Annotated in this window: 52 protein-coding genes and 1 pseudogene (1 of these 53 cut by a window edge); 21 read left to right on the top strand and 32 right to left on the bottom strand. The window is 71.6% G+C overall.

What is annotated here, in order from left to right; all coding sequences use genetic code 11:
• The first annotated feature begins 329 nt into the window (after positions 1-329).
• Entirely contained in the window at positions 330-1805 is a 1476-nt protein-coding gene (locus ACGGCP_RS15890) for a family 43 glycosylhydrolase (RefSeq protein WP_392966685.1), read from the top strand.
• Between the two features lie 72 nt (positions 1806-1877).
• Here ACGGCP_RS15890 and ACGGCP_RS15885 read toward each other — a convergent pair whose 3' ends face one another.
• The 7 genes from ACGGCP_RS15885 to ACGGCP_RS15855 form a co-directional block, all read right to left on the bottom strand.
• A complete protein-coding gene (locus ACGGCP_RS15885; RefSeq protein ID WP_392966683.1) occupies positions 1878-2246 on the bottom strand; it encodes a hypothetical protein in 369 nt (122 codons plus the stop codon).
• 35 nt (positions 2247-2281) lie between these two features.
• The gene (locus tag ACGGCP_RS15880) at positions 2282-2626 is read right to left on the bottom strand and encodes a DUF6204 family protein (protein ID WP_392966682.1); all 345 of its coding nucleotides are present in this window, start codon (positions 2624-2626) and stop codon (positions 2282-2284) included.
• Entirely contained in the window at positions 2623-3237 is a 615-nt protein-coding gene (locus tag ACGGCP_RS15875) for a TetR/AcrR family transcriptional regulator (protein ID WP_392966680.1), read from the bottom strand. The genes ACGGCP_RS15880 and ACGGCP_RS15875 overlap by 4 nt, the downstream gene beginning before the upstream one ends.
• 56 nt (positions 3238-3293) lie before the next feature.
• Positions 3294-4427: a LacI family DNA-binding transcriptional regulator gene (locus ACGGCP_RS15870; RefSeq protein WP_392966678.1), complete on the bottom strand. Its 1134-nt coding sequence runs from the start codon at positions 4425-4427 to the stop codon at positions 3294-3296.
• Positions 4428-4525: 98 nt separating this feature from the next.
• Complete coding sequence (locus tag ACGGCP_RS15865) at positions 4526-5194, bottom strand: PaaI family thioesterase (RefSeq protein WP_392966676.1); 669 nt, start codon at positions 5192-5194, stop codon at positions 4526-4528.
• 115 nt (positions 5195-5309) lie between these two features.
• Positions 5310-5624, bottom strand: coding sequence for a DUF6355 family natural product biosynthesis protein (locus ACGGCP_RS15860; protein WP_392966674.1), 315 nt, complete (start codon positions 5622-5624; stop codon positions 5310-5312).
• Positions 5625-5712: 88 nt separating this feature from the next.
• Positions 5713-6624 carry an EamA family transporter gene (locus tag ACGGCP_RS15855; RefSeq protein ID WP_392966672.1) on the bottom strand — a complete coding sequence of 304 codons (912 nt, stop codon included), beginning with the start codon at positions 6622-6624 and terminating at the stop codon, positions 5713-5715.
• A 71-nt stretch (positions 6625-6695) separates the two neighbouring features.
• Between ACGGCP_RS15855 and ACGGCP_RS15850 the strand changes: the two genes are divergently transcribed.
• Both ACGGCP_RS15850 and ACGGCP_RS15845 read left to right on the top strand, forming a co-directional pair.
• Complete coding sequence (locus ACGGCP_RS15850; RefSeq protein ID WP_392966670.1) at positions 6696-7619, top strand: LysR family transcriptional regulator; 924 nt, start codon at positions 6696-6698, stop codon at positions 7617-7619.
• A gap of 118 nt (positions 7620-7737) precedes the next feature.
• Positions 7738-9723: a beta-galactosidase gene (locus ACGGCP_RS15845; RefSeq protein ID WP_392967273.1), complete on the top strand. Its 1986-nt coding sequence runs from the start codon at positions 7738-7740 to the stop codon at positions 9721-9723.
• A 52-nt stretch (positions 9724-9775) separates the two neighbouring features.
• Here the strand turns inward: ACGGCP_RS15845 and ACGGCP_RS15840 are convergent, their stop codons facing one another.
• The 5 genes and pseudogenes from ACGGCP_RS15840 to ACGGCP_RS15820 all read right to left on the bottom strand — a co-directional run bounded on the left by ACGGCP_RS15840 (position 9776) and on the right by ACGGCP_RS15820 (position 13487).
• Positions 9776-10897, bottom strand: coding sequence for a M24 family metallopeptidase (locus tag ACGGCP_RS15840; protein WP_392966668.1), 1122 nt, complete (start codon positions 10895-10897; stop codon positions 9776-9778).
• A 79-nt stretch (positions 10898-10976) separates the two neighbouring features.
• Positions 10977-11543, bottom strand: coding sequence for a TIGR03086 family metal-binding protein (locus ACGGCP_RS15835; protein WP_392967271.1), 567 nt, complete (start codon positions 11541-11543; stop codon positions 10977-10979).
• Positions 11532-12005, bottom strand: a pseudogene (locus tag ACGGCP_RS15830) (SRPBCC family protein); the annotation flags it as partial. The gene ACGGCP_RS15835 and the pseudogene ACGGCP_RS15830, both read right to left, overlap by 12 nt.
• Positions 12002-12352: an ArsR/SmtB family transcription factor gene (locus ACGGCP_RS15825; protein WP_392966667.1), complete on the bottom strand. Its 351-nt coding sequence runs from the start codon at positions 12350-12352 to the stop codon at positions 12002-12004. The pseudogene ACGGCP_RS15830 and the gene ACGGCP_RS15825, both read right to left, overlap by 4 nt.
• Positions 12353-12509: 157 nt before the next feature.
• Positions 12510-13487 (bottom strand): glycoside hydrolase family 11 protein, encoded by a 978-nt coding sequence (locus ACGGCP_RS15820; protein ID WP_392966665.1) that lies wholly within the window; start codon positions 13485-13487, stop codon positions 12510-12512.
• A gap of 405 nt (positions 13488-13892) precedes the next feature.
• On the opposite strand from ACGGCP_RS15820, the gene ACGGCP_RS15815 reads away from it, so the two are divergent.
• From ACGGCP_RS15815 to ACGGCP_RS15800, 4 genes are read left to right on the top strand one after another with little or no spacing between them, the layout of a single operon-like run.
• Positions 13893-14837 (top strand): hypothetical protein, encoded by a 945-nt coding sequence (locus ACGGCP_RS15815; RefSeq protein WP_392966663.1) that lies wholly within the window; start codon positions 13893-13895, stop codon positions 14835-14837.
• 58 nt (positions 14838-14895) lie between these two features.
• Entirely contained in the window at positions 14896-15582 is a 687-nt protein-coding gene (locus tag ACGGCP_RS15810; protein WP_392966661.1) for a DUF2306 domain-containing protein, read from the top strand.
• Positions 15579-16709, top strand: a complete 1131-nt coding sequence (locus tag ACGGCP_RS15805) for a sensor histidine kinase (protein ID WP_392966660.1) — start codon at positions 15579-15581, stop codon at positions 16707-16709. Before ACGGCP_RS15810 ends, ACGGCP_RS15805 begins: the two co-directional genes overlap by 4 nt.
• Complete coding sequence (locus ACGGCP_RS15800; protein WP_392966658.1) at positions 16706-17368, top strand: response regulator; 663 nt, start codon at positions 16706-16708, stop codon at positions 17366-17368. Before ACGGCP_RS15805 ends, ACGGCP_RS15800 begins: the two co-directional genes overlap by 4 nt.
• Here ACGGCP_RS15800 and ACGGCP_RS15795 read toward each other — a convergent pair.
• Positions 17355-17849 (bottom strand): ArsR/SmtB family transcription factor, encoded by a 495-nt coding sequence (locus ACGGCP_RS15795; protein ID WP_392966656.1) that lies wholly within the window; start codon positions 17847-17849, stop codon positions 17355-17357. The two genes, ACGGCP_RS15800 and ACGGCP_RS15795, sit on opposite strands and share 14 nt — an antisense overlap.
• Positions 17850-17931: 82 nt before the next feature.
• Between ACGGCP_RS15795 and ACGGCP_RS15790 the strand changes: the two genes are divergently transcribed.
• Together ACGGCP_RS15790 and ACGGCP_RS15785 are read left to right on the top strand one after the other, a co-directional pair.
• Positions 17932-18882 (top strand): S41 family peptidase, encoded by a 951-nt coding sequence (locus ACGGCP_RS15790; RefSeq protein WP_392966654.1) that lies wholly within the window; start codon positions 17932-17934, stop codon positions 18880-18882.
• A 65-nt stretch (positions 18883-18947) separates the two neighbouring features.
• Positions 18948-20534 carry a Na+/H+ antiporter gene (locus ACGGCP_RS15785; protein ID WP_392966652.1) on the top strand — a complete coding sequence of 529 codons (1587 nt, stop codon included), beginning with the start codon at positions 18948-18950 and terminating at the stop codon, positions 20532-20534.
• Between the two features lie 159 nt (positions 20535-20693).
• Here ACGGCP_RS15785 and ACGGCP_RS15780 read toward each other — a convergent pair whose 3' ends face one another.
• The 3 genes from ACGGCP_RS15780 to ACGGCP_RS15770 all read right to left on the bottom strand — a co-directional run bounded on the left by ACGGCP_RS15780 (position 20694) and on the right by ACGGCP_RS15770 (position 23443).
• A complete protein-coding gene (locus tag ACGGCP_RS15780; RefSeq protein WP_392966650.1) occupies positions 20694-21437 on the bottom strand; it encodes a GNAT family N-acetyltransferase in 744 nt (247 codons plus the stop codon).
• Positions 21438-21539: 102 nt separating this feature from the next.
• Positions 21540-22445, bottom strand: a complete 906-nt coding sequence (locus ACGGCP_RS15775) for a hypothetical protein (protein WP_392966648.1) — start codon at positions 22443-22445, stop codon at positions 21540-21542.
• Positions 22442-23443: an SPFH domain-containing protein gene (locus ACGGCP_RS15770; RefSeq protein WP_392966646.1), complete on the bottom strand. Its 1002-nt coding sequence runs from the start codon at positions 23441-23443 to the stop codon at positions 22442-22444. The genes ACGGCP_RS15775 and ACGGCP_RS15770 overlap by 4 nt, the downstream gene beginning before the upstream one ends.
• 71 nt (positions 23444-23514) lie before the next feature.
• Between ACGGCP_RS15770 and ACGGCP_RS15765 the strand changes: the two genes are divergently transcribed.
• Positions 23515-24189, top strand: coding sequence for an NUDIX domain-containing protein (locus ACGGCP_RS15765; RefSeq protein ID WP_392966644.1), 675 nt, complete (start codon positions 23515-23517; stop codon positions 24187-24189).
• On the opposite strand, the gene ACGGCP_RS15760 is transcribed toward ACGGCP_RS15765, so the two are convergent.
• The gene (locus ACGGCP_RS15760; protein ID WP_392966642.1) at positions 24190-25392 is read right to left on the bottom strand and encodes a sulfotransferase family protein; all 1203 of its coding nucleotides are present in this window, start codon (positions 25390-25392) and stop codon (positions 24190-24192) included.
• Between the two features lie 147 nt (positions 25393-25539).
• Here ACGGCP_RS15760 and ACGGCP_RS15755 point away from each other — a divergent pair, with 147 nt between their 5' ends.
• Entirely contained in the window at positions 25540-26295 is a 756-nt protein-coding gene (locus ACGGCP_RS15755; protein WP_392966641.1) for an NAD-dependent deacetylase, read from the top strand.
• Positions 26296-26304: 9 nt separating this feature from the next.
• On the opposite strand, the gene ACGGCP_RS15750 is transcribed toward ACGGCP_RS15755, so the two are convergent.
• From ACGGCP_RS15750 to ACGGCP_RS15730, 5 genes are all read right to left on the bottom strand, one after another.
• A complete protein-coding gene (locus tag ACGGCP_RS15750; RefSeq protein ID WP_392966639.1) occupies positions 26305-26814 on the bottom strand; it encodes a DinB family protein in 510 nt (169 codons plus the stop codon).
• Between the two features lie 156 nt (positions 26815-26970).
• On the bottom strand, positions 26971-27516 hold the full coding sequence (locus ACGGCP_RS15745; protein WP_392966637.1) for a hypothetical protein: 546 nt from the start codon (positions 27514-27516) through the stop codon (positions 26971-26973).
• Positions 27517-27520: 4 nt separating this feature from the next.
• On the bottom strand, positions 27521-28408 hold the full coding sequence (locus tag ACGGCP_RS15740; RefSeq protein ID WP_392966635.1) for an alpha/beta fold hydrolase: 888 nt from the start codon (positions 28406-28408) through the stop codon (positions 27521-27523).
• 11 nt (positions 28409-28419) lie between these two features.
• Positions 28420-28986, bottom strand: coding sequence for a TetR/AcrR family transcriptional regulator (locus ACGGCP_RS15735; RefSeq protein ID WP_392966633.1), 567 nt, complete (start codon positions 28984-28986; stop codon positions 28420-28422).
• A gap of 65 nt (positions 28987-29051) precedes the next feature.
• On the bottom strand, positions 29052-30461 hold the full coding sequence (locus ACGGCP_RS15730) for a PLP-dependent aminotransferase family protein (RefSeq protein WP_392966631.1): 1410 nt from the start codon (positions 30459-30461) through the stop codon (positions 29052-29054).
• On the opposite strand from ACGGCP_RS15730, the gene ACGGCP_RS15725 reads away from it, so the two are divergent.
• Positions 30460-31428, top strand: coding sequence for a DMT family transporter (locus tag ACGGCP_RS15725; protein ID WP_392966629.1), 969 nt, complete (start codon positions 30460-30462; stop codon positions 31426-31428). The two genes, ACGGCP_RS15730 and ACGGCP_RS15725, sit on opposite strands and share 2 nt — an antisense overlap.
• Here the strand turns inward: ACGGCP_RS15725 and ACGGCP_RS15720 are convergent.
• Positions 31373-32794 (bottom strand): dihydrolipoyl dehydrogenase family protein, encoded by a 1422-nt coding sequence (locus tag ACGGCP_RS15720; RefSeq protein ID WP_392966627.1) that lies wholly within the window; start codon positions 32792-32794, stop codon positions 31373-31375. The genes ACGGCP_RS15725 and ACGGCP_RS15720 overlap by 56 nt on opposite strands.
• A gap of 126 nt (positions 32795-32920) precedes the next feature.
• Here ACGGCP_RS15720 and ACGGCP_RS15715 point away from each other — a divergent pair, with 126 nt between their 5' ends.
• On the top strand, positions 32921-33553 hold the full coding sequence (locus ACGGCP_RS15715; protein WP_392966625.1) for a hypothetical protein: 633 nt from the start codon (positions 32921-32923) through the stop codon (positions 33551-33553).
• On the opposite strand, the gene ACGGCP_RS15710 is transcribed toward ACGGCP_RS15715, so the two are convergent.
• The 9 genes from ACGGCP_RS15710 to ACGGCP_RS15670 all read right to left on the bottom strand — a co-directional run bounded on the left by ACGGCP_RS15710 (position 33554) and on the right by ACGGCP_RS15670 (position 46289).
• A complete protein-coding gene (locus tag ACGGCP_RS15710) occupies positions 33554-35119 on the bottom strand; it encodes a ricin-type beta-trefoil lectin domain protein (protein ID WP_392966622.1) in 1566 nt (521 codons plus the stop codon).
• A 104-nt stretch (positions 35120-35223) separates the two neighbouring features.
• Positions 35224-36321, bottom strand: coding sequence for a Gfo/Idh/MocA family protein (locus ACGGCP_RS15705; protein ID WP_392966620.1), 1098 nt, complete (start codon positions 36319-36321; stop codon positions 35224-35226).
• Positions 36300-37001, bottom strand: coding sequence for a ThuA domain-containing protein (locus ACGGCP_RS15700; RefSeq protein ID WP_392966618.1), 702 nt, complete (start codon positions 36999-37001; stop codon positions 36300-36302). The genes ACGGCP_RS15705 and ACGGCP_RS15700 overlap by 22 nt, the downstream gene beginning before the upstream one ends.
• A gap of 175 nt (positions 37002-37176) precedes the next feature.
• A complete protein-coding gene (locus tag ACGGCP_RS15695; RefSeq protein ID WP_392966616.1) occupies positions 37177-39753 on the bottom strand; it encodes a family 78 glycoside hydrolase catalytic domain in 2577 nt (858 codons plus the stop codon).
• Positions 39754-39765: 12 nt separating this feature from the next.
• Positions 39766-40593, bottom strand: coding sequence for a carbohydrate ABC transporter permease (locus tag ACGGCP_RS15690; RefSeq protein ID WP_392966614.1), 828 nt, complete (start codon positions 40591-40593; stop codon positions 39766-39768).
• Positions 40590-41489, bottom strand: a complete 900-nt coding sequence (locus ACGGCP_RS15685; RefSeq protein ID WP_392966612.1) for a carbohydrate ABC transporter permease — start codon at positions 41487-41489, stop codon at positions 40590-40592. Before ACGGCP_RS15685 ends, ACGGCP_RS15690 begins: the two co-directional genes overlap by 4 nt.
• A gap of 55 nt (positions 41490-41544) precedes the next feature.
• Positions 41545-42858, bottom strand: coding sequence for an ABC transporter substrate-binding protein (locus ACGGCP_RS15680; RefSeq protein ID WP_392966610.1), 1314 nt, complete (start codon positions 42856-42858; stop codon positions 41545-41547).
• Positions 42859-42951: 93 nt separating this feature from the next.
• Positions 42952-44019 carry a LacI family DNA-binding transcriptional regulator gene (locus ACGGCP_RS15675; RefSeq protein WP_392966608.1) on the bottom strand — a complete coding sequence of 356 codons (1068 nt, stop codon included), beginning with the start codon at positions 44017-44019 and terminating at the stop codon, positions 42952-42954.
• A gap of 137 nt (positions 44020-44156) precedes the next feature.
• Positions 44157-46289, bottom strand: a complete 2133-nt coding sequence (locus ACGGCP_RS15670) for an alpha-galactosidase (protein ID WP_392966606.1) — start codon at positions 46287-46289, stop codon at positions 44157-44159.
• 271 nt (positions 46290-46560) lie between these two features.
• Here ACGGCP_RS15670 and ACGGCP_RS15665 point away from each other — a divergent pair, with 271 nt between their 5' ends.
• The 8 genes in view from ACGGCP_RS15665 to ACGGCP_RS15630 are tightly spaced (at most 6 nt apart) and all read left to right on the top strand, a layout consistent with a single transcriptional unit that may run on beyond the window.
• Positions 46561-48252: an ABC transporter substrate-binding protein gene (locus ACGGCP_RS15665; protein WP_392966605.1), complete on the top strand. Its 1692-nt coding sequence runs from the start codon at positions 46561-46563 to the stop codon at positions 48250-48252.
• Positions 48253-48258: 6 nt separating this feature from the next.
• Positions 48259-49221 carry an ABC transporter permease gene (locus ACGGCP_RS15660; RefSeq protein ID WP_392966603.1) on the top strand — a complete coding sequence of 321 codons (963 nt, stop codon included), beginning with the start codon at positions 48259-48261 and terminating at the stop codon, positions 49219-49221.
• Positions 49218-50216, top strand: coding sequence for an ABC transporter permease (locus ACGGCP_RS15655; protein ID WP_392966601.1), 999 nt, complete (start codon positions 49218-49220; stop codon positions 50214-50216). Before ACGGCP_RS15660 ends, ACGGCP_RS15655 begins: the two co-directional genes overlap by 4 nt.
• A complete protein-coding gene (locus ACGGCP_RS15650) occupies positions 50213-51046 on the top strand; it encodes an ABC transporter ATP-binding protein (RefSeq protein ID WP_392966599.1) in 834 nt (277 codons plus the stop codon). Before ACGGCP_RS15655 ends, ACGGCP_RS15650 begins: the two co-directional genes overlap by 4 nt.
• Positions 51043-51903, top strand: a complete 861-nt coding sequence (locus ACGGCP_RS15645) for an ATP-binding cassette domain-containing protein (protein WP_392966597.1) — start codon at positions 51043-51045, stop codon at positions 51901-51903. The genes ACGGCP_RS15650 and ACGGCP_RS15645 overlap by 4 nt, the downstream gene beginning before the upstream one ends.
• Positions 51900-53180: an alpha/beta fold hydrolase gene (locus ACGGCP_RS15640; RefSeq protein WP_392966595.1), complete on the top strand. Its 1281-nt coding sequence runs from the start codon at positions 51900-51902 to the stop codon at positions 53178-53180. Before ACGGCP_RS15645 ends, ACGGCP_RS15640 begins: the two co-directional genes overlap by 4 nt.
• Entirely contained in the window at positions 53177-54607 is a 1431-nt protein-coding gene (locus ACGGCP_RS15635) for an aminopeptidase P family protein (RefSeq protein WP_392966593.1), read from the top strand. The genes ACGGCP_RS15640 and ACGGCP_RS15635 overlap by 4 nt, the downstream gene beginning before the upstream one ends.
• Positions 54604-55514: the 5' portion of a glycoside hydrolase family 127 protein gene (locus tag ACGGCP_RS15630; RefSeq protein ID WP_392966591.1), read on the top strand. 1441 nt of this gene lie beyond the right edge of the window; 911 of the gene's 2352 nt are visible here — the first part of the coding sequence; the start codon lies at positions 54604-54606; the stop codon falls past the right edge of the window. The genes ACGGCP_RS15635 and ACGGCP_RS15630 overlap by 4 nt, the downstream gene beginning before the upstream one ends.

Here is a 55514-nt window from a genome sequence, read left to right as displayed (position 1 = left end):
TCACGAGCATCGGCGGGGCGACGGGCGGCCCGGGCGCCGAACAGGGGGGAGGGTCCCCGAATCCTAAAGGTTCCGACCTGCGGACGGGGTCCGGATCTCCCCGGCGGGGCGCGCGGCTCCCGTCACGGTTTCGAAAAAATTTCCTGCAACGTTGTAGGAACCATTGTGTTAGCGGTAAAACTCAGCTACGCTTCGATTCCCAACCCATTGACAGACGCAAATATCCCGATTTCACACTCCTTGTGACCGGGCGGCCGCCCAGGGCCGCCGGCCGGGGCGCGAACGCTCGCGCGCCCTCCCTCACCACCGCCACTCCGATTGGAGCGCCAATGTCCACCTCCCTCAACCGGGGGCGCGCACTCGTCGCGTTCGTCCTCATAGCCGCCCTCGCGGTCTTCGGGCTCTCGGTCGCGACCGCGAAGCCCGCCAAGGCCGCGATCACCACAGGCACCTGGTTCACCATCACCAGCGCCCACTCGGGCAAGGCGCTCGACATCCTGAACGCCTCGACCTCGACCGGCGCGATCCTCAACCAGTACACGCCGAACCAGTGCACCTGCCAGCAGTTCCAGTTCGTCTCCGTCGGCAGCGGCTACTACAAGATCCAGGCCCGCCACTCCGGCCAGGTCCTCGAGGTCTACGAGTGGAACGCCGCCGACGGCGCCACCATCGCGCAGTGGACCGACCTCGGCGGCACCAACCAGCAGTGGTCGGTGACCGAGCACGCCGACGGCACCTTCAGCTTCGTCAACCGCTTCTCCGGCAAGGCCCTCGACCTGTGGGAGTGGTCCACGAGCAACGGCTCCCGCATCTCCCAGTACACCTACAACGGCCTGAACGCGCAGAAGTGGCGCCTCGACGCCGTCCCCGCCTCCGGCGAGCCGACCGTCTCGAACCCGTTGCGCACCAACGGCGCCGACCCGTGGATCGAGTACTGGGACGGCTACTACTACATGGCGACCACGACCTGGGACTCCACGGTCACGATGCGCCGCGCCACGACCCTGAACGGCCTCAAGACCGCCACCGACCAGGTCGTGTGGAACGACTCGGGCACCGCGAGCCGCTGCTGCTCCCACTGGGCTCCGGAGTTCCACCGCATCGGCGGCGTCTGGTACCTCATGTACACCTCCGGGAACTCGCAGACGAACTTCGACGGGCAGAAGCTCCACGTCCTCCGCTCGACCGGCTCGACCCCGATGGGCCCGTACGAGTTCATGGCCACGCCACTGCCGAACCAGTGGAACATCGACGGCTCCTACCTCGAGGTCAACGGCAGCCTGTACCTGATGTGGTCCGAGTGGGTCGGCGCCGACCAGTCGATCCGGATCGCGCTCATGTCGAACCCGTGGACCGTGACCGGCTCGCACGTCACCATCTCGCAGCCGACCCACAGCTGGGAGATCCAGGGCGGCAGGACGAACGAGGCCCCGGCGGTGCTCCAGCACGGCGGCCGCACGTTCGTGACGTTCTCGGCCTCCTCGTGCAACACGCCGGACTACAAGCTCGGCCTGCTCGAGCTGACCGGCTCCAACCCGCTGTCGGCCTCGTCCTGGACGAAGACCTCCACGCCGGTCCTCCAGCAGGGCGGCGGCGCGTTCGGCCCGGGCCACAACGGGTTCTTCACCTCGCCCGACGGCACCGAGGAGTGGCTGGTCTACCACGCCAACACCACGTCCGCCCAGGGCTGCGGCTCGACCCGCGAGACCCGCGTCCAGCCGATCACCTGGAACGCCAACGGCACCCCGAACTTCGGCACGCCGCTCCCGAGCGGCGTCGTGATCACCGCGCCTTCGGGCGAGTGACCGGCCGCCGAACCTGACCGGCGCCCCGCCTTCGGCCCTCACACGGCAGGCGGGGCGCCTTCGCGTCGGCCGCTAGGGAAGTTCGCCGCGCACCGCGATGCGCAGCATCCAGTCCTCCAATGTGGATATCAGTGCTTCGAGGTCGACCGTGGTGAACGAGGCCCGCACGCTCTCCCAGCCGGGGTCGAGCAGGACGACGCGGAAGCCCTGGCCGCCGTACCAGCCGACGTCGACGCCGATGTCCCGAGGCGTCGCCGTGCGCGCCCAGTACAAATCCTCGGAGTCGTTCGCCTCCACGCTCCCGTCCGGCAGCCGCCGCGCCGAGAGCTCGTTGTAGACGACGCTCCATCCGGCCGGGACGCGCAGCGGCAGCAGACCCCAGTCCTCCGCGACGGCCGCGGCCAGAGGGGACCCGGGGGAGAGCCGGAAGATCGGTGCCATGCGCCGCAGCGTATCCCGGTGCCGCGGTGACGGCTTCAGGTGCGGGACTTACCTTTACGGATCTTCACGTCCTCCACGCACACGAGGCTCACGTCGGTGATCCGGCCCTGGTAGCCGCGCTCGCCGATGTGCGCCTCGGCCAGCTCCTCCGCCTCCATGCGCGCGGCGAGGTCGGCCTCCTCGGGGCTCGCCTCGTCGACGTCCAGCAGGTACCTGAACTGGTATCCGACGAGTTCCGGCGCGTACAGGAACGTGCCCTCGGGAGAGAACCGCGCGGCGAACATGTCATGCGCGCCCTGCTCCTCGCGGAGCCGTTCCCGTTGTGCCGCAGTGAGATCCGCGAACCTGCCGCGGACGGTGGCGCGGTAGGTGCGGCTCACGGCGCTCCTGCTTCCTTGCGGGTGGCGGCCGCGAACAGCGCCACGATCTCCTCGGTCGGCACCCCGGCGCCGTCGCGCATCCGCGCGGCCGCACTGTCGAGGACGGTACGCAGCGCGAACGCCATGGTGTGCGCGTCGAATGCGCGCATCTCGCCGCGCCGCTGGCCGTCCTCGAACAGGTCGACCAGGTCGGCCAGCGAGTCCTCCGCGCGGTCGCCGTAATGCCTGTGGTCCGCCCTGGCGTAGTACGCGACCACCGCGATGAGCGCGCCGGCGTGGTCGGGATGCCGCGAGCAGAACTCCAGGAAGGCGCGGATGTACGCGGCGAGCCGCTCGCCTGCGGGGACGGGGGCCGCGAGCGTCCGCTGGAGCTCCGGTCCGAGCGCTCCGACGACCGCGGCGGCGACGGCCGCCGCGAGCTCGTCCTTGCCCGAGTAGTTGCCGTGGACGGCGCCCCGGCTGAATCCCGCGTGTTCGGCGACGGCGTTCAGCGAGGTCGCGGCCACCCCCGACCGCGCGAAGAGCTCGATCGCGGAGGCGACCAGCCGTTCGCGGGTCGCCTCCTGGCTCTCCTTGCGCGTCATCCTGGGCGGGTGCTGGGTTTCCTTCACGGCATCCAAGATACATGACGGTATCTGAATGACAAACGGTATTTCGACGCCGCGGGTCAGGTCTCGGGGCAGCCGCAGCTGGCGCGCGGGTAGAGGCGGGTGCCGAGCCGGAACGTGCGCGGGGCCGGCGAGGGGGCGAGGGTCTCCTCGTAGAGCAGGCGGGCGGCGAGGCGGCCCATGGCCTCCATCGGCTGGCGCACGGTCGTCAGGGTGGGGCGGGAGAGGCGTCCGGCGAGGACGCCGTCGAAGCCGGTGACGATGACGTCTTCGGGGACGCGGAGCCCGGCGGCCTGCAGGAGGTCCATGACGGCCAGCGCGAGCTGGTCGCTCGCGCACACCAGCGCCCGGGGCAGGCGGCGCTCGCCGATCCGCTCCCGCAGGGCCTCGAGCGCGCGGCCCCGGCCGAGCGGGGACTGGTCGAGGGGCGCGTCGGGGGCCGGAAGGCCTTGTGCGAGCAGGGCTTCGCGCATCGCAGCGAAGCGCTCGCCGTAGTCGGCGGCGGTGAGTCCGCCGATGAACTCGAGGCCGGTCGCGCCGTGGACGGCGACGAGGTGGTCGACGAGCGCGGCCATGCCGCCCCGGTTGTCGACGAGGATGCGGTGGTGGGTGTCGTCGGCGTCGGGCGGCAGGCTGAACAGCACCACCGGGAGCGCCTTGGACACCTGGGTGAGCGCGGCGACGGCCGCCGCGGAGGGGTCGGAGGTGAACACCGCGAGACCGTCGACGCGTCCGGCGGTCTCGGTGACGTCGGCGACCGCGTCCGAGCTGCGGGACAGGAGCACCGGTCTGCCGAGGCGGCGGCATTCGAGTTCGAAGCCGCGCTGGATCTCGTCGACGTACAGCGGGAACGCGCGGGGGTCGGCCACGGCCTCCTCGTCGAGCCGTTCCCAGGGGATCGCGGATTCGGTGAGGTCCAGGGTCGAGGCGGGGGACGCGGCGGGGGCGTCGGCCTCCAGGGCGCGGTCGATGAGCAGGTCGAAGGCGTGCAGGCCGAGCGTGCCGGTCTGGCCTGCCGCGAGGCCGCGGGCCGAGCCGCTGGGGACGTAGCCGAGTTCGCGGGCGGCGGCGTACACGGCTTCGCGGGTGCGTTCGCGGACCTCGGAGGGGCGCCGGAACGCGAACGACACGGTCGCGATGGACACGCCCGCCCGTTCCGCGACGTCGTACACGGTGACCCGCCGTGATGCCACTCGTCCCACCTCCGCAGTGCCCGTTCGCATCGCCTGCCGCGCAGGCGATGGCACGAGCCCCGCGGCTGGTCGATCCTACGTCCGGCCCGGACCGGGCGTCATGCGGCGGTGGGCGGCCGGTTCCCGGCGGCGAAGCCCTTCGCGCCGGGGAACAGCGCCCGCGCCTGGTCGAGGTCGGGTGCGACGAACACGCCGGTGCCCGAGACGAGGACGGCCTCCGGGTCGGCCTCGGCGCTGATCCGCGCCTCGACCGAGAGCTTCCGGTCGGCGGTGGCGGTGATGCGCGAGCGCAGCTCCAGCGGCGTCTCGATCGGCACGGGCCCCCGGTATCGCACGTCGAGGGAGATCGTCATGGCGGGCATGCCCGCGGCGTAGCAGGCCCAGCCCATCATCTCGTCGAGGAGCATCGCGCTGACGCCGCCGTGCGCGAACCCGGGCGGGCCCTCGTGGACCACGCCGAGCGTGCACCGCCCGCTCACGCCCTCGGCGTCCGGCTCGATCCGCAGCGGCGGCGCGAAGGGGTTGCCGGGCCCGGAGGCGGGGGAGTACACGCGCAGGCCGCCGGGGAACACGTCCACGTCGGGGATGTGGGACCGCTTGCGGCGCATGCCGGTGAACCGGTCTTCGAGCCGCTTGACCTCGCCTACGAGTTCCTGCAGGGTCTCGGCCGACATGTCGGTGCGGACCGCGGTCTCGATGAGGGCGCGCAGTTCGCCGCCGAGGTCGTCGATGAGGTCCCGCCGCCGCTGGAGGTCGTCGTCAGCCACTGGTCGTGCCGCCTTTCGCTCGGGCCGGGGCGGCGGATGGTCGATCCGCCCGCGCCCGGGTCGGCACCCAGCCTAGGCGAGCGGCCGCCCGGCGGTCGCCGGGCGGCGTCTCCGTCTAGCGGTACCAGCCCGGGAAGCAGCCGGTGGCCCCGCCCGCGTAGTAGGCGTAGGTCGTGCGCCAGGTGTTGTACGGCGAATCGCCCGCGTTGATGTTGTTCATGCCGGGGCTCGCGCAGTAGTGGTCGTCGTCGCCGAAGACGTGCTCGACCGTGAGCATCACCGTGGTGTCGCCGCAGTGGTTGTAGTCCTGCGTGCCGTCGCCCTGCCAGCCGCACGGGGCGGCGGACGCGGGGGAGGCCAGGGCCAGGCTCCCGGCGACCGCCAGTGCGGAGGCGGCGAGGAGTGTGGCCGTGGTTCGGTTCGTGCGCATGGCGATGGGTCCGTTCGTCTCTAGTGTGGACTGTCGCCGAGCAAGCTAGCATACGGACTTTCCGGACATAACACTGGAAATGCCCGGCTCATGCCCGCACTGGCTCCGGCACCGGCTCCGGCGTGCGCGCCGCCCGGCCGAACGCCGCGCTCCCCAGCAGCACCCCGCCCACGACCAGGACGCCGCCGACCGCCGCCGCGGCCGTGACCTCCTCGCCCAGCAGCAGCCACGCCGACGTCATCCCCACGACCGGCACCAGCATCGAGAACGGCGCGACGATCCCGGCGCGGTGGCGCGCCATGAGCCACGTCCACAGCCCCGAGCCCAGGATCGTGCCGACCACGACCGTGTACAGCAGCCCCAGCACGGCCCCGAGTGCGCCCGGCTCGCCCCAGCTCGTCAGCGACTCGCCGATCCGCGCCGGGCCCTCCACCGCGAGCGCCAGCGCCAGCATCGGCACCGGCGGCACCACCGTCATCCACAGTGTCAGGTGGAACGGGTTGGCGGCCTTGGCCTGCCGGTTGCAGACGTTGCCGATCGCCCAGCCGAACGCGCCCGCCAGCGTCAGGAGGAACGGGATCGCGCTGGCCTGCTCGGCGCGCTGCCAGCCGACGAGCGCGAAGCCGCCGACCGCGATGAGGATCCCGACGACCTGGCGGCCGGTCACGCGCTCGCGCAGGAACGTCGCCCCCAGGAGCATCGTGAACGGCCCGGAGGCCTGGAGGACGAGCGAGGCGAGCCCGGCGGGCATCCCGGTCGCCATGCCCCAGTACAGGAACGCGAACTGGATCGTCCCGAATCCGAGGCCGTAGCCGACGAGCCAGCGCAGCGGCACGTCCGGGCGCGGCACCAGCAGCACCGTGGGGACGGCGATGAGCGCGAAGCGCAAGGCCACCAGGAACATCGGCGGGAAGTGCGCGAGGGACGCGTCGATGGCGATGAAGTTCAGGCCCCAGACGAGGGCGACGGCGAGGGCGAGGAGGATGTGACGCAGCGGCATGGCCTCATCATGCGCGACCTGACTGTAAAGCACAATTGAAAAGTGCTACAGGCACCTTGTAGCATTGCTTCATGGACGTGCGCCACCTGGAACTCCTCCGAGAACTGGCCCTGCGCGGCAGCGTCACCGCTGTGGCCAAGGCCGCACACCGCACCCCCTCCGCGGTCTCGCAGCAGCTGAAGGCCGCGGGCCGCGAGTTCGGCATGGCGCTCGTCGAACCCTCCGGCCGCGGCCTGCGCCTCACCGAGGCCGGCCGCCTCCTCGCCGAAGGCGGGGCCGACATCGCCGCCGTCGTCGAGCAGGTCCAGGCCCGCTGGGACCGGTTCCGCGGCGAACCGAGCGGCGTCGTCAGCGTCGCGGCCCTCCCCAGCGCCGCCGCGTTCCTCTTCGCCGACGTCATGCGCCGCCTCGAACCGACCGCGATCTCCCTGCGCTGCAGCGACTTCGACATCGCCGAGGTCGAGTTCGCCGACCTCGCCGTCGACAGCGACATCGTCATCGCCCACAGCTTCACCACCGCCCGCCCCACCGGCGCGGGCGCGCTCACCGTCGTGCCCCTCGCGCTCGAACCCCTCGACATCGCCATGGCCGCCGACCACCCCCTCGCCGCCCAGGACTCCGTGGTGCCCGAGGACCTCCACGGCTGGGAGTGGATCGGCGTGCCCAAGGGCTACCCCTTCGACTCCGTCGTCGAGTCCGTCGAGCGGTTCACCGGCACGCCCCTCCGCGTCGTCCAGCGCCTGCGCGACAACCGCCTCGTCGAGTCCCTCGTCGCCGGGAGCCGCAGGCTCGCCGTCCTGCCCCGGTTCACCACCCCCACCGGCGGCGGACTCGTCCTGCGCGAGCTCACCGGCATCCCCTCCCGCCGCCACCTCTCCGCGATGTGCCGCCCCGACAAGGCCGAACGCCTCGCCGTCCGCCATGTGCTGCAGCAGTTCCGCGAGGTCGCTCAGGCCGTCGAGGAGCGCCACCGCGCCAGGCCCGAAGCGGATTGACATCCCGTCACCGGCACCGTACGTTGTACCGGTAAATCTGACCGTTGGATGAAGGAGCACCCCAGTCGTGACCCGGAAGATCGTTCGCCATGCCCCGATCGTCAAGGGCGTGCCCCACATGCTGCACGGCGGCGACTACAACCCCGACCAGTGGCTCAGCACCAAGGACACGACCTGGAAAGAGGACATGCGCCTCGCCCGGCTCGCCGGGGTGAACACCCTCTCCGTCGGCATCTTCGCCTGGGCCGCCCTCGAGCCCGAAGAGGGCCGCTACGAGTTCGGCTGGCTCGACGAGATCATGGACCTCATGGGGGAGAACGGGATCACCGCCGTCCTCGCCACCCCTTCCGGCGCCCGCCCCGGCTGGATGAGCCACCGCTACCCCGAGGTCCTGCGCGTCAACGCCGACCGCACGAAGAACCGCCACGGCGGCCGCCACAACCACTGCCTCACCTCGCCCGTGTACCGCGAGAAGACCCTCGCGATCAACACCGCGCTGGCCGAGCGCTACGGCGCGCACCCCGCGCTCGGGGTCTGGCACATCTCCAACGAGTACGGCGGCGAGTGCCACTGCGACCTGTGCCAGGACCGCTTCCGCGCGTTCCTCCAGGACAAGTACGGCGACCTCGCGACGCTCAACGAGGAGTGGTGGACCGCGTTCTGGTCCAAGACCTACACCGACTGGTCCCACATCGAGTCCCCGAGCACGCACTGGCGCGGCGAGCAGGACATCCACGGCCTGCACCTGGACTGGATGCGGTTCACCACCGAGCAGTTCGTCGACTTCTACCTCCACGAGACCGCGCCGCTCAAGGCCGCGACGCCCGACGTGCCGTGCACGACGAACCTCATGGGCACCTACCCGGGCATCGACTACTTCCGCCTCGCCCAGGTCCTCGACGTCGTCTCGTGGGACTCCTACCCGCAGTGGTCGGGCACCGAGCGCGACATCCGGACGGGAGCCGAGGCCGCCTTCCACCACGACCTGACCCGCAGCCTCAAGGGCAAGCCGTTCATGCTCATGGAGTCCTCGCCGTCGGCCACGAACTGGCGGCCGGTCGCCAAGCTCCACCGGCCCGGCGTGCACCTCCTGCAGTCGCTCCAGGCCGTCGCGCACGGCGCGGACACCGTGCAGTACTTCCAGTTCCGCAAGGGACGCGGCGGCTCCGAGAAGTTCCACGGCGCGATCGTCGACCACGAGGGCACCGAGCGCACCCGCGTCTTCCGCGACGTCGCCGAGGTCGGCGCGCGCCTCAAGGAGCTCGACGCGGTCGTCGGCACCGACACCCCGGCCGAAGTCGCCGTCGTCTTCGACTGGCACAACCGCTGGGCCCTGGACGACATGAAGGGCCTGCTCCAGGACAAGACCGCCTACCACCGCACCGTGGTCGACCACTACCGGGCGTTCTGGGAGCAGGGAGTCCCGGCCGACGTGGTCGACTCCTCGCTCATCGCCGAGCCCGGCTTCCTCGACCGCTACAAGGTCCTGGTCGCGCCGATGCTCTACATGCTGCGCCCCGGCGTCGCCGCGGCAGTGGACGCGTTCGTGCAGCGCGGCGGCACGTTCGTCGCCAGCTACGCGACTGGCTATGTGGACGAGAACGACAAGGCCTTCACCGGCGGATTCCCCGGCCCGCTGCGCGACACGCTCGGCGTGTGGTGCGAGGAGATCGACGCGCTCTACGAGGACGACCGCAACTCGGTCGAGTGGGACGGCGCGAGCTACCCGGCGTTCGACCTGTGCGAGCTCGTGCACGCCGAGACCGCCGAAGTGCTCGGCGTCTACGGCGCGGACTTCTACCAGGGCCGCCCGGCGCTCACGGTGAACGCGCGCGGCGAGGGCCAGGCGTACTTCATCGCCGCGCGCACGGGCGACGACTTCCTCGGCGACTTCTACCGCGGACTCGTCGCGTCCACAGGGGTCGAACGCGCACTGGACGCGGACCTCCCCGACGGCGTGACCGCGCAGGTCCGCACCGACGGCACCCGCGACCACGTGTTCGTCCAGAACTACGGCCCGGCCCCGGCCACCGTCGCGCTCGCGGACGGCCCGCTCGAACTCGCGCCGTACGGCACCGCGATCGTCGAACGCGCCCGATCCTGACGCCGGACCCTCTGCGAAGCGCCGCAACGCGCTCCGCAGAGGGACCGCGGGATCAGGCGACGAAGGCCAGCTCGTGCGGGGTGTCGTTGTACCGGTGCCCGCCGTCCTCGGTCACCGTGACGATGTCCTCGATGCGCACCCCGAACCGGCCGGGCAGGTAGACGCCGGGCTCGATCGAGAAGCACATGCCGGGCACGAGTGCGTTCCGCTCGCCCTCGACCATGTACGGCGGCTCGTGCGTGGTCAGGCCGATGCCGTGCCCGGTGCGGTGGATGAACCACTCGCCGTAGCCGCCGTCCGCGATGACTTTTCTCGCGGCCCTGTCGATGTCCTGGCACGCGACGCCGGGGCGCACCGCCTCGAACGCGGTCTGCTGCGCCTCCCGCACCAGGTCGTGGACGCGCTGGACCTCCTCGGCCACCTCGCCGCCGACGTGCACGGTGCGGGTGGTGTCGGAGCCGTACCCGTCTTTGAGGCCGCCGAAGTCGAGCACGACCGCGTCGCCCTCGGCGATGACGCGGTCCCCGGCCTCGTGGTGCGGGTTCGCGCCGTTGGGGCCGGACGCGACGATCGTGAAGTCGACCTGCTCGTGCCCGTGCGCGCGCAGCAGGTCGGCCAGGTCGGCGGCCACGTCCCGTTCCTTCCGGCCCGCGAAGGGCGCCTTGAGGATCTTCCGGTAGGTCGCGTCGGCGGCGGCCCCGGCGGCCGCGATCCGCTCGAGTTCGTCGGCGTCCTTGACCGCGCGCAGCATCGGCATCGCTCGCGACAGCGCCGCGTAGGACGTCTGGGGCGCGGCGTCCATGAGGCCGAGCAGGTGCATCGCCCAGGCGTTGTCGGCCACGCCGAACCTGCCCCGGGTTCCCATGAGCCGCACAGCGAGCGAGTACGGGTCCTCGTTGTCGGTCCAGTCCGCGAACCCGATCGCCGACGCGCCCTCGGCGTGCTCGGCGTCCGGGCGCTCCAGGCGCGGCACGACGAGCACCGGGTCGCGGTCCTGCGCGATCACGAGCATCGTCAGCCGCTCGGTGTCGGCGGGCGGCCGGTACCCCGTGAAGTACGCCAGGTCCGGGCCGGGCGTGATGAGCAGTCCGGCGAGGCCGGATGCGGCGGCGGCCTCGGCGGCGCGGCGCATGCGGGCGGCGTAGTCCTCGGCGGTGAACGTCCGGGCGGTCATCGGTCCTCCATTGGCGTGCGGGAACGGGTCCGGGCCGAGACTATCCGCTCGCCCGGCCCGCCGCCGCCGGACGGCCCGCTCAGCCTTCGGGTCTCCACTGTGGATCGCGCCCGGTGAACGCCGCCAGCCTGTCCTGCGGGGACGCGTCGTCGGCGACGGGCACGGCCGGGCCGAACTGCCCGCTCTCGCGCATGAGCCCCTCGATCGGCGCCATCGCCTCCAGCGCGGCGAGGCACCGCTCCCGCTCCAGGTCGGGCTCGCGCCCGAGCGCCTTCGCGAGGTCCCAGGAGTGCATCCACACGTCGGGAGTGTAGAACTGGTCGATCGCCTCGTCGACCGGCTTGTCCCCGGTGTTGGGGTTGCTGAGCACGCGCCCGGCCGGGTCGTCCACGACGGCCTGGATCTCGGCGGCGTGCCGCTTCCAGGCGGCGACCGGATCGGCCTCGACGTCAAGGGCCGCAAGCGCGATGCCCGCTCCTTTGAGGAAGTCGCGCGGCCATTCGACGAGGTGCTTCACGACGTCGAGCGCGGTCCACTCCGCGACCGGGCTCGGCCGCGCCCAGTCGCCGGGGGCCGCGGTCTCGACCAGTTCGGTGATCCGGGCCGCGTCGCGCGCGTGCCGCGCCGAGGGGCCGTCCGCGAGCAGATCGTCGAGCTTCTCGTAGCCGTCGTTCACCCCGGTCTCCATGCCGCTGGCCAGGATGCCGTCGCGGGTGGCGAAGTCGGCGACCACGCTGAGTGTCCGCAGGCGTGTGCGCCCGCCCGCGAGCGGCTCGAACGTCAGGGTCTCGAGGGCGACGTTGTTGGGGTCGCCCTCGTAGGTGAATGTCCACACGATCCGCTCGTCCTGCCGCACTTCGTGGAAGCTGCCGTAGAACGCCGCGACCTCCTCGCCGCCCCGGTCGTTCGCGAACGCCCACGCCCCGCCGGTGCGGGCCTCCCACCGGGTGATCCGGGTGGTCGTCGTGTGCGGCCCGATCCACTTCGCATAGAGCTCCGGGTCGACGTGCGCGCGGAACACCTTGGCGGGCGGCGCGTCGAACTCCCTGGTGATCGCGATCGTCGGCGTCTTCGGATCGGCCGCGATCGCGGTCTCGTGCCTGGTCATGCTGCGTCCTTAGGGGTCTGGTCGTCCATGGTCTGCAGAAGCGCGTCGAGGCGCCGGTACCGCGCTTCGGCTTCGCGCCGGTACCGCTCGATCCAGTCGGTCATCGCGCCGAACGCCGCGGCGTTCAGGTGGACGGGGCGGCGCTGGGCGTCCCGGCTGCGGGTCACCAGTCCGGCGTCCTCGAGCACCTTGATGTGCTTGGAGACCGCCTGGAGGCTCATGTCGTACGGCTCGGCCAGCTCGCTCACGGTCGCGTCCGACGCGGCCAGCGCGGCGACGAGGCCGCGCCGGGTCGGGTCGGCCAGCGCCGCGAACGCCCGGTCGAGCTGTGTCACGCTCTCGCTCATAGTCCTCAACTCATCGGTTGAGCACGACGTTAGACGACCCGCGGATCGTTGTCAACCGATGGGTTGAATACGGTCTCCGGCAGGCAAGGCGAACGGCCGCCCGCAATCGCGGGCGGCCGTCGCACGGACCTCGGCTGCAGGGTTCGCCGAGGCCCCGCTACGCGCAGCCCACGGTCGGCCAGTTCCAGTTGCCGTTGGCCTGGATGGTGAGGCCGAAGGTGTTGCCGCTGCCGTTCGGGGTCGCGACGAGCTGCTGCGCGGACGGGTAGGACGCGTTGCAGTTCCAGGTCGCGATGACCTTCGCGGGCGAGGGGATGTTCAGCGTGGTCCGCCAGTCGCTCTTGCCGGAGACGGTGACGTTGAGGTTGTAGCGGTCGCTCCAGCGCTGCCCGGCCGAGAGCGTCGCGGTGCAGGCGCCGCCTCCGCCGCCGCCACCGCCGCCGGTGGTGCCGACGGTGATGTTGGAGTTGCCGCTGGACTGGTAGCCCTCGGTCGCCATGATCATGTAGTAGCTGAAGGCGCCCAGGTTCATCCCGGCGCGGGCCCAGGCGTCGAAGTGGGCGCCGGTGTCGATGCTGCCGGAGGTGCGCTTGCTCTGGCGGACGCTCCAGTACTGGTTGAAGGTCTTGGTGCCCTCCACCGACGGGGCGTTGTATCTTGTGGACTGCCCGAGCCAGTACGTGCCGCCGTTGATGGTGGCCGTGCCGCGGTTCGAGGCGCCGGTGCTGGGGTTGTACGGGCCGTACGATTCGACGATGTAGTACTCGACCAGCGGGTTCGAGGTCCAGCCGTACAGGGCCAGGTAGCCGTTGCTGCCGTGGTTGACGGTGCCGGTGTAGTCGACGACCCGGCGTCCGCCGTTGGCCCAGCCTTTGCCGCCGACCCAGTTGTTGGCGCCGTTCCACTGCGAGCTGTAGTTCCCGCCTGCGCCGAGAGTCATCGAGGCCGCGCCCTGGGTGTCGGTCCAGAACGAGTAGTAGTAGCCGTTGTGCGTGCCCTCCTGGTTGGTGGTGATGACCTGCTGGGCCTGGGCCGAGCCGGGGAGGAGCAGCCCGGATGCCCCGAGCGCGAGCGCGCCGGCGCCGCCGAGCAGCAGGCCGCGGCGGCTGAAGAGGCTGGGGGGTGGGTTGTCCATGGACATCCTGACTCCTTGCAAGGGTGCCGTGCGGTCCGCCGGAAGGCCGAACCGCATCGAGAGACATCTATCTCTTGATGGTGACCATCGTGGACCGCGGCCGAGAACGTGTCAATGACTTCCGGAAAACTATCGGAACTTTTCAATGTCTCAATCCGGAAATCCATCATCATCGCTACAGCTCAGGGGAACGCTCAAACGAGAACCTTCGAAATCCGCCACCCTGGCGCACCCAATTCCTTTCCTTGACCTTCGAAAGTTTCAGAAAATATCACTCTGTCGATCGCGGCCGCTCTGCATGCAAGAAGAGTGCGCGAACGTGGCCCGATCTGGGGAGTCGCGCCGCCCCGCGCCGAAATTACCCTTGAGTAACCACCAGGTCACCCCTCCTCGAAAGGCCGACCGATGACCACTGAAACCCCTTCCGCCGCTCCGCGATCGCTGTTCGCGCTCCGCGCCGTCCTCGCGATCCAGCTCGCCGTCCTCGTCGCGGGCGCCCTCTGGCTCTACCCGGTCCTGATGGACCTCCACGCGATGTCCTACGACTTCTCGACCGCCGACGCCCGCGCCGCGACCGCGCGCTACATCTGGCTGGTCGTCCCGCAGGCCGCGGTGCACCTGCTCGCCGCCGTCCAGATCGGACGCACCCGCTGGGGCGGACCGCTCCTCCTGGTCTCCATGGCCGCCACGGCGGTCCAGATCGCGATGCTCATGCCCTTCGTGCTCATCGCCGCGCCGTTCATCCTGGCGCTCATCCTCGAACTCGTCATCAGTGTCCGCCCGGCCACCCGCGAGGCCATCCGAGCGGGCGGCTCGCCCCGGCGCCCCTTCCTGCCCGAGTTGGCTGTCCTCCCCGCCGCCGCCGCGGTCACCGCCGTCCTCCTGGTATGGAACGCCCAGGTCAACGACCCCGAGAACCGCCACCCCGAACGCGAATTCAACGCCTCCGAAGCCCCGGCCCTCCTCGAAGCGGCCATCGCCGACCCGCTCACGGCCCTCGAAGGGGTCGAGGGCTTCCCCGCCGCCGATGACCATCTCGCCGACAGCATCGCGTGCGACGACCGCGACTCGGCGGACGAGGAGTGGTCCGAGTTCAGCCTCGTCTACTGGTACGACGAGAAGACCGCGACCTCCGGCCCCGGCGCCGACGCCATCGACACCATGCGCGACCACCTCCAGGACGACGGCTGGGAGATCACCAGCGACCAGGAGATCTTCATCGCCGAGGAGATCCCGCCGGGGCACGCCATCACCGCCGAACGCGAGGACGGCGTCCGGATCGAGTTCCAGGTCGCCGACGACACCACCCTCCTCGCGGTCCACTCCGGCTGCGTCCGCAACGCCGACTGAACCGGGTTAGGCCACATGGCTGAAGCGCCCGGGGCGCCCCCGGGCACACGATGGAGCCATGGAAACTCCTCGGCTCCAACGAAAGCCCGACACCCGCCCCCGCCGCGAATGGCCCATCGCGGCGGGGCTCCTCCTCCTCGCCCTCATCCCCTCGATCGCAGGCGTCGTCCGCGTCGACGAGATCGCGTCCGGTGCAACCGAAACCGCCGCGAACGCCCGCTTCATGCGCACGCCCCTCCCGGTGGTGCTCCACATCATCGGCGCCCTCGTCTACTCCATCGTCGGCGCCTTCCAGTTCCTGCCCCGCCTGCGCCGCGACCGCAACGCCTGGCACCGCTTCGCGGGCCGCTACCTCCTGGTCCCCGCCGGGTTCGTCGTCGCGGCCACCGGACTGTGGATGACCGCGTTCTACGACACGCCCTCCATCGACGACCGCGCCGTCGCCGTCTCCCGCTACATCGTCGGCGCCGCCATGCTCGCCTGCCTCGTCCTCGGGGTCGCCGCGATCGGACGCCGCGACTACTTCGCCCACGGCTCGTGGATGATCCGCGCCTACGCCCTCGCGCTCGGCGCGGGCACCCAGGTCCTCACCTCCGGCCCGCCGATGCTCCTCTTCGGCGAACCGGGCGAGCTCGCGCGGCTCCTCCAGATGGACGCCGCCTGGCTCCTCAACGCCCTCGTCGCCGAATGGGTCATCGCCCGCCGCCGCGCCGCCGCCCGGCGTCCTGCGACGATGGACGCGTGACCGACGTGGCGGCCTTGCGGCGCAGCATGAACGGCGCGTGGGCCCGGCCCCGCGCCGCCGGAGCCGACGGCCCGCGCCCGCGCGACGCGGTGCTCATCGCCCTCGCCGCCCTCGCCTGCGTCTTCGAAGGCGCGGCGCGCCCCGACCTCGCCTGGCCCGTCGCGACCACCGCCGCGACGATCGCGATCCTCCCGGTGCTGCTGTGGCGGCGGACCCGGCCGCTCGCCAGCGCGGTCCTGCTGGCCTGCGCCACCTCGGCCCTCGCCGCCGCGCACGCCGCCCCCGGGATCGAACCGAACGCGCTGTTCACCACGTTCGTGTTCCTCACCGTCCCGTACGCCCTCTTCCGCTGGGGCTCAGGCAGGGACAGGATCCTCGGCGGCGCCGCGACCGCCGCCGGGCTCGTCCTCTCCAGCTCGCTCGGGACCGATCCTGCGGCGGACATCGCCGCCGGAGTCGCGTTCATGGGCGGGGCCTGCCTCATCGGGGCGCTGCGGCGCGAGCGCCTGGAGTCCCGGGCGCGCCTGCTCGACTCGGTCCGGGCGCGCGAGCGCGAGGCGCTGGCCCGCGACCTCCACGACACTGTGGCGCATCACGTCTCGGCGATCGTGATCCGCGCGCAGGTGGCGGGCGCGGACCCGGATCTGGTGCCGGAGTCGCTGGCGGTGATCGAGCGCGAGGCGCAGGCGGCGCTGGGGGAGATGCGGTCGCTGGTGCGGACCCTGCGCGCGCCCGCGGAGTACGCGCCGATGGCCGGCCTGCCCGAGCTCGCCCGTCTCGCCGATCCCGGCCCGCCCGAGGTGACCGTGCGGATCGAGGCGGCGGAGGAGCTTCCGGCGGTCGTCGCGTCGACGCTGTTCCGGATCGCGCAGGAAGGCGTCACGAACGCGCGCCGCCACGCCCGCGACGTCTCCACTGTCGACATCCACGTGTCGGTCGGCGCGGACGCGGCGGGCGTCGTCGTCCGCGACGACGGCGCTCCGGTCCGCTCGGCGTCGGACGGCGGGCACGGCCTGCGCGGTATGGCGGAGCGGGCGGCGCTGCTCGGCGGCGACGTGGACGCCGGTCCCGACCCGGCCGGAGGATGGACGCTGCGGGCGTCGCTGCCGTTGGGGGACAAGGGATGATCCGGGTGATCGTGGCCGACGACCAGGAGCCGGTGCGCACCGGCCTGCGCCTGCTGCTCGACGCGCAGCCGGGCATCGAGGTCGTCGGCGAGGCCGCCGACGGTGTCGAGGCGGTCCGGCTCGCGCAGCGCGTCCGCCCCGACGTGGCCCTCGTGGACATCCGGATGCCGGGGCTGAACGGCATCGAGGTCACGTCGCTCCTGGCGGGCGACCGGGTCGCGGAGCCGATCGCGGTCGTCGTCATCACCACGTTCGACCTCGACGAGTACGTGCACGGCGCGCTCCGCGCCGGCGCGAAGGGGTTCCTGCTCAAGGAGGCTGGCCCGCACCTGATCGGCGAGGCGGTGCGCGCGGCCGCGAACGGCGACGCGCTCATCGCGCCGCAGGTGACGCTGCGGCTCCTCGGCGAGTTCTCGCGCCCGGCGAAGGCCGTGCGGCAGCCGTCTGCGCCGCTCACCGCCCGCGAGGAGGAGGTGCTGGCGCTGCTCGCCGCAGGCCTCACCAACACCGAGATCGGCGAGCGGCTGTACCTCTCGCTCGGCACGGTGAAGACGCACATCGCGGGCGTGCTGGCGAAACTCGGCGTCCGCAACCGCGTCGAGGCGGCGATGTGGGCGTACGAGTCGGGCCGCGCGGACGGCTCCGTCAACCGCGACTGACCGGCCCCGGCCGGTAGAAGCCGACCAGGACGCCGTGCCGGGCCTCGCCGGGCTCGTCTTCGACCTCGGCCGCAAGGGTTTCGAGGGTCTCGCGCAGCCGCCGCGCCTGCGCCGGGCCGAGGCGGACGCTGCGCAGGACGAACAGCGAGTCGTCGTCGGTGGCCATCTCGTCGGCGACGGCCGCGAGCGCCGCCTTCGTGGTCTCGCCGTCGCTGAAGTCGAGCTTCGTCGCGGCCCGCCGGTAGTGCTGCTCGGTGCCGCCCCTGACCTGCCGGGTGCCGTCGAGTCGCACGAGCCCGGCTTCGAGCAGGATCTTCAGGTGGTGGCCCGCGCTGCCCTTGCTGATGCCGAGCTCGGCCGCGAGCCCGCTCAGCGTCGCGGTCTCCCTGCCGATCGCGAAGAGCAGGCGGTGGCGGACCGGGTGCCCGAGCGCCCGGAACTGCTGCGGGGTCGCGATCGCGATCGCATCGGGGTCGTCCATGAAATCAAGTGTCCAGAAAACTGGACTCTTTGTCAAATCGGTGGTTCACTACTAGACATCACCCGCCCCGTTGGAGGTCCCTATGTCCGCCGTCATCCCCCAGATCGTGAAACTGCTCGACGAGCACTACGTCTTCCCCGAGGTCGCCGCCGCAGTCGGCGCGGTCCTCACCGAGGCGGCCGCCGAAGGCCGCTACGACGGCGCCGACGACGCGCGCCTCGCCGAGCTCGTCACCGCCGACCTGCAGTCGGTCAACAACGACCTCCACCTGCGGCTCGTCCACTCCGCGACGGAACTCAGCGACACCCACGACGACGACGAGACCCAGATGCGGCAGATGGGGGAGTGGAGCGACCTCACCTGCGGCGGGGTCGCGAACGCGCAGCGCCTCCCCGGAAACGTCGGCCTGCTGTCGATCGCCCCGCTGATGTTCCCGCCCGCGGTCGCGGGCGACCAGGTCGCCGCCGCGATGCGGCTCCTCGCGACCGCCGACGCGCTCATCCTCGACCTGCGCGAGTGCCTCGGCGGCGACCCGAACATGGTGACCTGGCTCTACAGCCACCTCACCGACGCCGAACCGGTGCAGCTCTCCGGCATGGCCTTCCGCGACCCCGAGCGGTTCACGCAGCTGTGGACCTCGCACGTCCCCGGCCCCAAGTTCGGCGGCGTCAAGCCCGTGTGGGTCCTGACCAGCGCGAAGACCTTCTCCGGCGGCGAGGCACTCAGCTTCGACCTGCAGGAGCGCGGCCGGGCCGCCGTGGTCGGCGAGCGGACCCGCGGCGGCGCGCACCCGCGCGACGGGTTCAAAGTGGCCGCACACCTCGAACTCACCGTCCCCGTCGCACGCTCGGTCAGCCCGATCTCGGGCGGCAACTGGGAGGGCACCGGCGTCGTCCCGGACGTCCCGACCGCCGCGGCCGACGCCCTCGCCGAAGCCCACCGCCGCGCCCTGGAGACCGTGGCCGCCCTCGGCGGCGAGGGCTTCCGCGCCCAGGTCGCCGCCGAAGCGGCCCAGGCCCTCGCGACGCAATAGCCCGACCGTAGGCGGGCCGAGGGGAAACCACCCGGCCCGCCCGGGCTTGCGGCAGGATACTGCTCATGCTGGGCCTCGAACTCATCGTCGTGATCGGCGCGGCGCTGGTCGCCTGCCGGATCGCCGCGCAGCGCACCGGGATCGCCGCGCCCGTGCTCCAGCTCGGAGTGGGCGTGCTCCTCGGGCTCATCCCCGCGTTCGGGGTCCTCGAGCTGCCGTCCGAAGTGGTCCTCCTGCTGTTCCTGCCCGCGCTGCTGTGGTGGGAGGCGTTCAACACCTCCCTGCGCGAGATCCGCCGCTACCGGCGCGGCATCTTCCTCACCAGCACGATCCTCGTCGTCGTCACCGCGGCCGCCGTCGCCGCCACCGCGCACGCCTTCGGCATGCCCTGGGGCCCGGCATGGGTCCTCGGCGCGGCCCTCGCACCCACCGACGCGACCGCCGTGAACGTCGTCGCCCGCTACCTGCCCCGCCGCCAGATCATGGTCCTGCGCGCCGAGAGCCTCGTCAACGACGGCACCGCCCTCGTCGTCTTCGGCCTCGCCGTCGGCGTCGTCGTGGGGGAGGAGCACCTGAGCCTCGCGCTCGTCGGCTGGGAGTTCCTGGTCTCCTACGCGGGCGGCATCGCCGCGGGCGTCCTCTCGGCCCTGTTCTGGGTCTGGCTGCGCCGCAAGGTCACCGACACCCTGACGGCCTGCACGATCTTCTTCCTCATCCCGTTCACCGGGTACCTCCTCGCCGAGTTCATCCACGCCTCCGGCGTCCTCGCGGCGGTCGCGGCCGGGCTCATCGTCAGCCAGACCAGCCCCGTCTACGGCTCCGCCCCGGCCCGACGCCAGGTGTTCGCGACGTGGGGGTTCGCGACGTTCCTGCTCAACGGCGCCCTGTTCGTCCTCATCGGCATCGAGTCGCAGGCGGCCCTGCGCGGCATGGAAGGCGCGGACCTCGCCCAGGCGGTCGGCCTGGTCGCCGCGATCGCGCTCGTCCTCGTCGGTGTGCGCCTCGCGTTCCTGTACGCCTCGGCCTACCTCATCCGGCTCATCGACCGCCGCCCGCAGCAGCGGCTCCTGCGCGTCTCCAACCGCTCCCGCATCGTCTCGGGCCTGTCGGGCTTCCGCGGCGCGATCTCACTGGCCATCGCGATCGCCGTGCCGACGACGATCAGTTCGGGCGCGCCGTTCCCGTCCCGCGACGTCATCGTGTTCACGACCTTCGGCGTCATCTGTGTCATGCTCCTGCCCGCGTTCTTCCTCCCGGCCGTGATCCGCTGGGCCGACCTGCCCGCCGACACCGAGCCCGACGAGGAGCTGCAGTACGCGAAGGTGCAGACCTCGAACGCCGCCGTCGAGGCCCTGCCGCGCCTGGCCGCCGAACTCGACGTCCACGCCGACGCCTTGGCGCGCCTGCAGTCCGAGATGCGCGAACACCTCGACTTCCTGGAGTCCGACCCCGAAGAGGAAGGGCCCGACACGATCCCGCGCGTGCGCGGCGACTACGACCGGCTGCGCCTGGCCGTCCTCGCCGAGAAGCGCGCGGTCCTCGTCATGCTCCGCAACGAGCGGCGCATCGACGACGCCGTGCTCCGCCAGATGCAGTACCGGCTCGACATCGAGGAGATGCGCCTCCTCGAAGACCCCGACGAAGAGGACTAGGGGGTGTTTACGAACCCCTGACGGCCGCTATCCGGCCCGTTTGCCCGCTCGCTTCGTTGTCGGCCCTCCAGATACAACACCGGTATCTGGAGGGCCTTCCGCCTTGCGAGCGAACAAACGGACTCGGATACCGACTCGCCGGGGGTTCGTAAACACCCCCTAGGCCCTGGTCGAGGACCACCACGTCGACGGCGCGGCCGCCGAGAACCCCAGCTTCTCGTACAGCGGCACGCCGAGCTTCGAGGCCGTGAGCGTCACCGGCACGTCCGCCAGCGGCTCCAGCGAACCGAGCATGACGGCCCGCCCGATGCCCTTCGACCGCGCCGCCTCGGTCGTCCCGACCCAGTAGTGGCTGCCGAAACCGTTGGCGGCCACGGTGACGCACGCCCCCGCGACCTCGCCGTCCACCGACGCGACATAGAGCGCGACGCCCGGCTCGTCGAGCAGCGCCGCCGGGAACATCTCCCCGGGCCGGTACGGCTCGAACCGGTCCAGCCCGAAGCTCGCGATCACCGCCCTCTCGGCCCCGCGCAGGTCTGACGCGTCCCGGACCCGCCGCACCGCGACGGCGGGCGCCTCGACCGCGCCGGGCGGCCTGAGCATCACCGGCATCTGCCACGAGCCCATCCCCAAGTGCGCCAGCGCGGTCGAGCTGAACGGGTCCTCCATGTCGACCAGGCCGGCCGCCGAACGCCGCAGCTCCGCGACCTCCTCCAGCTCCTCGGCCGTCAGCTCCGGCTCCTGGATCAGCACACGCACTCCGGCGCGGTCGTCACCGCGCACCGCCAGGAAACCGCGCCGCCGGATCACCTCGTGCCCGCGCGAGCGGCCGGTGGCGGCCCAGAACGCGGCGGAGTTGCGGGCCTGCAGCCGAGACGCCTCGGCCAGATCGGGAATCGTCATGCCCGCAACGATTCCCTATCCGCCCCACGCCCGCTCGCCCAGGGCCCGCCCCCGCAAGGGACGCAAGGCGACCGCCGCAGCCGACGCCGCGGCGGCCTCCCGCTACTCCGGAACGACCAGGTGCAGATGCCTTGCGGCCAGCCCGATCACGACCTGCTGGCCCCACGTGACCGTCAGGTGGTCCGACTCGACGCCGTCCGCGAACACCACGAGTCGCTCGCTCTCGCACACCAGCCGCAGCTCCTCGCCCGCGCGCAGCAGCCCCGCCGTCAAAGTCGCGCCAGTCGCCGGCGACGGCCACGCCTCCCGCACGAACCACGACAGCGACGGCTCCTCCGGACCAGGCAGCCCCCGGCTCCAGCCCCGGTCGGCCGCGATCGACGCCGTCCAGCCCGTTGCACCCGTACCTGTCCCGACCAGGACACCCGACGAGGACTGGCGCTCCTCCCTGCCGTCCGCCCGAACGAGCCGGTACCGCGCTGACTGGTGCGAACCGTGGCCCGCGTAGATCTCGTTGAGCCCGGCCAGCTCCTGCCCGTCGTCCAGCCGCGCCGACACCATCGACAACCGCCGCACCACGGCGGCCTCGGCTGCCGCCGCCCTGAGCGCGGCCCCGACCTCCTCGGCGCGGAACCGGATGAGCACGCCCGGGTTGCGCCCCGGCTCCGGGTCGACGCCCAGCACCGGCTGGCCCGACAGGTACTTGGCGAGGTTCGCCACGAGCCCGTCCTGCCCGACCGCGACGACGATGTCCTCGGGCCCGAACAGGAACCGCGGCAGGTCCTCCCGGTCGACCCGGCCGCGGCGCCAGTCGGCCGGGACCGCCGCGTCCACAGTGGTGAGCGCCGCCTCCAGTGCCTCGTGCCGGGCCGCGACCTCGTCCAGGTCGCGGCCGCGCTGGCGCAGGAAGTGCTCGGCGGCCGCGCGGGTGCCGTGCCGCACGAGCAGCTCGTCGAGCTCGCTGCGGCGGCTGACGACCACCACGCGCGGTGCCAGGGTCGCGCTCATCGCGATCCGTCGGCGAGCCGCGAGAGCGTGCCGGTCAGCAGGTCCGGCGTGATCGTGATCTGCCCGATCTCGGGCAGCTGGCCCGCGAGCTCGCGCAGCGCGAGCGCCTGGAGCACCGACGGCGGCAGGTCCCGGTACGCGGCCAGGCGGGCCGCCTCCGACTCCGCTTCGGCCGCGCCGACGGCGCGCACCTTGTCGGCCTGGGCGGACGCGAGCGTCCGCTCCCGTTCCGCTTCACCTTGGGCCGCAGCCAGTCCGGCGGCGGCCGCGAGTTCGGCCTGCCGCTGCGCGTTGGCGCCCCGCTGCTCCACGAGCTGCTGTTCGCGCCGGGCGAGCTCGATCTTGTTCTGCAGCTCGTTCTCGGCGATGGCCCGCTCCTGCTCGACGGCCTGGGCCCGCCGCGAGTACGTCGCCTTGTCCGCGTCCTGCTGCACCGCTTCGCGAGTGGGGGTCTGCAGCGACCGCTCCAGCTCCGGTTCGGGCCGGACCGCGACGACGCGGGCGCTGACGACGGCCACGCCGATGTCGGCCAGCCGCGCGTCCTCGGCGAGCGCGGCCGCGACGTCCTCCCGTAGCTGCGGGACGGCGCTGGTGAGCGCTTCGGCGAGCGGCAGCCGGGCGAGCAGGTCGATCGCGGGCTGCTGCGCGAGCTCGGTGAGGAGGGTCGCGACCTGGTCGAGCGGGCGGGCGCGGGCCTGGCCCCGGTAGGGGTCGACGGAGAAGTCGAGGCGGGTGGCGGCGAGCGCGGGGTCGTCGATCCGGTAGGTCACGGTGGCCTGCACGGTGACGTCGGCGAAGTCGGCGGTGCGGGCGTGGAACATCAGGGGCAGTTCGCGGTCGTCGACGGGCACTTCGGAGAGCACGGCGACGAGCGGGCGGTACCAGAACGACTGGCTGGTGCCTTCGCGGGAGGTGCGGCCGCGCTTCTGGCACCTGACCCAGACGGTGGGGGTGCCGCGCAGGTGGCGCAGGAAGAAAAGCTTGGTGACATCGGCCATGGGGTGGACCTCCTATTTTCTCGTCACTCTGACGATAATCCTTGTGATAGGTTATCGTCAAGGTGGTGATAATGAGTTATCCGGTGTTTGCCGTCACTGTCGACCTCGTGGTCCTCACGGTCCGCGACGGCGAGTTGAACGCGCTCCTCGTCGAGCGGGGCATCGAGCCCCACCTCGGCCGCTGGGCCCTGCCCGGCGGCTTCGTCCTCGGCGACGAGGACCTCGACGCCGCCGCGCGCCGCGAACTGGGCGAGGAGACCGGCCTCGACGGCCCCGCCGGGCACCTCGAGCAGCTCGGCAGCTACGGCGAGCCCGGCCGCGACCCGCGCGGCCGCGTCGTCACCGTGGCCTACCTGGCGCTCCTGCCCGACCTGCCCGCGCCCGTGGCGGGCACGGACGCGGCAGCCGCCGCCTGGACGCCGATCGGCAAGCACGGCCTCGCGTTCGACCACGACCGCATCCTCGCCGACGGCGTCGAGCGGGCCCGCTCCAAACTCGAGTACACGCCGCTGGCGACGGCCTTCTGCCCGCCCGAGTTCACGATCGCCGCGCTGCGCCAGGTCTACGAGGCGGTCTGGGGCGAGCACCTCGACCCGCGCAACTTCCACCGCAAGGCCACGACCACGCCGGGCTTCGTCGAGCCCACGGGCCGCTCGACGGGAGGCGAGCCGGGCCGCCCGGCCCGCCTCTACCGCCGCGGAGACGCCACCCTCCTCAACCCCCCGATCCTCCGCCGGGGCCAGTGACTAGTCGAGGCGGAGCTTCTCGACCATGCGCGGGTAGTCGCCGAAGGCCTCCTCGACCTGGCCCGGGTTGAGGCCGTAGCGGGCGAGCTCGTACTCGTGCTGGCGGCCGATGCCGGGGCGGGCGAGGACGGAGTCGAGGGTGCGGGCGTCCGCCTCGGTCCATTTGGCGCCCAGGCGTTCGTACAGGAGCGGCACCTTGTCGTGCGGCTCGGCGGCGAGCCACGGGTAGGGGACGTCGATGAACGAGGAGCGAGGCCAGTCGACGCGGGCCTTGCGGGCGCGCTCGATCGCGGTCGACTGGATCCGGAGCCAGGTCTCGCCGATCGCGTGCAGGTCGGGGCTGCGCTCGTGCATGACCTGCGAGGACTCCACGAGCGAGCACAGGGAGCCGAGCACGGTGATCGGGTCGCGGTGCGTCCACACGATCTGCGCGTCGGGGAACACCTTGCGGATCTCGGGCAGGTGGTCGAGGTGCATGGGGGACTTGAGGATCCACCGCTTGCGCTCGCGTCCGAACTGGAGGACCTGCAGCGCGAGCTTCAGGTACTCGTAGTCCGGCAGCGCGTCCCGCTGCTCGATCCACTGGTGGTACTTCGGCATGTGGACCCGCGCGATGTGCTGCGTGCCGTGCGGCAGCAGGTAGTTGCACTCGTCAGGCTTCTGGGCGTTGAGCGGGTGGATGACCTTGAACGCCGGGGCGAGCCGCATGAACGTGCCCACGAGGCGCTCGGTCTGCCTGATGCGGCGGACCCGGGCCTCCTCGCCGCGATCGATGTCGGTGAACATCCACTCCCACAGCGCCGGGCCGCGGTGGTCGGCCGACTTCGCGATGATGTTGTGCGCCAACGTGGTCGCGGTGCGGGGGAGGCCGACGATGAAGACGGGCCGCTCGATCGGCTCGGACTCGATCTCGGGATGCTCGGCGACGACCCGCTGCACGCGGAGGCGGTTCTCCACGCGCAGGCGCAGGTCGCCCTGGACGCTCTGCCAGCCCATCGGGCTCAGACGGGGGCTCGCGGCGAAGTTCCTGTTCAGGAGCCGCATGCCGTCGAGGAACTCGCCGACCGCGGCCGGGTCGCCGCCGGTGGCGCGCGCGGACTTGGCGACGATACCGTCGAAGATCTTGTCAGGGTCGCGTCGGCTCGACATGGTCGGCTGCAGCAGCACGTTGAGGACGCTCGTGGTCATGGACTTGCGGCGCATAGGGGTTGCTTTCCGTCCGTGGGGGTCTGAACGGGCGCAATTCTCGCAGTAACGCACCGGCCCTGTCCAGTGCCGAACGGTGATCTTCAGTCCGCTTCGCCCATCATCCGGGTTCGCCCCCCGAGCCCTTGCGGTACGTTCCGTCAGATGAGCACGAGCACCACCGCCGAGGCGGCCCGCTGGTTCCGCGAGGCCGCCTCGATCACCGTCCTCACCGGAGCCGGGGTCTCCACCGACTCCGGCATCCCCGACTTCCGCGGCCCCCAAGGGGTCTGGACCAAGAACCCCGCCGCCGAGAAGCTCTTCACCATCGACAACTACCTCGCCGACCCCGACGTGCGCCGCCAGGCCTGGGCCGCCCGGCTCGCCAGCCCCCTCTGGACCGCCGAGCCCAACACCGCCCACCGCGCCCTCGCCGACCTCGCCCGCACCGGACGCCTCCGCGCCATCGTCACCCAGAACACCGACGGCCTCCACCAGGCCGCCGGCACCGACCCCGGACGCGTCATCGAGATCCACGGCACCGCCCGCGACGCCGCCTGCCTCGACTGCGGACACCGCCTCCCCATGGCCGACGTCCTGCCGAGACTCGAAGCGGGCGAGACCGACCCGCCCTGCCTCGCCTGCGGCGGCATCCTCAAGTCGGCGACCATCTCCTTCGGACAGCAGCTCGACCCCGACGTCCTCGACGCCGCCGCCGACGCCACCCGCGACGCCGACCTCTTCGCCGCGATCGGCACGTCCCTCGGCGTTTACCCGGCCGCCGGGCTCTGCGACTACGCGCTGGCCCACGGTGCCCGCCTCGTCATCGTCAACGCCGAGCCCACGCCGTACGAGGAGGTCGCCCACGCGGTGCTGCGCGGGCCGATCGGTGCGACCCTGCCGGGCCTTCTCGGCGTGTAAGCCTGGGGCTCAACTCGATTCGAGGAGCCCGCGCACGTACATGGCCTGCCCGGTGTGCTGCTGGTTGTCGTTGACGACGCTCACCAGCCGCACCCCGAGGGTCACCGCCGGGTCCCAGCGCGTGTCAACGATCCGGTCGAGGTCGGCGGGGACGAGCGCGGCGACGTAGCCGAGCGTCGCGGCGTGCACCGCGTCGTAGTACCCGCGCAGCTCGCTCGCCTTGACGCCCTTGACTTTGCCGACCTGATCGCTCGTGTGCCCGTACCCGATGTCGCGCGACTCCAGTCCGAGCGCGAACCGCTCGTGCCAGTCGTCGGCGATCCAGGTCTGCTCCCGCCCGGCCACGTCCGCGACATGGTCGTCCTGGACCCGCGCGATGTGCCACACCAGCCAGCCGATCGAGTTCGCCCCGGGCCCTGGCCGCGTGTCCAGGTCCTCCTGCGACAGGCCCTCCAGAACGGCATGGACCTCCTCTTGCACGCGGCTGAACGCGTCCGTGAAGACTCCGCTGATGTCCATGGGCTCTCCTGACCTCCGAAATCCGATGGTGATTCGCCTTGTGTTCGAGAACGATGTTTTGTCGCACCCGTATGGGAGGGTGTCCTTTTCACTGGTAGTGGTGAAGGTGGGATAGGGAGGGTACCCGGGGCCGCCCGTATGGGCGCGCCGACTCGCCTAGCCGCGCTTGAGGACCGCCGCACCCGTCGCCCAGAGGGCCACGGCCGAACCGAATCCGGCCACCGCTCCGGCGAGGACGGTCCCGCCCGCACCGGCGGCGACGCCCGCGATCCCGGCGATGATCATCGCGTAGCCGGTCCACTTGTACTTCGGTTCGTCGAAGGCCGGGGCGAGCGGGATGAAGTGCGCGCCGACGATGGCCGCGATCGTGCCCGGCAGGAACGCGGTGAGGTCCAGGGCGCGGAGCGCGAGGATCGCCGCGACGATGAGCACGACCTCGAACGCGATCCAGATGCCGTACCGGCGGCCCCAGTCCTTCGGCAGCTCGCGCGGGCGCTCCCGCTCGGTGGCGACGCGCGGGACCGCGACGACCAGGCCCACGCTGATGATTACGGCGATCGCGAGCCCGATCCAGTACGGTGCGCCGTCGCCGAGCAGGCCGGCGCCGCCGATGAACCAGCCGAGGCCGAAGAACGCGCAGATCGTGACGCCGTTGCGGCGCATGTCGCGGCTCATCTTCTCTGGTGCTGTAAAGGTTTCCACGGTCTTAGTGTGACGGAACGCGACTCATGCTCGCGTCGAGGAGCGCCTTGAGCGCTTCCGCGAACTGGGTCGGGCGCTCGACCGAGCCGAGGTGCCCGCCCGGCAGCTCGGTCAGCGGCAGGCCGAGCCGGGACGCGAGCGCGGCGGCGGTCTGGAACGGCAGGTCCGAGCGGGAATCGATGCCAGCGGCCAACACCAGCCGGTCTGCGTGTGCCGCGAGCCCGGCCAGATCCGGGTCGTAGCCGGTGAACTGGACCAGCACGTGCTCCAGGAACAGCGGTTGCAGGTCGCCGAGACGGCCGAACAGTTCCAGGAGTTCGGGCGTCGGCGGTTCGGGCGCGGTGTCGGCGTAGTGCTCGGCCCAGGTGCCGAAGCGGCGCAGCGAAGGCGGCTCGAATCTGATGCCGGTGTCGACCATCGTCGCGGCCATGATCGCCCCGGCCCCGGCGAAGTCCCCGGCGCGCGCCGCCTCCCGGACCGAGGCGATCTCGGCCCGCAGCCGCGCGGCCTCCGGCAGCAGGTTCACCAGCGGCGGTTCATGGACGACCGCGAGCCGCACCCGCTCGGGGTGGCCCGCGAGCAGTTCGAGCGTCGTGATCGCGCCCGCGCTGAAGCCGAACACGATCGGAGCCTCGTCGAACAGCGCGTCGATCACGGCCACCGCGTCTTCGGCGTGGACCTTCGGGTGCTGGCCGCCGAGGACGAAGCCCGGCCGCTGCGCCGAGGCGACCCGCGTGCTCATCGTGACGACGTCGAAGGCGTCGCCCAGTTCGGCCGCGAGGCGTGCGAGGACGCCGCCGTTGCCCGAGCCGCCCGGAATGAAGAGCAGCGGCGGGCCGCCGCCCGTGCGCTCGTACTCCACAGTGGTGTTCTCGATGTCGATGGCGTGCATGTGGTTCGCTCCTATCTCGGCCAGTCGGTCAGGGTGCGGTGGAGCGCGTCGACCGCGCGCCGCCACGACGCGTCCAGGGAACGGTCGGCGGTGAACCCGCCCGTCGCCTCCAGGTCGCTGAAACCGTGGAAGGTGCTGCGCAGCAGCCGGACCGCGTCGGTCGCGTCGGGTTCGGGCAGGTCGTAGCCGCGCAGCAGCGCGTAGCAGGCCTCGATGATGCGCGTGACGCCTGTGGAGGCCGCGAGCCTGTCGGGCGCGATCGGATGCCGGGTCGCGGCGTACCGGCCCGGGTGCCCGGTCGCGAAGGCGCGGTACGCGTCGGCGAACGCCGTCAGGGCCGCATGGCCCGAGCGCCCGGCCACTGCGCGCTCCAGGACCTCCGCCCACTCGTCGTGAGCGAGGAGCGCGACGCCCTCCATGAGGTCGGCGAGGCCGCGCACGTGGGTGTACAGGCTCGCGTCGCGCACGCCGAACCGCTTGGCCAGCACGGCGAGCGTCAGGTGCTCGAAGCCGATCTCGTCGGCGGTGTCGGCCGCCGCCTCGATCAGGGCGTCACGGGTGAGTCCTACACGCGGCATGGTTTCCTAACCTTCCTAGGTTCTATCCTAAGGTACCTAGGTTTCGGCGCCGCGCCAACTCCTTTTCACCGCTGCTCGTCCAAGGCCGCCTGCAGCAGCCGGGCCGCCTCGCCGAACCGGTCCGGGGCCGGGCCCGAGAAGTTGACCCGCACGTACGGCCCGGCGGGCTCGGCCGGGAACCACTCCGTCCCCGGCGCGATGAGCAGCCCGCGCGACTCGCAGTCGCGCACCAGCCGTTCGACATCGACGCCCTCAGTCAAGCGCAGCCACAGGTTGAGCCCGCCCGCCGGGACGCGTTCGAGCCGCACCCCCGGCGCGTGCTCCCGCAGCGCCCCCACCAGCAGGTCCCGCCGCAGCCGCACCTGGTTCCTGAAGCCCCGCAAGTGGTTCCGCCACCCCGGCTGCGTCACCACGTCCAGCGCCGCCGCCTGCAGCACCCCGCTCACGTACATCGCCTCCGAGCCCTGGTCGGCCGCGATCCGGTCCCGCACCGGCCCCCGCGCGACCACCGCCGCCACGCGCAGCGCCGGGGACACGCTCTTCGTGAGCGACCGCAGATACACCACGTGCCCGCTGTCGTCAAGGGCCGCAAGAGGAGCCGGATCCGCGTCGATCGCCAGGTCGTGCGCCCAGTCGTCCTCGACGAGGAACGCCCCGTGTCTCCGCACGACCTCCAGCACGTCCCGCCCCCGGCCCGGCGACCACTGCACACCCGTCGGGTTCGCGAACGTCGGCTGCGCGTAGAACGCCCGCGCCCCCGTCCGCCGGAACGCCCGGTCCAGCTCCTCCGGGTCCGGACCCTCAGGGCCGCTGGGGATCGGCACCAGCTCGAGCCCGGCCTGCTCGGCCCCGAGGATCGCGCCCCAGTACGTGGGCGACTCGATGAGCAGCGGACTGCCCGGGCCCACGACCGAGCGGAACACCGAGCCGAGCCCGCTCTGGCTGCCCGACACGATCATCACGTCGCGGGCCGTCGGCGCGGCCACCCCCGCCGCAGCGGTGCTCCCCAGTTCCGCCGCGAACCACGCCTGCAGCTCCGGCAGCCCGCGCACCGGCGAACGTGTCAGCGCCGCTTCGGACTTCGCCGCCCGCGCCAGCGCGGCCCGCACCATCCGCTCCGGCAGCAGCTCCCGGTCCGGATAGCCCGAGTGCAGGCTGATCGCGTCCGGAGCGGCCGAACGCTGCGTCGACGACACCACCGGCAGCCGCGCGTGCGGCGAGCCCAGCGCCGCCGTCTGCCACCCGAAGTCCACCGGGCGCGGCGCGCGCACCGCCCGCACGAACGTCCCGACCCCGGGCCGGCTCTCCACCAACCCAAGGGCGTTGAGCGCGTGCATCGCCTTCTGCACCGTCACCGGGCTCGCGCCGTACTCGCTCATCAGCTCCCGGTTCGTCGGGACCTTCGCCCCCGGCGGAGCGGCCCTGATCCATTCGCGCAGGCCGTCCACGATCCGCTGAGTGCTACCATTCGACATGAAGATAGAGAGTAGCACTATCGTTCCCTTGCGGCCCGCGCTATCGCAGCGCGCGGGCCTGTGGTGGGGCCTCCTCGGGGTCCTGGCGTTCTCGTTCACCCTCCCGTTCACCCGCGTCGCCGTCGAAGGCCTCTCGCCCCTGTTCATCGGCTCCGGCCGAGCGGTGGTCGCGGCGATGCTCGCTGCGGTCGCGCTGGCGGCGACACGGCAGCGCCTTCCCTCTGCGGCGCAATGGCTCCGGCTCGCGGTCGTCGCGGGCGGCGTGGTGCTCGGCTTCCCACTGCTCACCTCGTACGCGCTCACGACCGCTTCGGCCGGGCACGGCGCGGTCGTGGTCGCCCTGCTCCCGGCGGCGACGGCGATCATGGCGGTGCTGCGGGTGCGGGAGCGCCCGTCCGCTCGGTTCTGGACGTTCGCCGGTCTCGGCGCGGCCGCCGCGGTGTGCTTCGCGGCCCTGCAGGGCGGCGGGCTCGGGTCCCTGGGCGCCACCGACCTGCTGCTGTTCGGCGCGGTGGCGGCCGCCGCGGTCGGGTACGCCGAGGGCGGGCTGCTCGCGCGCGAGCTCGGCTCCTGGCAGACCGTGTCGTGGGCGCTGGTCCTCGCGTCCCCGGTGATGATCGCCTTGGGCGGCATCGCGATAGCGCAGGAGCCGCCGTCGGCGACGCCCGTGCAGTGGCTCGCGTTCGCCTACCTCGCGGCGGTGAGCATGTACCTGGGGTTCTTCGCCTGGTACCGGGGGCTCGCGATCGGGCCGATGGCGCAGGTCAGCCAGGTGCAGCTGACGCAGCCGGTGATGACGATCGCCTGGGCCGCACTGATACTGGGCGAGCCGCTCACGGTGCCGACGGTCGCGGGCGGGCTCGCCGTGATCGCGTGCGCGGGGCTGGCCGTGCGCGCCCGCCTCGCGGGGGTCAGGCCGAGTCCGGCCGTCCGTACTCCTCGAGCAGCCGCAGCCAGATCTCACTGACGGTGGGGTAGGCCGGGACGGCGTGCCAGAGGCGGTCGACCGGGATCTCGCCGACGATCGCCGTGGTGGCCGCGTGCACGAGTTCGGCCACGTCGGGGCCGACGAAGGTCGCGCCGATCATGACGCCGCGGTCCTCGTCGACGATCATCCGGGCCGCCCCCTGGTAGTCGTCGCGGGCGATGCTGGACCCCGCGACCCAGCCGAGGTCGTAGTCGACGACGCGGATCGTCTTCCCTTGCGCGCGTGCCTGGTCGGCGGTCGGGCCGACGGCCGCGACCTCCGGGTCGGTGAACACGACCTGGGGGACGACGCCGTGGTCGGCGGTGGCGACGTGCGCGCCCCACGGCGCGTCGTCCACAGGGCGGCCCTTCGCACGGGCGGCGATCACGTCGCCCGCCGCGCGCGCCTGGTACTTGCCCTGGTGGGTCAGCAGCGCCCGCCCGTTGACGTCGCCGACCGCGTACAGCCAGTCGAAGCCGTCGACGCGCAGCGTGTCGTCGGTGGCGAGCCGTTCGCCGGGGTCGAGGCCGATCGTCTCGAGGCCGAGGTCGGCCGTGTTGGGCCGGCGGCCGGTGGCGACGAGGAGTTCGGCGGCGGCGACGGTGCCCTTGTCGGTCTCGAGCAGGACGTCCCCTTCGGTGCGCTCTACTCGCGATGTCGTTGCGTGCGTGAGGATGTCGACGCCCTGTTCGCGCAGCGCGTCGGCGACGCGCTCGGCCGCGAACGGCTCGACGCTGCCGAGGAGGCCTTCCTTGGCGACGACGGTGACGGCCGCTCCGAGCGCCCGGAACGCGGTCGCCATCTCGACGGCGATGACGCCGCCGCCGAGGATCGCGAGGGACTTCGGCACGGACTTCGCGCTGGTCGCGTCCCGGCTCGTCCACGGTTTCGCTTCGCGCAGACCGGGAATGTCGGGGACGACCGGGGTCGACCCGGTCACCAGCGCGACCGCGTGCCGGGCGCGCAGGACCGTGGTACTCCCGTCGTTCGCGGTCACCGTGACCTCGCGTTCGCCGGTCAGCCGCCCGTGGCCGCGGACGAGGCCGATGCCCGCGCTGTCGAGCCAGTCGACCTGGCTCTCGTCGTTCCAGTCGTGGGTGATGGCGTCGCGCCTGCGCAGGACCGCGGGGACGTCGAGGCCGCCCGCGGTGACGCCGGGGAGCGCCTGCGCGGCGCTGAGGACCTGCACCGGGCGCAGGAGGGCCTTGGAGGGCATGCACGCCCAGTAGGAGCATTCGCCGCCCACGAGCTCGCTCTCGACGATCACCGTCTCGAGCCCGCCCTTGACGGCGCGGTCGGCGACGTTCTCGCCCACCGCTCCCGCTCCGATCACGACCAGGTCGACTTCGCGTACCTCGGCTGCCATGCGTTCCCGCCCCTTCCGCTGCGTCCCGAAAGCGAAGCCTACGCGCCTCGTCGCCCGCGCGGCACGCTTCCGAGCCCTGGGCCACTACTATGTGGAGCGGTCGCCCCGCACCCCTTGGAGCCCGATATGACCTACCCGCAGTCCCGAGGCGCTAACCACCGCATGCTCTGGCTCGCGTGCGGGGCGGTGCTCGTCGCGCTCGCCGTGATCATGGCGGCGGTGCTGTACCTCGTGCGCAACGACGAGCAGGCCGAGCTCGCGGCGTCCGCGACGTCGGAGGAGGCCGTGCCCGCCGAGGTCACCGTCGAGCTCTGCGAGGAGTTCGAGCCGTCCGGCATCGCCGATGTCGTGCCCGAGACCGACACGGGCCGCACCGATGCCGACATCGGCCCCGACGAGGACAACGCCGAGATCGAGACGACGCTGACGTGCTGGTGGGGCGACCAGTCGCAGTGGACGGGCTGGGTCCTGATGCGGCTGTGGCCGACCGAGCAGGGCGCCGCGACCGCGGTGGAGAACAACCGGGCGGGGAGCGAGGGGGCCGGGATCGCGACCGAGGACTGGGGCGAGGGCTTCACGGCGGTGATCGCCCAGGACGACGGCCGCGAGCTGTTCGGCGTGATCGACTCGTACGGCAGGGTCGAAGCGCACGTGTACGCGTTCATCGACCCTGCCGTGCACCTCGAGGACGCGATGTGGACGGTCCTGGAGGAACTGCAGACGCAGTGCGAGGCGGTCTTCGCCCCGTTCGTCTACTAGCTAGTAGACGCTCGATCCGATCCAGTCGTCGTAGCCGTACCCGGCCGGGTCGGCGTAGTTCCGGTCGGCGGGCTTGACCGCGCTCGCGCCGCACTGGTTCAGGACCAGCGCCGCCCCGGTGCCGGTGCCGTCGAAGCCGAGGCACAGGCTCGGGCTGCCGACCGGGTGGATCCTGGTGGCGTTCACGGTGAACTGCTGGTTGAGGCCGCCGTGGCAGTCCCACAGGACCAGCGGGGTCCCGGCCCGGACGCGGCCGCCCTCGACGTCCACGCAGCGGTCGTGGCTGAGCTCGACGTGCAGCGAGCCTTCCGCCGCGTCGAACCAGAAGCCCTGGTTGCGGGCCCCGTTGCAGTTCCACGCGATGAGGTCGGTGCCGTTGCGCGAGTCGTACCCCTCGGCGTCGGCGCACAGGCCGGACGCCTTGAGGTCCTGGAACTCCAGCAGCCCTTCATAAAGCGTCGCACTGCCGGTGCTCGCGGTGTCGACGCACGTCGACGTCTCCCAGTCGGGGTGCTCGTAGAACTCGGTGATGCACTGCGCGAACGCGCCGTGCCCGAGGTAGTTGGGGTGCAGCGACTGCCGGAACGCGTGCTCGGAGGGCAGCTCGCCCACTTCGACGTAGACGCCGCGCGCCCACGGCTCCGCCTCGCACACACCGTGCCCGTCGAAGAGGCGCTGCGCGTCGAGGTAGCGCGCGCCCTTGCCCAGGGCCGCTTCGCGGATCCCGGCCTCGAACAGCGGCACGGCCTTGTTGCGCGCGAACGCCGCGTCGGCGAGGTAGAGCAGGCACCCGCCCGCGTACCAGCCCGGGAAGTCCGGGTTGTCCTCCACGTCGGGCCCGCCCGGGCTCGGGTAGGACATGACGACGAGGTCGTAGTCGCTCGCGAGGTACCCGGCGTCGGTCATGGTCTGGCGCACGCCGTCGATGGCGTTCTCGACCCCGTCCTGGCTGACCTCGACGCGGGCCTCCCAGCTGTCGGTGTGGCCGTCCCAGCACGGGCCGAGGAACAGGATCCGGTTGGTGGCGCACTCGGTGGCGACGGGGCCGAACTCGATGCCGCCTTCGTCGTTGGCGCCCACCACGATCCACACGAGCTTGACGTGGGTGTTGCGGGCCTTGACCGCGAGCTGGTCGCCCTGGTTGAGCTCGTCCCACTGCGTCTGGCCGGTGCTCTGGATCAGGTGCGGGGACGCGGCGCCGGAGCACGCGAGGTTGTACTGCCGGTCGCTCTCGATGCCGGTGCGGAACAGCGCCTGGTCGAGCGAGCGGTCGCACCAGTTCCCGTCCTCGTGGGTGCCGGGCTCGTAGTTGCCGACGCCTTCGCCGGAGATCTCGCTGTCGCCCATGGAGACCAGCGAGGTCTGGCGCTGTTCGAGCGGCCGGATGCCGGGGCTGCCGTACAGCTCGGTGGCTTCGGCGGCGCGGAGGGTTTCGAGGTGGTCGGGCAGCGGCACGGGGTCGGGCCGTACCGCCGCCTGGGCCGATGAGGCCATTGTGGAGAGTGAGAGGGTGCAGAGCACCGCTGCGGCCAGCGCAGCGGTGATCCGGTTCCGGGGAGTGGACATGGCAGTCTCCTGTTCGGAAACATCGCAGTCGACGGATCGTAGATGCGAGACTACCGTTACTCCGCGGTAATGTGAAGATTGTCAGATTGATCAGTTTCGATACTTTAGGCGGCGGTCCACTCCGCGTGGGCCGTCAGCGGCACCAGGTCCGGGCGCTCGATCTCCGTCCGGATGTCGAGCCGCCCACCGGTCTCGGCCGAGCGCAGCAGCGAGGTCATGACCTCCAGGACGTGCAGCGCCAGCGCCCCGTCCGCCCGAGGCGCCCGGCCCGCTTCCGCACGGGCCATGTCGATGAGGCCCGCTCCGCGTCCGGAGTCGACGTACCCGGCGCTGGCCGGGAGCACGTGGCGTTCAGTGCCGTGGCGCTCCAGCGTCACCTCGCCGGAGAAGTGGTTCGGGTCGGGCACGCCGACGGTGCCCTCGGTGCCGTGGACCTCGATGTTCGGCGCCTTGGTCGCGTGCCCGTCGAAGCTCATCACGAGGGTGCTCAGCGCGCCGCCCGCGTGGTGGAGGATCCCGGTGACGTGCGTGTCGATCGAGACCGGGACCCGTTCGCCCGCACGGGGTCCCGAGCCGATGACGCGCTCGTCGCGCGAGCGGCTGGACGCCCCGGTGACCGCGACGACCGGCCCGAGCAGGTGCACGAGCGCGGACACGTAGTACGGGCCCATGTCGAGCAGCGGCCCGCCGCCCTCGGTGTAGTAGAAGTCCGGGTTCGGGTGCCACACCTCGTGGCCCCGGGCGATCATCGTGGCCGTGGCGAACGTCGGCACCCCGATGTCGCCCTTGTCGATCGCGGCGCGCGCGGTCTGCGTCCCGGTGCCGAGCACCGTGTCCGGCGCGCAGCCGACCTTCACGCCCGCGGCGAGGCCCGCCTCGACCACGCGCTGCGCGTCCGCGAACGTCGCCGCGAGCGGCTTCTCGCCGTACACGTGCTTCCCGGCGGCGATCGCCTTGAGCGCGATGTCCGCGTGGGCCACGGGGATCGTGAGGTTGAGGACGGTGTCCACCTCGGGGTGCGCGACGAGCTCGTCCACGCTGAGCGCGGCCGCGCCGGTCGCCTCGGCGACCTCGGCGGCGCGGGCCTCGTTCAGGTCGGCGACGGCCGCGACGCGGATCGCAGGGCAGTCCGCGAAGGTGCCGAGGTACTGGCCGGAGATCGCTCCCAGGCCGATGATGCCTACGCCGTGCGGGTCGCCCACAGCATGCCCCTCTCGATGATGGTGCGGACGTTCGCGTCCTGGAGGACGTCGACGCTGTGGCCGGGGGTGGCCACGACGATGCGGCCCTCGCCCCACAGGCGCGTCCACACGGCCGGGGAGGTGATCGGCCGGTGCCACGGGTGGTACGGCTGCACCGGGTGCGTGGTCGTGGCGAGGACGTCGATGAGGTCGTCGTGCAGCACCCAGTACTGCTCGGTGTCGAGCTCGAAGTCGGCGATGCCCTCGGTGATCGGGTGCTTCCGGCCCAGGTCGGTCATCTCGACCGTGTACTTCAGGTAGTTGTCCTCCTGGCCGCCGCCGCACAGGCCCGGCTCCTTGGAGGGGTGCGTGGCGAACTGGCCGCCGATGAGCTGCAGGTAGTCCGAGGAGTTGCGGTAGGAGTCGGCGATGCCGCCGTGCCAGCCCACGAGCCCCGTGCCCGCCTCGACGGCCGCACGGAGCCCCTTGAACTGGTCGTGGGTGATGTCGGCCATCGTGACGCTCTGGACGATGAGGTCGGTCTCGGCGAGCGCCGCGGCGTCCGCGTACACCTCGCGGGTCTCCTCGATCCGCACCTCGAACCCCTGCTCCCGCAGGAAAGGCAGAAACAGTTCAGTCGCCTCGACCGGTGCGTGCCCCTCCCATCCGCCTCGGACGACCAGGGCTTTTCGCTCACTCATATGGTTCCTTCACCGGTGGTTGACACCGCTTGTCGAATCGCTTTCATGCCTCGACGATCGACCGTAGCCCATGGCGGGACCTACCGCAACGGCCTTCCCGGCCGCAGTTGGTTTACCGGGACATATAAAAAGTTTCGGGGGTCCCGGGCCGGTATGGGCCCCGGACCCCCGGGCCCTACTCCGTCGCCGGACGCGGGTCCGCGCACGTCCACTCGTGCTCGCCCGAACCGACCTCCTCAGGCTCGCGCCCCGGCAGCTCCACCCGCGCGGTCGTGTTGGGCGGCACCGTCACCCGCACCGACAGCGAACCCCCGCCCGCGTCCCAGCGCACCGTCGCCCGGCCGTACGGCGTCTCCAGCTCCGTCGCCGCCCACTCCAGCCCCGCCAGCGGCACCGGCGCGACCAGCAGCTTCCGGTACCCCGGCTCCAGCGGCGCCAGACCCGCCACCGTCCGGTGCATCCAGTCCGCGATCGCCCCGAACGCGTAGTGGTTGAACGACGTCATCTGCCCCGGGTTGATCGTGCCGTCCTCGAGCATCGAGTCCCAGCGCTCCCAGATCGTCGTCGCCCCCATCCGGACCGGGTACAGCCACGACGGCACCCCCGTCTGCAGCAGCAGCGCCCGCGCCGTCGCGGCGTGCCCCGTGCGCACCAGCGCGTCCTGGATCAGCGGCGTTCCCACGAACCCCGTCCCGATCCGGTGGTCCGCCTTCTCGACCAGCTTCGCGAGCCGGGCCCCGAGGCGTTCGAGCAGCTCCGCGTCCACCGCCAGCCCGAACACGATCGCCAGCGCGTACGCCGTCTGCGCGTCCGACACGATCCGCCCCGCCGGAGTCACGTACTCCCGCAGCCACGCCGCCCGCACCTCCTCGGCGTACGCCCCGTACCGCTTCGCGTCCTCGTCGAACCCGAGCAGCCGCGCCGCATCCGCCACCAGCTGCGAGGACCGGAACAGGTAGGCGCTGGCGACGATGTCGTGGTCGGTCTTGGCCTGGCCGGGCTCGTCCGGTGGGGCGTTCGGGTCGAGCCAGTCGCCGAATTGGAAGCCGCCCTCCCACAGCCGCCGCTCGCCCGCGAGCGCCGCGACCTGGTCGACCCAGGCCCGCATGCTCGGGTACTGGTGTTCGACCACCGCGCGGTCGGCGTACCGCTCGTAGAGGACGGAGGGCACGACCGTGGCGGCGTCGGCCCAGGCCGCGGCCGGGGTCTTCGCCCATTCGAGCACGTTCGGCACGATGAACGGGACCCCGTCGATCGCCTCCTGCTCCAGCGCGAGGTCCTCGAGCCACCCGGCGAGGAACCCGTTCGCGTCGTACAGGTACGACGCGGTGGGCGTGAAGACCTGGATGTCGCCGGTCCAGCCGAGGCGCTCGTCGCGCTGCGGGCAGTCGGTGGGGATCGACAGGAAGTTGCCCCGCATGCCCCAGACGACGTTCTCGTGCAGGCGGTTCAGCTGTGCGTGCGAGGAGTCGAACCAGCCGGTGCGGTCCATGTCGGAGTGCACGACGACGGCGGTGACGTCGGCCGGGTCGAACTCGCCCGGCCAGCCCTGGATCTCGGCGTACCGGAACCCGTGGAACGTGAACGCGGGCTCCCAGGTCTCGACCCCGTTGCCCGCCAAGGTGTACCGGTCGGTGGCCTTGGCGTACCGCAGCGGGCGCACGCCGAGCTCGCCGTGCTCGAGGACCTCGGCGTGGCGCAGCACGACCGTGTCGCCCTCGCGGCCCGAGACGCGGATGCGCAGGTGCCCCACGAGGTTCTGCCCGAAGTCGAGCACCGTACGGCCGCCGGGGGTGGTGATCACCTCGGCGACCGGCAGCTCCTCGGTGGCCCGCACGGGCGGCGTCGTGCGCGGGACGGGCACGATCGCCTTCGCGCTGTCCTGGCGCGCGTCGAGCCATGCCTTGTCGTCGAAGCCGGGTGTCGACCAGCCCGGCATGGCGCGCCGCGCGTCGTAGTCCTCGCCCGCGTAGATGCCGCTCGCGGTGACCGGCCCGTCGGCGGTCGCCCGCCAGCCGCCGTCGCCCGTGGCGATCGTCTCGGTCGTCCCGTCCTCGTATTCGAGCACGAGCTGCGCCGCGAAGCTCGGGTACTTCCCGTAGTACGGCCTGGCCTCGCCGTGGAAGCCGAAGCTCTCGGTGTACCAGCCGCCCGCCAACGTCGCTCCGATGGCGTTGGGGCCGTTGTTCAGCAGCGCGGTGACGTCGTTCGTCTCGTGCACGAGGCGGCTCTTGTACGCCGTCCACCCCGGCTTGAAGCGCTCCGCGTCGACCGGGACGCCGCCGATCTCGACCTGGAACAGGCCGCGCGCGGTGCTGTAGAGGGTCGCGGCCCGGAGTCCTTCGCGCACATGGAACTCGCGGCGCAGCAGGACCGGCTGGCCGATGTCGGCGGGCTCGGGCACGGTGAGGAACCTCGCCCGCCACTCGCCCTCGGCGAGGAACCCGGCGCGGACCTCCAGCGGCGCGCTCCACTCGGACGCCGCGCCGTCGGGGCCGTGGACCCGCACGCGCACCTCGCCGCGCTCGCGGGGGAGCAGCGACTCGAACGGCCAGGCGACGAGCACCGAGTCGGGGCCCTCGACGCGGGCGACGGCAACGGCCTCGCCGCGCCGCCACTCGATCTCGGCGCCGGTCTGCGTCCAGTTCGGCGCGGTCGTCTCGGTCTTCCACGACAGCCGGGGGCGGCCGGTGCCGGTGAACGGCGAGTCGGTGCGGTACTCAGATCGGACACTGTGGACTGATGGGTGCATTTCGGGTGGCTCCTAGCCTTTGACGGCGCCGGAGGTGAGCCCGGCGACGATCTGGCGGTTGAAGAAGGCGTACATGATCAATGGCGGGATGGTGATGAGCAGGATGTCCATGAACAGCAGGTTCCACTGCGTCGTGTACTGGCTGCGGAAGTTGTAGAGCGTGAGCTGCACGGTGGCGTGGTCGTCGCCGGGCAGGAAGTACAGCGGGTTCTGGAAGTCGTTGAACACCGCCACGGCCTGCACGATGACGACCGTGACGATCACCGACCTGAGCAGCGGCAGGATCACCTGGAAGAACAGGCGCACCGGCCCGGCCCCGTCGATCACCGCCGCCTCGTCGACCTCGCGCGGGATCGTGGCCACGAACGCCCGGAACAGCAGCACGCAGAACGAGAGCCCGTACGCCACTTCGATGAGCACGAGCCCCGGCAGGGTCCGGAACAGCCCGAGCCCCTGCAGCACCCAGATCGTCGGCACCACGGCGGGCGGGATGATGAGCCCGGCGAGGACGAGCGCGTTCGCCAGCGGCGTCCACCGGTTCGGGCGGCGCTGCATCACGTACCCGACCATGGCCGCGAGCACGACCATGAGGACGATGCTCGCCACGGTGAGGATGGTGCTGTTCACGAACGCGGCCAGGAGCATGTAGTCGCGGGCCTGCACGACAGCGAGGAAGTTCTCCCAGACCGCCCACTCGCTCGGCAGCGAGAACTCCCGCAGCGCCGCCTCTGCGCGCGTCTTCGAGGCGGTCAGGACGATGAACGCGAACGGGACGAGGAAGACCACGGCCGAGAGGGCGATGGCGATCAGGCCCGGGACGACGCCTCTGGTGCGCTTCACCGCTCGACCTCCTTGCGGCCCATGAGCCAGTAGAGCGGCACCATGACCGCGCTGACGAGCAGGAACAGCACCACGTTCCCGGCGCTGGAGAGCCCCCAGAACCCGGCCTGGTACTGCTTGAAGATCACCGACGCGACGACGTCGGAGGTGAACCCGGGGCCGCCCTGCGTCATCGTCCAGATGAGGTCGAAGGACCGGAGTCCGCCGATGAGCGACAGCACGATCACCGTCGAGGTCGCGGGCCACAGCAGCGGCAGGATCACGTACCGCAGGTTCTGGTACCCGCTCGCGCCGTCCACTTTGGCCGATTCGAACAGCTCCTGCGGGATCGCCACGATCCCCGCGATGTAGATGAGGGTCGCGAGCCCGACGCCCTTCCAGACGTCCACGAGCGCGACGGAGACCAGGGCGAGGTTCGGGTCGGTGAGCCAGCCCGGCCCGTCGACGCCGAGCAGCGCGAGGGACCGGTTGACGAGGCCGTCCGCGGGGTCCATGAGTACGGCGAACGTGACGCCGACGCCGACGGTGCTCACCAGGACCGGGAAGAACACGACCGACCTGAGGTAGCCGCGGGCGATGATCTGCGAGGTCAGGAACACCCCGAGCAGCAGCCCGAGCACCACTTTGAGCCCTGAGGTCAACGCGCCGTAGACGAGTGTGTTGACCAGGCCCTGGAACAGGTAGGGCTCGCGGAAGAACAGGGCGAAGTTCTCCAGGCCGATGAACTCGGCCCCGGCGAGGTTCCAGCGGGTGAACGCGAAGTAGAGCGAGGCGATCGTGGGGACGATGAACAGGACGCCGTACACGGCGGCCGCGGGCAGGTAGAACCACATCGGATAGTGGCGGCGGGGGTCGCGCCGGCGTTCGCGCCGCGCGCCCAGGGCGGTGGTCGTCATGGGGGAGCTCCTTCGAAGCGCCGCGCCCGGCATGGCCGGGCGCGGCCGAATGTCGTTACCAGCCTTCGAGACCCAGTTGCTGGGCCTGCTTCTTGACGTCCTCGTCGTAGAGGGCGGCGGCGTCGGCGGCCGTGCGGATGCCCGAGCCGACCTCCACGGTGATCTGCTCCAGCGCCGGGCCCTTGACCGGCGACAGGAACTCCAGGGCCGGGGCCGTCAGCTCCGCGTCGAAGTACGCCTGGAGCTGCGCGACGGCGGGCGGCACCTCCTCGGGCACGGTGCAGCCGTCGATGAAGTACGGGCCGATCACCGTGACCCCGGCGCTCTGCGCGACGCAGCCCTCGGTGCTGGCGACGAACGCGAGGAAGTCCTGCGCCGGGCCCGGGTCCTCGTTCGTCTGCGGCAGGTAGAGCGCGCCGGGCAGCCACGTGGTCACGCCCGCCTCTACGGGTGCGTCCCCGGGGAGCCCGAAGAAGCCGAGCCGCTCGACGCCCTCGGGGTCGACCGCCTCGATCTCGGTGAGCGCGTTGGTGAGGATCGGGTAGTGGGCGCCCTCGCCCGCGACGAGCGCCGCGAGGCCCTCGTTGTACGTCAGCGACGCGAAGTCGTCGTTGAGGTACCCGGCCTCGGCCACCTCCTGGAGGTGCTCGAACCCGGCCAGCGCCGCCGGGGTGTCGGCGAAGTGGGCCTCGTTCGCGGTGTACGCCTCGGCCCAGTCCGGTTCGGCCGCGAGCACGTTGTAGTTGTCCGCCAGGATGAACAGCTGCGAGGTCCACGCGGACTCGGTGCCGTAGGTCTGGATCACCGGCGCGGTCTGCCCCGCGTCGAGGATCAGTCGGTTGTTCGCCATGAACGCGTCCCAGGTGGTCGGCACCTCCAGGCCCAGCTCATCGTAGACGTCCAGGTTGTAGAGGACGCCGCCGCCGATCGCGTGGCCCACGGGCACGCCGTAGACGGCGTCGCCGGAGCTCACCCCGGTCTTGAAGGTGTCGGTCACGTTGTCCATGTAGGACTCGCCGCCGAGGTCGACGAGCATCTGGTCCGGGGTGAGCGCCTGGAGCAGCGACCCGGAGTTGTAGAAGAACAGGTCGGGCATGTCGCCGGTCTGGAGGCGGGTCTTGACGATGTTGTCGCCCTCGGTGCCGCCGGGGCGGATCTCGAGTTCGATCTCGACGTCGGGGTTGGCCTCGGTGTAGGCGTCGACGAGGGCCTGCATGAGGCTGCCGGTGGCCTCGGAGTTGTCGATGAGGATGTTCAGCGTGCCGTCGTCGTCGCCCCCGGTGGAGCAGGCGGCGAGGCCCGCGGCGAGCACTGCGGCCGCGGCGCCTGCGGCGGCGCGGGGGAGGAGGGGTCGATGGGTCGAGTGCATGGTCGTGACCTCCGTTGGTAACGCCCGATCGTCCCGGTTGGAACGATTCATTTCGTGAGGGATCGCGTATGCGGTTGTGCTCGTAGGAATTCCTCAGTGGTCGCCCAGTGCCGCGAGGCGCGTGGCGGTGCCGCGCGGGCGCGGCGGCCGGGTGCTGGAGCGGACGACGAGGTCGGGCCGGACCACCTCGTGCCGCGGTCGGGTGCGCCCGTTGATGCGTTCGAGCAGCAGCTCGACGGCGAGGCGGCCCATCAGCTCGCCGTCCTGGCGGACGGTGGTGAGCGAGATGCCGGGGTGGCCGGCGATCTCGATGCCGTCGTATCCGGCGACGGAGACCTCGTCGGCGGTGAGCCCGGCGTCGGCGACGGCGCGCAGGACGCCGAGCGCCGGTTCGTCGTGGCAGGCGAAGACCGCCGTCGGCCGCTCCGCGCCGGAGAGCAGGGCCAGGGCAGTGCGGTGCGCGTCGGCGGTGACGTCGGCGGCCCGGGCGACGCTGATGCGGTCGCCGAGCCCGGCCTCCTGCATCGCCTTCCGGTAGGCCTCCAGGCGGATCGCCTGCGGCACGCCGGAACCGGGCCTGGTGCGGTCCGACGGCCCGGTGAGGTGGGCGATGTCGCGGTGCCCGAGCCCGATGAGGTGCCGCATGACCTCGCGGGCCCCGGCCTCGTCGTCGCTCACCACGGTGTCGTACCCCTCGGCGCGGTCGTGGCGGCCGAGCATCACGACCGGCACCGTCGCCGCGAGCTCGCTCAGCCAGGCCGGTTCGACCAGCGGCGAGACCGCGATGACCCCGTCGACCTGGCGGTCGACGAGGGCCTGGATCGCCCGGTAGCCCTCGCTGTGCGCGGGGTCGGCCGGGGCGATGACGAGCTGGTACGGCGAGCCGGACAGGGCCGCCGTCGCGCCCGCGAGCAGCAGCGGGAAGAACGGGTTCGACAGCTCCGGTATCTCGATGCCGAGCGTGAACGTCTTGCCGCGCATGCCCCTCGCCGAGACGCTGGGCCGGTACCCGAGCTTCGCGATCGCCGCGTTCACGCGCTCGCGCATGGCCGGGCTGACCCCGTAGGCGTCGCGGATGACCTTGGAGACGGCCGCCCGCGAGACCCCGGCCTCGCGGGCCACGTCCTCGATGGTGACCGATCCGGCCTTCTGCGCCGCCATGCGAACCTCCCGGTTATAGCGATGGAGATCAATCTACACATGATGTAGAGCGATCTACAAGAGGGCGGTGCGAACAAAAAACGCGGGGCCGACCGCCCTGACGGTCGACCCCGCACGGATCGTGTTGCGCCGCTACATCATTCGGCGTTGAGGTGGATCATGACCGCCTGCACCGGCCACAGGCCCGGCAGCTGCAGGCCGACCTCGGTCAGGACGCGGCCGGGGACCGAGACCGGGTCCTTGCCCAGCCACGGCGGGGTCGTCCAGCCGAACCGGGCCGCGCCGATCTCGTCGCGCACGCGGAGCGTGTACCGCCGCTCGGGGTCGAGGCCGTCGAGCAGGAGCCGCTGCGGCAGCGCGTCCTCGAGCGACGCCACGGTGGCCACGGTGAACACCGCCTCGGAGCGGTCGGCCGCGACGACGCCGCGCACGCGCAGCGCCGGGTCCACCACGTCCGGGTGCACGACGCTGCCGGTGTGCAGCAGAGCGCGCAGCTCCTTGTACAGCGCGCCGAACGCCTTGATCTGCTCGGTCTCCTCCTCGTTGCAGGACAGGATGTCCCACTCGAAGCCGGCCGAGCCCTGCAGCGAGGTCGCGATCCGGTAGGCCAGCGCGGTGGCCCGTCCGGTGGAGTGCGCGGGCGAGGGGCCCACGTGCGCGCCGATCATCTCGGGCGGCAGCACGAGCTCGGTCCACCGCTGGATGTCCTGCCGCTCGACCGGGTCGTTCGAGTCCGAGGCCCACACGCGGTCGGTCCGCGCGAGGATGCCCAGGTCGGTGCGGGCGCCGCCCGACGAGCACGACTCGATCTCCAGGCCCGGGTGGTCGGCCTTGAGGCGGTCGATCAGCCGGTAGGCCGCGAGCGTCTGCGGATGCGTGCCCGGCATCCCCTCGTGCACCGCCTCGACGAGGTCCCGGTTGTGGTCCCACTTGATGAACGCGATCCCGAGCCGGTCGACGAGCGCGGACATCTGGCCGCGCACGTGCTCGAACGCTTCAGGGTTCGCCAGGTCGAGCACGTACTGCGTGCGGAACGAGATCCCCTCGGGCGAGGGCACGGACTCGGGGCTGGCGAGCAGCCAGTCCGGGTGCGCGCGTGCGAGGTCCGAGTCGATGTTGACCATCTCCGGCTCGAACCACAGGCCGAACTGCATCCCCAGGGACCTGACGAGGTCGGCGAGCGGTTCGAGGCCGTCGGGCCACACGGCCGGGTCGACCTCCCAGTCGCCGAGCCCGGCCCGGTCGTGGCGGCGGGCCAGGAACCAGCCGTCGTCGAGCACGAACCGCTCGACGCCGACCTCGGCCGCCTTGCGCGCCAAGGCCTCCACCCGGGCCGGGTCGTGGTCGAAGTACACGGCCTCCCAGGTGTTGAGCACGAGCGGGCGAGCGCTCTTCGGGTGCTGCGGGCGGGCGCGCATCCACGTGTGGAAGCGGTCGGCGACGCCGTCGAGCCCGGTCTGGGACCACGAGAAGTACGCGGTCGGCGCGGCGTAGGACTCGCCGGTCTCCAGGCGGATCTCGGTGGGGCGCAGCAGTTCGCCCGCGCCGATGAGGCTCACGTGGTCGGTGTGGCGGTCGGTGCGGTGGCGCACGTCGGCGCTCCAGCCCAGGTGCACGGCCCACACCTCGCCGGTGCGGTTGCGCGGGGTCCCGTTGGACGCCAAGGTGATCCACGGGGCGTCGTGGCCGCCGCGCCCGCGACGCGACTCGCGCACCGTGGACCCGCGCGGGATCGCGGTGGTCACCGGGGCCTTCTCGCGGGCCCAGCGGCCGGTGAAGGACGTGAGGTGGTCGGCGGTCTTCGGCACCGGCAGCGTCGCCTCCAGCCAGGCGACCTCGACGGTCCCCTCGCCGTCGTTGCGCAGCTCGTGGTCGACCAGGACGAGCCCGCCCGCGCCGATCGCGATGCGGGTCCGCAGCGTCAGGCCCGCGTCGGCGGCGACGGCGGTGACCTCCACGGCCGCTTCGCCGTCCTGTTCCACCGTCGCGTCCCAGCGCGGGTGGAGCGGGCGGCCGTCGCGGGTCGCGAGGAGCGCCGGGCGGCCCGACCAGCCCTCGGACTCCTGCGGCGCCAGCGAGAGCCGCCAGGCGGCGTCGAGCGTGCCGGGCGCGGTCTGGCGGCCGGTGGCGCGGTCGAGCCCGTCGAGGTCCCCGGGTTCGAGCGGGCCCAGGTCCGCGCCCCAGTGCAGTACGCAGGGAAGGCCCGCGTCGGCTTTGAGGACGAGGGCTACGCCGTCGCGGCGCAGGAGGGTCCAGGTTCCTTGGTTCACGTCGTTCCTTCAGATATGAGGACAGTGCTTGCGGCGCTTGGGATCTCGCCTACGGGTGCGCCGCCGTGCGTTTCGGCATGTCGAGGGGCACAGTACCGTACTTAACCCGGTTAATGAAATCGGAATCCGAGGCCGTTCCAATGATATGTGATATGTGATATGTTACTGCGAATCCCGAAGGCTGGGCCGGTCGTCAGAGGGTTCCAACGGCGCGCACCCCCATTCCGCTGACGCGGCCCAGCGGCGCGAACTAGCGATAGGAAATCCCCCCATGATCAGAAAAGCGACCCGCGCGGCGGCGGCGCTCGCAGCCGCGGCGCTGCTCCTCACCGCCTGTTCCGGCGGCGGCGACGAGGGCGGCGGGGGCGACGGCCCCGGCGGCACGCCCCAGACCGGCGGCACCGTCCACATGCTCCAGAACGCCGACTTCTCCTACCTCGACCCGGCCCGCGGCTGGGACGGCGGCGTCAACGCCTTCTACCGCCTCATCTACCGCGGCCTCACCATGCAGGCCGCGGGCGACGCCGAGGACCCGAACGCCGTCGTCCCCGACATGGCCGAAAGCCTCGGCACCGCTTCGGAAGACGGCCTCACCTGGACCTACACCCTCAAAGAGGGCCTGAAGTTCGACGACGGCACCCCCATCACCTCCGCCGAGCTGAAGTTCGGCATCTCCCGGGCCTGGGACCCCGAGATCGGCATCGGCTCGCCCTGGCTCAAGAACACCGTCGAGGCCCCCGAGGACTACAAGGGCCCCTACCAGTCCGGCGAGCACCCGGGCATCGAGACCCCGGACGAGCGGACCATCGTCTTCCACCTCAAGGCCCCGTTCCCCGAGTTCGACAACGTCGTGGCCCAGGTCAACGCCGTGCCGTTCCCGGTCGGCACCGGCGCGGGCGACGAGTTCATCAAGGACGTGATCGCCTCCGGCCCTTACACCCTCGACTCGTACACGCCCGGCAGCTCCATCAAGCTCGTGCGCAACGAGCACTGGGACGCCGCCACCGACGAGGTGCGCAAGGCCTACCCGGACGCGTGGGAGTTCGAGATCGGCCTCGAAGGCGCGACCATCGACGAGCGCCTGCTCGCCGGCCAGGGCACGGACGTGAACGCGATCTCCGGCAAGATCCAGCCCGCGACCCTCGCGCGCCTCCAGAGCCCCGACCTCCAGGACCGCGTCATCAGCGCCGAGGCCTACTGCGTCACCTACATGGGCATGGACAACTCCGAGGCCCCGTTCGACAAGCTCGAAGTGCGCCAGGCGATGAACTACGCGATCGACCGCACCTCGCTCCAGACCGCCTCGGGCGGCAACCAGCTCGCCCTGCCCGCCACCACGATCATCCCCAACGCGGTGAACGGTCACAAGGACTTCGACCTCTACCCGAGCGAAGGCAACAACGGCGACCCCGAGAAGGCCAAGGAGCTCCTCGAAGCCGCCGGCCTCGGCGACGGCTTCTCGTTCACGCTCGACATCCGCTCGAACCCGATCATGCAGGCGCAGGCCGAGTCCATCCAGCAGGCCCTCGCCAAGATCAACGTGGACGTGCAGCTCAACGTCATCGACGTCTCGACCTACTACGAGACGATCGGCACGCCCTCGCAGATGAGCGACGCCGCGATCACCGGCTGGTGCCCGGACTGGGCCTCCAGCTCCAGCACCATGGTGCCGCCGCTCGTGGACGGCCGCGTCATCACCGAGAAGGGCAACACCAACATCGGCATGTTCGACGACCCGACGATCAACGCCAGGATCGACGAGATCCGCGCGATGACCGACCTCGAGGCGGCCAACGTCGAGTGGGGCAACTTCGACGAGGAGGTCATGGCGCACGCGCCGATGGTCCCGCTGCTCCAGGAGCCCAGCGTGTTCCTGCCGGGCGAGAACATCGCCGGGTACATCCCGAACACGAGCATGACCGACCTGACGATCATCGGCCTGAGCGACCCGTCGCGAGGCTGATCCCCGATGTCCTTCGCTCCGACCGAGCTCGAAGCCGAAGGCGCGGCGGGCGGTGAAGCGCTGCACGGCAGCGCGACGCCGCCCGCCTCCGGGCGACGCGTCGCCCGCGCCTTCCTCCGCGACAAGGCGGCCGTCGCGTGCGCCGTCTACATCCTGCTCATCGTCCTCATGGCGGTCGCCGCGCCGCTGCTGGTCAAGATCAGCGGCTACGGCCCGCTCGAGTTCGACCAGGACGCCGTCGACCCGAACCTGGGCGGCATCCCGCTCGGGGCCGCGGGCGGCATGGGCGCCGACCACTGGTTCGGCGTCGAACCCGGGAACGGGCGCGACATCTTCGCCCGGATCGTCTACGGCGCCAGGGTCTCGATGCTCATCGCGATCTCGGCGACGCTCCTGACGACCTTCCTCGGCGTGGTCTTCGGGCTGATCGCCGGGTACTTCGGCGGCCGCGTCGACATGGTCGTCTCGCGCGTCATGGAGTTCCTCATGGCCTTCCCGGCGCTCATCTTCATGATCGCCGTCCTCTCGGCCCTGCCCGCCGAGAACCGCCAGTTCCTGCTGGTCCTGGTGATCTCGTTCTTCGGCTGGCCGTACCTGGCGCGCATCGTGCGCGGGCAGACCATGTCGCTCAAGGAGCGGGAGTTCGTGGAGGCCGCGAAGGCCTCGGGCGCGACCAGCGCGCAGATCATCTTCAAGGAGATCCTGCCGAACCTCGCCTCCACCATCATCGTCATGACGACGCTCGCCGTCCCCGGCTACGTCGGCACCGAGGCGGGGCTGTCGTTCCTCGGCGTCGGCGTCGTCCCGCCGACCCCGTCCTGGGGCCAGATGATCGCTAGCTCCGTGCCCTGGTACGCGGTCGACCCCGCGTACTTCCTCATCCCGGGGGCCTTCCTGTTCCTGCTCGTGCTCTCGTTCACCGTGCTCGGCGACCGCATCCGCAAACTCCTGGGGGAGGGGGCCGCATGATCCGCTTCGTCGCCAACCGGGTGCTCGGCATGGTCGTCGTGCTGTTCCTGGTGTGCCTGTTCACCTTCGTCATCTTCTTCGTCCTCTCGCCCGACCCGGCGGTGCAGATCTGCGGCAAGAACTGCACGCCCGAGGCGATCGACCAGATCCGCGCGAACCTCGGCATCGACCAGCCCTTCTGGACCCAGTTCTGGACGTTCCTCACCGGCCTGTTCGCGGGCCGCACGTACGGGACTGGGCCGAACGCGATCGACTGCGCCGCACCGTGCCTGGGCTACTCGTTCCAGTCGAGCCAGGCCGTGACGGACATGATCGTGCAGCGCCTGCCCGTCTCCGCCACCGTCGCCGTCGGGGCCGCGGTGCTCTGGCTCCTCGCGGGCGTCGCCGGAGGTCTGCTCAGCGCCGTCAAGGAAGGGAAGTTCGCCGACAAGTTCATCGCGGGCCTCACCCTCACCGGCATGTCCATCCCCAACTACGTGCTCGCGCTCTCGCTCCAGTTCCTGCTGGTGGTGACGCTCGGCTGGCTGCCGTTCCCGCAGGCCGTCGCGTTCACCGACGACCCGCTCCAGTGGTTCCAGAACTTCCTCATGCCCTGGATCGTGCTCGCCATCGGCATGGCGGCCGTCTACACCAGACTCACCCGCGCGAACGTGATCGAGACCCTGCAGGAGAACTACGTGCGCACCGCCCGCGCCAAGGGCCTCAGCCCCGGCCTGGTCTGGCGCAGGCACGCCCTGCGCCCGGCGCTCACGCCGATCGTCACCATCTTCGGCATGGACTTCGCGGGCCTCCTCGGCGGCGCCCTCATCACCGAGACCGTGTTCGGGCTCAACGGCATCGGCAAGATGGCCGCCGACTCGATCACCAAGAACGACCAGCCGGTCATCATGGGCGTCACGCTGCTCGCGGCCTTCCTGGTCGTCGTCGGCAACATGGTCGTCGACCTGCTCTACACCGCCATCGACCCGCGCGTGCGAGTAGGGAGCTCGGCATGACCACTTCGGACACCCTGCTGCGCGTGCGAGGCCTGACCGTCGGCTTCGGTGCCAACGACGTCGTCAAGGACCTCGGCTTCGACCTGCCGCGCGGCGGCGCGCTCGGCATCGTCGGCGAGTCCGGCTCCGGCAAGTCCATGACGAGCCTCGCCATCATGGGCCTGCTCCCCAAGGGCGCCAAGCGCACCGGCTCCATCGAGTTCGACGGCACCGAACTCACGATGCTGCCCGAACGCGCCATGCGCTCCTTCCGGGGCGACCGGATCGCGATGATCTTCCAGGACCCGCTGTCCTCCCTCAACCCGTACTACACCGTGGGGACCCAGATAGCCGAGGCCTACCGCTCGCACCGCTCCGGCGTGACCCGCCGCCAGGCCCGCGCCGTCGCCGTCGAGGCCATGGAACGCGTCCACATCAACGACGCCGCGAAGCGCGTCGACCACTACCCGCACCAGTTCTCCGGCGGCATGCGCCAGCGCGTCATGATCGCGATGACGCTCAGCATGGAACCCGAGCTCATCATCGCCGACGAGCCCACCACCGCCCTCGACGTCACCGTGCAGGCCCAGATCCTCGACCTCCTGGCCGAGATCCGCGCCGACACCGGGGCCGGGCTCATCCTCATCACCCACGACCTCGCCGTCGTCAGCGAGGTCACCGACCACATCGTCGTCATGCGCGACGGCGACCTCGTCGAACAGGGCTCGGCCGAGCGGATCTTCACCGACCCGCAGGCGCCCTACACGCGGATGCTCCTCGACGCGGTGCCGCGCATCGACGACGAGATCGGGCTGCTCCGCACCCTGTCGTCCACCGAGGAGGCCCGATGACCGGCGAAACCCTGCTGCGCGCGCGGAACCTCGTCAAGGAGTTCACCGTCTCCGGCGGCGGCCTCCTCGGCACCGCCGCGAAGTTCCGCGCCGTCGACGACGTCTCGCTCGAAGTGCGCAGAGGCGAGACCCTCGCGCTCGTCGGCGAGTCCGGCTCCGGCAAGTCCACCACCGCGCGCCTCATCGCGCGGCTCATCGACGCCACGAGCGGCAGCATCGAGTTCGACGGCCGCGAGGTCCACGCGCTCTCCGGGAAGTTCCTGCACGCCTTCCGCAGCGAAGTGCAGATGGTCTTCCAGGACCCGTACTCGTCGCTGAACCCGAAGCACACCGTGGAGCGGATCGTCACCGCGCCGCTCGCCTACCAGCGCCGCCCGATCCCCGGCGGCGCCCGCGCGTTCGCCGGGGCGCTCATGGAGCGCGTCGGCCTCAACCCCGACCACGCCGACCGCTTCCCGGCCCAGTTCTCGGGCGGGCAGGCCCAGCGCATCGGCATCGCCCGCGCGCTGGCCGTGTCCCCCAAGCTGATCATCGCCGACGAGGCGGTGTCGGCCCTCGACGTCTCGGTCCAGGCGCAGGTCATCAACCTGCTGCGCCGCCTCCAGGACGAGGAGGGCTTCAGCTACCTGTTCATCGCGCACGACCTCGCCGTCGTCCGCCAGATCGCGACGCGCGTCGCGGTCATGAACGGCGGCCGCATCGTCGAGTCCGGCGACCGCGACGCCGTGTTCGACGCGCCGCAGGACGCCTACACCCGCAAGCTCCTCGCGGCCGTGCCGCGCATCCGGCCAGAATGGGACGCCGCACGGAGGCGGAACGAACAGGCCCGCCGCGAACGAGAGGAAGCCGAACTGTGAACGAGTACCTGCTGCCGGGGATCCACGTCCGCGAACGGTACGTCCCGGTCCCGCTCGACTGGTGGGACCCGGACTCGGACGCGATCGAGGTCTTCGTGCGCGAGCTCGTCGACCCCGACAAGCGCGGCGACGACCTCCCGCTCCTCACGTACCTTCAAGGCGGCCCGGGCGGGGCGAACCCCCGCCCGCTCGAACCGGGCGGCTGGATCAAGGAAGCGCTGGAGCACTACCGGATCGTCCTGGTCGACCAGCGCGGCACCGGCCGCAGCACCCCGCTCGACGCCCAGATCCTCGCCGAGATGGACGCCGAGTCCGGAGCCGACCACCTGGCGCGCTTCAGGGCCGACTCGATCGTCCGCGACCTCGAGCACGTCCGCACAACCGTCTACAACGGACGGAAATGGGCGACGCTCGCGCAGAGCTACGGCGGCTGGCTCACCCTCGCCTACCTCTCGCACGCGCCCGAGGCCCTCGCCGCCGCCTACGTCTGCGGCGGCATCCCCGGCAACCCGATGAGCGCCGAGGAGGTCTACCGCCGCACCTTCGACCGCGTCGCCGCGAAGACCAATGAGTACTACCGCCGCTACCCGCACGACGCCGAGCAGGTCGCCAGGATCGCCGACCGCCTCGCCGCCGAGCCCGTCCTGCTCCCGGACGGCGACGTGCTCACCGTGCGCCGCTTCCAGTCCCTCGGCATCGACTTCGGCATGAAACCCGGCTTCGAGCGCATGCACTGGCTCGTCGAGGACGCCTTCATCAGAGGCGACCGCCTCTCCGAAGGCTTCCTCGCCGGGGTCCTCGCCCGCACCTCCTCCGCCGCCAACCCCCTCTTCTGGACCCTCCAGGAGTCCATCTACGGCGACGGCCCCAACGGCCCCACCGCCTGGGCGGCGCAGCGCGAACGCGACCGCCGCCCCGAATTCGACGAGACCGTCCGCCCGCTCCCGTTCACCGGCGAGATGGCCTTCCCCTGGATGTTCGAGGAGGTCCGCCTCCTCAAGGGCTTCGCGCCCGCCGTCCACGCCCTCGCCGCCCGCGAGCGGTGGAGCCCGATCCTCGACCCCGAACGCCTCGCCGCCAACACCGTCCCGGTCGCGGCGGCCGTCTACTTCGACGACATGTTCGTCGACTCCGGACTGCAACTCGACACCCTGCGCGGCCTCGGCAACGCCCAGGCCTGGGTCACCAACGAATACGAGCACGACGGCATCGGCGCCGAGCGGGTCTTCGCCCGCCTGCGCGAACTCGTGCGCGACCGAGGAGGAGAACAGCGATGACCGACCAGAGGCCGCCCCACGCGGGCACCCGCAGCCCCAGGATCGCCGAGATCAAGGCGTTCACCGACTTCATCGCCACCGGATGGGACGACACGCCCGTCCCCGCGAACCCGGTCGAAGGCGCCGCCGAGTCCGCCGCCGCACACCGCCAGCGCCTCAGCGAGCGCCTGCCCGAGGCCACCGTCGTCGTCCACTCCGGCACCGCCCCCACCCGCAACGACGACAACACCTACCTCTTCCGGCCCGACAGCGACTTTGTCTGGCTCACCGGCTGCCAGGCCGAGGACGCCGTCCTCGTCATGACCCCGCGCCCCGGCGGCCACGACGCCCGCCTCTACCTCCCGCCGCCCTTCCGCCCCGGCGAGGACGGGTTCTTCCGCGACATGAACCACGGCGAACTCTGGGTCGGCGCCTCACCCGGCCTCCAGGCCTGGGCCGAAGCCCTCCAGATCAACGTCGCACCGCTCACAACCCTCGACGACCTGGACCTGAAGGGCGCCTTCACGATCCAGACCGCCGACGCGGCCTTCGCCGCCGAGCACGGCCTCGAACCCTCCGCGCTCCTCGACCGCCACCTCTCCGTCCTCCGCATGGTCAAGGACGCGTGGGAGATCGGCCAGATGCGCCTCGCGATCGACGCCACCGTCGCGGGCTTCGCCGCCGTCGCCCGCGAGATCCCGCGCGCGATCGGCGAAGGCCTCGGCGAACGCTGGCTCCAGGGCACTTTCGACCGCCACGCCCGCACCCACGGCAACGGCGCGGGCTACACGTCCATCGTCGGCTCCGGCCCGCACGCGCCCGTCCTCCACTGGGTCCGCTGCGACGGCCCCGTCATCCCCGACGCCGCGCTCCTGCTCGACATGGGCGTCGAGGCCAAGAGCCTCTACACCGCCGACGTCACCCGCACCCTCCCCGCCGGCGGCACCTTCAGCCCTCAGCAGCGCGAAGTCCACGACCTCGTCGAGAAGGCCCACAGCGCCGGCATGGCCCAGATCCGCCCCGGCGTCGAATACCTCGACTTCCACTACGCCGCAATGGAAGTCATCGCCCAAGGCCTCCACGACTGGGGCCTCCTCCAAGTCTCCGTCGACGAGGCCCTCTCCCCGCAGGGCCAGCAGTTCCGCCGCTACCTCGCCTGCGGCATAGGCCACCACCTCGGCCTCGACGTCCACGACTGCGGCCACGCCGAATACGACGAGTACGCGGGCGCGCCCCTCGAACCCGGCGTCGTCATGACCGTCGAACCCGGCCTCTACTTCCACGCCAACGACCTCACCGTCCCGCCCGAACTGCGCGGCATCGGCGTCCGCCTCGAAGACGACCTCCTCGTCACCCCCGACGGCGCCGAAGTCCTCTCCGGGGCCCTCCCCATCGACGCCGCGGGCGTCGAAGCCTGGACCCAGGCCCGCCTGAAGGAAACCCCATGACCCCACCCGTCCTGCGGCCCTTCCCGCTCGGCGCGGTCCGCGTCGACGACGCGAGCGTCTTCGCCCGCGCCCGCGACGAGATGCTGCACCTCGCCCGCGTCTACCCCGTCGACCGCCTCCTCGCCGTCTTCCGCCGCAACGCCGGACTCGACACGCGCGGCGCCGAGCCCCCCGGCAACTGGGAGGACTTCGGCCACCCCGACGAGGAGGCCTGGGGCGAGCACGACTACCCCGGCCGCGAGCACGCCCCCACCGCGAACCTCCTGCGCGGCCACTACGCCGGGCACTTCCTCTCCATGCTCGCCCTCGCCGCCGCGGGCGAACGGGACCCCGTCCTCAAGGCCAAGGTCGACGGCTTCGTCATGGGCCTCGGCGAAGTCCAGGCCGCGCTGGCGGCCACGGGCCGCTACTCCCACCCGGGCTTCCTCGCCGCCTACGGCGAATGGCAGTTCTCCCGCCTGGAGGACTTCGCGCCCTACGGCGAGATCTGGGCACCCTACTACACCTGCCACAAGCTCATGGCCGGGCTGCTGGACGCCCACGAGCACACCGGCAACAAGCAGGCGCTCCCGATCGCCATCGCGATGGGCCACTGGGTCCACCAGCGCCTGGCGCGCCTCGATCCCGAACGCCGCCAGCGCATGTGGTCGCTGTACATCGCGGGGGAGTTCGGCGGCATGAACGAGACCATGGCCCGCCTCGCCGCCGCCGCGCGCGTGCCGTTGTTCCTGGAGACCGCCGCGTTCTTCGACCAGGAGAACGTCCTCGAAGCGGGCGCCTCGGGCACGGACATCCTCACGGACATGCACGCCAACCAGCACCTGCCCCAGCTCATCGGCTACATCGACGAGTACGAGCTCACCGGCGAGGCCCGCTACCTCCAAGCGGCGCAGGGCATCTGGTCCCA

The sequence above is a fragment of the Glycomyces sp. NPDC048151 genome (assembly GCF_043202775.1).
GTDB lineage: Bacteria > Actinomycetota > Actinomycetes > Mycobacteriales > Micromonosporaceae > Glycomyces.
Note: the sequence above shows the minus strand (reverse complement) of the source record. Positions and strands in the feature narration are given on the sequence as shown.

What these genes read in the sequence shown, in the direction of transcription:
- ACGGCP_RS15775 (WP_392966648.1), bottom strand. Translation starts at nt 22,445, where the DNA reads ATGAGCGCGACCCTGGCACCGCGCGTGGTGGTCGTCAGCCGCCGCAGC.
- ACGGCP_RS15740 (WP_392966635.1), bottom strand. Translation starts at nt 28,408, where the DNA reads ATGCACGCCATCGACATCGAGAACACCACTGTGGAGTACGAGCGCACG.
- ACGGCP_RS15815 (WP_392966663.1), top strand. Translation starts at nt 13,893, where the DNA reads ATGACCACTGAAACCCCTTCCGCCGCTCCGCGATCGCTGTTCGCGCTC.
- ACGGCP_RS15735 (WP_392966633.1), bottom strand. Translation starts at nt 28,986, where the DNA reads ATGCCGCGTGTAGGACTCACCCGTGACGCCCTGATCGAGGCGGCGGCC.
- ACGGCP_RS15885 (WP_392966683.1), bottom strand. Translation starts at nt 2,246, where the DNA reads ATGGCACCGATCTTCCGGCTCTCCCCCGGGTCCCCTCTGGCCGCGGCC.
- ACGGCP_RS15785 (WP_392966652.1), top strand. Translation starts at nt 18,948, where the DNA reads ATGCTGGGCCTCGAACTCATCGTCGTGATCGGCGCGGCGCTGGTCGCC.
- ACGGCP_RS15645 (WP_392966597.1), top strand. Translation starts at nt 51,043, where the DNA reads ATGACCGGCGAAACCCTGCTGCGCGCGCGGAACCTCGTCAAGGAGTTC.
- ACGGCP_RS15850 (WP_392966670.1), top strand. Translation starts at nt 6,696, where the DNA reads ATGGACGTGCGCCACCTGGAACTCCTCCGAGAACTGGCCCTGCGCGGC.
- ACGGCP_RS15665 (WP_392966605.1), top strand. Translation starts at nt 46,561, where the DNA reads ATGATCAGAAAAGCGACCCGCGCGGCGGCGGCGCTCGCAGCCGCGGCG.
- ACGGCP_RS15845 (WP_392967273.1), top strand. Translation starts at nt 7,738, where the DNA reads ATGCTGCACGGCGGCGACTACAACCCCGACCAGTGGCTCAGCACCAAG.
- ACGGCP_RS15725 (WP_392966629.1), top strand. Translation starts at nt 30,460, where the DNA reads ATGAAGATAGAGAGTAGCACTATCGTTCCCTTGCGGCCCGCGCTATCG.
- ACGGCP_RS15650 (WP_392966599.1), top strand. Translation starts at nt 50,213, where the DNA reads ATGACCACTTCGGACACCCTGCTGCGCGTGCGAGGCCTGACCGTCGGC.
- ACGGCP_RS15770 (WP_392966646.1), bottom strand. Translation starts at nt 23,443, where the DNA reads ATGGCCGATGTCACCAAGCTTTTCTTCCTGCGCCACCTGCGCGGCACC.
- ACGGCP_RS15795 (WP_392966656.1), bottom strand. Translation starts at nt 17,849, where the DNA reads ATGGACGACCCCGATGCGATCGCGATCGCGACCCCGCAGCAGTTCCGG.
- ACGGCP_RS15675 (WP_392966608.1), bottom strand. Translation starts at nt 44,019, where the DNA reads ATGGCGGCGCAGAAGGCCGGATCGGTCACCATCGAGGACGTGGCCCGC.
- ACGGCP_RS15860 (WP_392966674.1), bottom strand. Translation starts at nt 5,624, where the DNA reads ATGCGCACGAACCGAACCACGGCCACACTCCTCGCCGCCTCCGCACTG.
- ACGGCP_RS15810 (WP_392966661.1), top strand. Translation starts at nt 14,896, where the DNA reads ATGGAAACTCCTCGGCTCCAACGAAAGCCCGACACCCGCCCCCGCCGC.
- ACGGCP_RS15700 (WP_392966618.1), bottom strand. Translation starts at nt 37,001, where the DNA reads ATGAGTGAGCGAAAAGCCCTGGTCGTCCGAGGCGGATGGGAGGGGCAC.
- ACGGCP_RS15660 (WP_392966603.1), top strand. Translation starts at nt 48,259, where the DNA reads ATGTCCTTCGCTCCGACCGAGCTCGAAGCCGAAGGCGCGGCGGGCGGT.
- ACGGCP_RS15855 (WP_392966672.1), bottom strand. Translation starts at nt 6,624, where the DNA reads ATGCCGCTGCGTCACATCCTCCTCGCCCTCGCCGTCGCCCTCGTCTGG.
- ACGGCP_RS15840 (WP_392966668.1), bottom strand. Translation starts at nt 10,897, where the DNA reads ATGACCGCCCGGACGTTCACCGCCGAGGACTACGCCGCCCGCATGCGC.
- ACGGCP_RS15730 (WP_392966631.1), bottom strand. Translation starts at nt 30,461, where the DNA reads ATGTCGAATGGTAGCACTCAGCGGATCGTGGACGGCCTGCGCGAATGG.
- ACGGCP_RS15800 (WP_392966658.1), top strand. Translation starts at nt 16,706, where the DNA reads ATGATCCGGGTGATCGTGGCCGACGACCAGGAGCCGGTGCGCACCGGC.
- ACGGCP_RS15680 (WP_392966610.1), bottom strand. Translation starts at nt 42,858, where the DNA reads ATGCACTCGACCCATCGACCCCTCCTCCCCCGCGCCGCCGCAGGCGCC.
- ACGGCP_RS15890 (WP_392966685.1), top strand. Translation starts at nt 330, where the DNA reads ATGTCCACCTCCCTCAACCGGGGGCGCGCACTCGTCGCGTTCGTCCTC.
- ACGGCP_RS15685 (WP_392966612.1), bottom strand. Translation starts at nt 41,489, where the DNA reads ATGACGACCACCGCCCTGGGCGCGCGGCGCGAACGCCGGCGCGACCCC.
- ACGGCP_RS15760 (WP_392966642.1), bottom strand. Translation starts at nt 25,392, where the DNA reads ATGCGCCGCAAGTCCATGACCACGAGCGTCCTCAACGTGCTGCTGCAG.
- ACGGCP_RS15655 (WP_392966601.1), top strand. Translation starts at nt 49,218, where the DNA reads ATGATCCGCTTCGTCGCCAACCGGGTGCTCGGCATGGTCGTCGTGCTG.
- ACGGCP_RS15710 (WP_392966622.1), bottom strand. Translation starts at nt 35,119, where the DNA reads ATGTCCACTCCCCGGAACCGGATCACCGCTGCGCTGGCCGCAGCGGTG.
- ACGGCP_RS15780 (WP_392966650.1), bottom strand. Translation starts at nt 21,437, where the DNA reads ATGACGATTCCCGATCTGGCCGAGGCGTCTCGGCTGCAGGCCCGCAAC.
- ACGGCP_RS15635 (WP_392966593.1), top strand. Translation starts at nt 53,177, where the DNA reads ATGACCGACCAGAGGCCGCCCCACGCGGGCACCCGCAGCCCCAGGATC.
- ACGGCP_RS15695 (WP_392966616.1), bottom strand. Translation starts at nt 39,753, where the DNA reads ATGCACCCATCAGTCCACAGTGTCCGATCTGAGTACCGCACCGACTCG.
- ACGGCP_RS15820 (WP_392966665.1), bottom strand. Translation starts at nt 13,487, where the DNA reads ATGGACAACCCACCCCCCAGCCTCTTCAGCCGCCGCGGCCTGCTGCTC.
- ACGGCP_RS15715 (WP_392966625.1), top strand. Translation starts at nt 32,921, where the DNA reads ATGACCTACCCGCAGTCCCGAGGCGCTAACCACCGCATGCTCTGGCTC.
- ACGGCP_RS15825 (WP_392966667.1), bottom strand. Translation starts at nt 12,352, where the DNA reads ATGAGCGAGAGCGTGACACAGCTCGACCGGGCGTTCGCGGCGCTGGCC.
- ACGGCP_RS15790 (WP_392966654.1), top strand. Translation starts at nt 17,932, where the DNA reads ATGTCCGCCGTCATCCCCCAGATCGTGAAACTGCTCGACGAGCACTAC.
- ACGGCP_RS15755 (WP_392966641.1), top strand. Translation starts at nt 25,540, where the DNA reads ATGAGCACGAGCACCACCGCCGAGGCGGCCCGCTGGTTCCGCGAGGCC.
- ACGGCP_RS15765 (WP_392966644.1), top strand. Translation starts at nt 23,515, where the DNA reads ATGAGTTATCCGGTGTTTGCCGTCACTGTCGACCTCGTGGTCCTCACG.
- ACGGCP_RS15720 (WP_392966627.1), bottom strand. Translation starts at nt 32,794, where the DNA reads ATGGCAGCCGAGGTACGCGAAGTCGACCTGGTCGTGATCGGAGCGGGA.
- ACGGCP_RS15750 (WP_392966639.1), bottom strand. Translation starts at nt 26,814, where the DNA reads ATGGACATCAGCGGAGTCTTCACGGACGCGTTCAGCCGCGTGCAAGAG.